Source organism: Klebsiella sp. 141162 (assembly GCF_050600755.1).
Taxonomy (GTDB): Bacteria; Pseudomonadota; Gammaproteobacteria; order Enterobacterales; family Enterobacteriaceae; genus Klebsiella; species Klebsiella aerogenes.
In genome coordinates this window covers 115344-173014 of sequence record NZ_JAQIRI010000004.1, presented here as the reverse complement: position 1 = coordinate 173014, position 57671 = coordinate 115344, and the positions used below count along the sequence as shown (strand labels likewise).

Here is a 57671-nt window from a genome sequence, read left to right as displayed (position 1 = left end):
TCACACTGGCCCGGCTTATTTACGCACGGAATCCGGTGACTTCATGTAACGGAAGAAATCGCTATCCGGGCTGAGGACCATCACGTCCTGGTTGCTCTGGAAACTCTTCTCATAGGCGCGCAGGCTACGGATAAAGGCATAGAAGCCCGGATCCTGACTGAATGCATCGGCAAACAGTTTTGCCGACTCGGCATCGCCTTCACCGCGCAGAATACGCCCTTGACGCTCGGCTTCCGCCAGGGTCTTGGTCACTTCATAGTCCGCGGTAGCGCGCAGTTTTTCCGCTTCTTCCTGACCTTGTGAACGATGGCGACGAGCAACCGCTTCACGCTCGGCGCGCATACGGTTGTAGATCGCTTCAGACACTTCAGCCGGCAGGTTGATCTGCTTGATACGTACGTCAACGACTTCAATACCCAGCGCCGCCATACTGTTCGGGTTGATCACCTGTACCTTACCGTTAGTTTCAGCTTCTACACGCTCTGCCGCTTTAGCGATAGCGTCATCGGCTGCCGGCGTCGAGACTTCATCTTCTGTACCAGCAGAACCGGAGTTCAGCGCATCACGCACCTCCAGGGTCAAACGACCGCGGGAATCAGTCACGATGTCTTTCACGTCCAGACGACCAATCTCAGAGCGCAGACGGTCAGAGAACTTACGCTTCAGCAGAACTTCGGCCTGGGAGACGTCGCCGCCGCCGGTCGCCAGATAGTAACGACTGAAGTCACTGATGCGCCACTTGATATAGGAGTCGACGATCAGATCTTTCTTCTCTTTGGTAACAAAGCGGTCAGCCTGGTTGTCCATGGTCTGGATACGCGCATCCAGCATTTTCACGGACTCAATAAACGGGATCTTGAAGTGCAGACCCGGCGCATACACCAGCGGCTTGTTCTCATCGTCGCGCAGAACTTTGCCGAAGCGCAGCGTAATGCCACGCTCGCCTTCTTTCACCACGAAGACAGACATGTAGAGCACTACCAGCACGACGACAATGATCGCGATAACAGATTTACGCATCGTTATTCCCCCTGACGCTGGTAGTCGTTACGCTGCGCGTTGGCGCGGCGTTGGTCCATAATGGTACCCCCGGTTGAACTCGAGGTTGATGAGGTGCTGGCGCTGCTTGAGCTGGACGCAGGCGGCAGGCGCAGCAGATCGCTTGCGCCACTGCTATCGCTCTTTGCCGGCGCGCCGGTGGCGCCTTTCAGCATCTGATCCAATGGCAGAACCATCAGGTTGCCGCCCTTGCTGTCATTAACCAGCACTTTGCGGGTATGGCTCAGCACTTTTTCCATGGTTTCGATATACAGACGCTCGCGGGTAATTTCCGGCGCGGCTTTATATTCCGGCAGGATCTTCGCAAAGCGAGCGACTTCACCCTGCGCTTCCAGTACGGTCTGGGTTTTATACGCACGCGCCTCTTCGAGGATACGCTGCGCCTGACCGTTAGCACGCGGCTGAACTTCGTTGGTATAGGCTTCCGCTTCGCGGATGTACTGCTGCTCGTTCTCACGCGCGGCAATGGCATCATCAAACGCGGCCTTCACCTCTTCCGGCGGACGCGCCGTCTGGAAGTTGACGTCCAGCAGGGTGATACCCATGTTGTACGGACGAATGGTCTCTTCCAGCTCGCGCTGGGTATCGCTACGGATAACGGTACGACCTTCGGTCAGGATACGATCCATGGTGTACTTACCAATGACGCCGCGCAGAGCGCTGTCGGTGGCCTGACGCAGACTATCGTCGGCGCTGGTCACGCTAAACAGGTAGCGCTCCGGATCGGTCACACGGTACTGTACGTTCATCTCAACGCGCACGACGTTCTCATCGGAAGTCAGCATGACGCCGGACGCTGCCAGTTCGCGAACCGACTCGACGTTCACCGCTTGCACATTATCGACAAAGGTTGGCTTCCAGTTCAGACCTGGCTCAACCAGATGACTGAACTTGCCAAAGCGTGTCACCACACCACGTTCCGCTTCCTTGATGGTATAGAAACCGCTGGCTGCCCAGATAATCACCGCCGCTGCAGCAACGATGCCGACAATGCGCCCACCCATCGGACCGCGCGGGCCCTGAGTCACATTACCGCCACCCTGGCCGCCTTTACCGCCGCCGAGACCGCCAAGTTTTTTGCTTAACTTGCGGAAGATATCATCCAGATCGGGCGGCCCCTGCTCGCGACCGCCTTTGTTGCCATTTCCCTCAGAGTTGCCGCCATTTTTGCTGCTTCCCCACGGGTCGCGGTCCTGTCCGTTATTACCGGGCTGATTCCACGCCATGTATATGCTCCATATTTGTTTTTGATATCCCCACAGGGGTTAATATCTTCAGGCCAGGTCAAACCACGTAGTCGACCAACGCAGGCTCTTGTTTGCAGAGGCGACGCCAGTCCACGATGGGCATGCGCACTTGCAGGCTTACGCTGCCGTCATCCTCCATCCACTCTTTTTCTATCGCCTGAAGCTGATAGAAACGGCTTCTCAGGCGACCTTCCTGCGGCGGTAAGCGCAGCGTATGCTGCGCCACTTCGCCGGAAAGACGCTCTGTTAACGCCTGGAAAAGCAGTGGTACGCCAATCCCGGTCTGGGCGGAGAGCCAGACCCGAATCGGTTTATTCTCTTCATCCCGATCGATGCGCGGTTCAAAATCGTCAAGCACATCGATTTTGTTCATCACCAGCAATGACGGAATTTCATCGGCCTCGATTTCCGCAAGGACCGTATTTACTGCATCAATATTTTCCTGCACGCGGACATCCGCGGCATCAATGACGTGCAGCAGCAGCGTCGCCTGACGCGTCTCCTGCAGCGTCGCTTTAAACGCCGCCACCAGGTCGTGCGGCAGATGACGAATAAAGCCTACGGTGTCTGCCAGTACCGTTTCGCCGACGTCGGTGACGTTAATACGGCGCAGCGTCGGGTCCAGGGTGGCGAACAGTTGGTCCGCGGCATAGACTTCCGCTTCGGTTATCTGGTTGAACAGCGTTGATTTTCCGGCGTTGGTATATCCCACCAGCGAGACGGTAGGGATATCGGCCTTGGCGCGTGACCGCCGACCTTGCTCGCGCTGTTTTTCTACTTTTTCCAGTCGCGACAGGATCTGCATAATACGGTTACGCAGCAATCGACGGTCGGTTTCGAGCTGGGTTTCACCCGGTCCGCGCAAACCAATCCCGCCCTTCTGCCTTTCAAGGTGGGTCCAGCCGCGTACCAGACGCGTGGCCAGATGGCGCAGCTGCGCCAGCTCAACCTGCAGTTTCCCTTCGTGGGTACGCGCTCGCTGGGCAAAAATATCTAAAATCAGACCGGTGCGATCGATAACCCGGCATTCGCATAGCTGCTCCAGGTTACGTTCCTGGGCCGGACTCAAGGCATGATCGAACAGCACGACCGAGGCGCCGGTCGCTTTTACGGCTTCCGCAATTTCAACAGCCTTACCTTCACCTACAAAATACTTCGGGTGCGGTGCTTTACGGCTACCGGTAATCACCTGCATTGCTTCGACACCGGCGGAAGAGACCAGGGATTCAAACTCCTGGAGATCCTCCATATCTTTGTCTTGCGAAAAATAGATGTGTACCAGTACCGCCTGCTCACCGGCATCATAACGGTCAAACAAGCGTAAACCCCTTATAAAATACCAGCGGGGAACGCAGAAAACCTGGCTCCCCGACGTGGAAAAACAGCATTAGCCTTATTCGGCGTCGTCGCTGTCTTGCTGCGGCGCAGAAGAACCTTGCGCGCTACCACCGTGGTGATAGTTGCTTGCACCGCCGCCAGCATTATTGCTGTGGTGAGACACCGGGCGGGACGGGACAACAGTAGAAATTGCGTGCTTATAGACCATCTGACTGACCGTGTTCTTCAACAGGATCACGAACTGATCGAAAGACTCAATTTGCCCTTGCAGCTTAATACCATTCACCAAATAAATAGAAACCGGAACACGTTCCCGACGCAAAGCGTTCAGGAACGGATCTTGTAAAGATTGCCCCTTAGCCATTCTCTCTTTTCCTTATATGTATGCTTGTTTTGTACTCAGAACCTTACGATTCTTAAAAAAAATTACGCACGATACCGTTCAATTGTACACGTTCAGTTCTGGCTAGCACCAACAACCTGTAATACTTTGTTGAGCGCTTGTTCAGGTTGCTCACTGTCTAACCAGTGAACATCTTCCCAACCGCGCAGCCAGGTGACCTGACGTTTAGCTAACTGTCTCGTCGCGCAAACACCTCGATAAACCATTTCATCATACGGGACCTCGCCTTCAAGGTATGACCACATCTGGCGGTATCCGACACAACGAATGGAAGGCATATCCGTATGCAAATCTCCACGGGCAAATAGCGCCCGCACTTCTGCTTCAAAACCTGAAGCCAACATCTGATGAAAACGCTGCTCAATGCGTTGATGTAGCAGTTCACGGCTCGCCGGGGCGATGGCGAACTGATGCACCTGATACGGCAGAGCCTCTCCTGACGTTTGCGTCAGTTCAGTTAAAGTTTTACCCGAAATGAAAAAAACTTCCAGTGCTCGGGAAAGTCTTTGCGGATCATTTGGATGAATACGCGCGGCGGCCACGGGATCGATCTCCTGTAACTGCCGGTGCAATGCGTGCCACCCCTGCTCTGCCGCTTGTTGCTCAATTCTGGCCCTGACTGCGGGATCCGCCGAAGGCAGCGGCGATAACCCTTCCAACAACGCTTTGAAGTACAACATCGTCCCGCCGACCAACAGCGGGATGCGTCCGGCGGCGACGATATCCGCCATTTCCGCCAACGCATCGCGACGAAAATCCGCCGCCGAATACGACTCTGCCGGATCAAGAATATCCAGCAACCGATGCGGCGCAGCGCTAAGCTCCGCGGCATCGGGTTTGGCCGTGCCGATATCCATTCCTCGATAGATGAGGGCGGAATCGACGCTAATCAACTCTACGGGCAAAACTTTACGCAAGGCGATAGCTAATGCGGTTTTACCGGAGGCCGTCGGCCCCATTAAAAAAATTGCCTTAGGCAGGCTCGCCTCAGTTACATCACTCATCTTTCAGGGCTGTCATTGCCGAATGTAAATCAACAGGTTGTAACAGACCACCCGGCGGCGCTTTAATCAGCTGCGGACATAAACGCTCAACGTCCGCCAGAACCGAAATCGCCTGCGCCATGCTCCACTGCGCGTGCTCGCTCGCCAGATTACGCGCTGTCCATTGGGCGATGTCGCCGACGTCGAATGCCGTTAGCTGCGCCAGGTAGCCTATCAGTTCAGGAATCAAGATTTGTAAATTTTGTTGTCTTAAGGGTAAAGGCACCGCGCGGACCGTCACGTGCTGGGAATCTGCTTGTAAATCGATACCCAATTCCGCCAGCGCCGGCTGCGCCTTTTCCAACGCTTTGCGTTCTGCTTCACTCACTTTAAGACGCAGCGGGATAAGCAGCGGCTGCGCGCAAACCGCTTCCGCGCCCGGCGTTAGCTGCGCCTGACGCAGCCAGCGTTCCGCCACCGGCAGCGCCAGCAACGCCAATGCGCCGCCGCGCTCAAGCAGCGCGCAATCGCCGCCGATAATAGTTAGCACCCGGCCAAAGCTTTGGCTGTGGGCTGCCAGGCTTTCCGCAGGCGTCGGCGCAGGTTGTTTTTTTTCCGACGCCGGGGTTTGCAGCAGTTGACGATAAAGCGCCCCTTGCTGTTTCTGATAGCCAGGCTGGGCGTGCGGCCAGCTGGCGCCGCCTGAGCTATAGCCGCCGCCGGCGGCGGCAGGTTCCCGCGGCGCGCGAGTATCATAACCAGGCGCCGCCGGTTCCCGGGCAGGCGATGGGCGAGCGAAATGGTTCGCGCCCGCCGCTACGCGGTTCTCCGGCACCTGCCGCGGCGCGGGCGCTTCGTCTTCTTCCGCCAGCGGCGCATCAAGCTGCTGCTGAAGCACGCTCAGTACGCCCTGATAGATAAAGTCATGAACCAGCCGTGATTGATGGAAACGCACTTCGTGCTTCGCCGGATGCACGTTGACATCAACCTGATGCGGGTCAATCTCCAGATACAGCACAAACGCCGGCTGCTGGTCAGCGCCCAGTTTATCTTCACAGGCCTGGCGAATAGCATGGTTGATCAGCCGGTCGCGCATCATACGCCCGTTAACGTAACAGTACTGGATTTCCGCTAACGCCGGATTAGTATGCAACGGGTCGGCAACCCAGCCGCGCAGCGTCAGATCGCCATGCTGCCACTCAATGGCCAACGCGTGCTCCAGAAACGCCGCGCCGCAAATCGAGCCGAGGCGGCGCTCGCGCGGGCCGCCTTCCGCCACGGCACGATACTGGCGCATCATTTTGCCGTTATGGCTGAGATTAATCGTCACATCAAAACGCGCCAGCGCGATGCGGCGGACGATTTCATCAATATGATTAAACTCGGTTTTTTCGGTGCGCATGAACTTACGCCGCGCGGGGGTGTTGTAAAACAGATCCAGCACTTCCAGCGTTGTGCCAATCGGATGCGCCGCCGGTTTCACCGTTACCGCCTGGTCTCGACCTTCAGCATAGGCCTGCCAGGCTTCCTGCTGCTCCGCGGTACGCGACGTCAGCGTCAGGCGAGCGACGGAACTGATACTGGCCAGCGCTTCGCCGCGAAAGCCAAGACTGATGATCGCCTCAAGGTCATCCAGCGAAGCGATTTTACTGGTGGCGTGACGAGCCAGCGCCAGCGCCAGTTCGTCTTTTTTAATCCCGCAGCCGTTATCGCGAATACGGATAAGCTTCGCGCCGCCGCGTTCAATATCAATGTCGATACGGGTCGCGCCGGCATCAAGGCTGTTTTCGACCAGCTCTTTCACTACCGACGCCGGACGTTCCACCACCTCGCCAGCGGCAATCTGGTTGGCGAGTTGCGGCGGCAGGACCTGAATCGGCATGACCTTCTCCTTAGTTAATCAACGACCCGCCAGGCGAACTGGCGCTGGCGGTTTGCGCAGCCGTGCCGCGCGGCGCTGATTGCAGCGGGTGCTGCATATAATAGTTACGCAGCCCTTTATAAATCGCCTCTGCAATCTGCTGTTGGTAATCATCGCTACCCAGCAGGCGCTCTTCGCCGTTATTACTGATAAAGCCGGTTTCGACAAGGATCGACGGAATATCCGGCGAGCGCAGAACGCCAAGGCTGGCGTGCTCCGGACGGCGTTTATGCAGATTGCCGATCCGCTGCAGCTGGCTCAGTACATCGGTTGCCACATCATAACCGACGCGCTGGGAATGGCCGAACTGTAAATCCAGTACCGCCTGGCTCAGATAAGGATCCGACTGGCTATTCGCCAGCACGTCGCCCGCGCCGCCCAGGAGTTCCGATTGTTTCTCATGCTGTTCAAGCCAGCCGGCCATTTCGCTGTTAGCGCGGCGGTTAGAGAGCACCCACACCGATGCGCCGGTCGCGTCGCGATTCGGAGCCGCATCGGCATGGATAGAGACCAGGAAATTAGCGTTTTGTTTCCGCGCCACGTCCGAACGCCCCATGACCGAGATGAAGTAGTCGCCATTACGGGTCAACACCGGTTTAAACTGCGGATCGTCGTTAAGCAACGCTCGCAGTTTATGAGCGATAGCAATCGTGACGTTTTTCTCTTTGGTGCCGCCAGGCCCGATAGCGCCAGGATCCTGGCCGCCGTGCCCGGCATCAATAGCGATAATAATCTTATCGTCAGAAGAGACGGTACGCGCCGCCGGACGGGTAATAGTCTGGTTGTTGGTCATCGCCGGCTGACTGTTGGTCACCACCGTGGTTCTGTCGCTGCCTGAGCTTTTAAACGGATTGCGCGGCGGCTCGCTCGGACGCGGCGACACTACTGGCGCTTCGACCCGCTTCGCTACCACTGGCGGCGGCGGAGGTGGCGGCGGCACATCGGCATTAATGGTAAAGACGACGGTATAGTTGGCGCCGTTTTGCTGCTTCACCGCCCGCGTTTTACCATCTTCCGTCAGATCGACCAACAGACGCAGAGATTGCGTATCCTGAGGCGAGCCGGAGCGAATGCTTTTGACCAGATTATTACCGCTAAACTGCAGCGGCAGCCCCTGAAGCACCCCGGTTTGTTTGATATCCAACGCCACCACGCGCTTACCTTGCGGGGTGAAGGAATATTCGGGATCGCCGACAAAACTTAGCGTTATGCGGGCCTGCCGATCGCCGTTTGAGACCTGGATATCGGATAAACTTGCCGCGGATGCCTGAGTGCCGAACAGCATCAGAGCGGCGGCCAGCCAACTGGTTATACGATACTTCATCCCGTCATCCTTTAGGCTAAATGGCTAAACGCGCCAATAAAGACTCACCCAATGAAGAGACCGCCGTTACGCGCGCCTCACGCCCTTGCGCCTGGTAATCCAGGTGAATTTCGACATCCGGGTCAGGCAGTACACCCGCGCCTTGTTGCGGCCATTCCACCAGGCAGATGGCATCGTTAGCGAAGTAATCGCGGATCCCCATAAATTCGAGCTCCTCAGGATCCGCCAGGCGGTACAGGTCGAAGTGATACACCATCAGATTTTCGAGGGTGTAAGGCTCCACCAGCGTATACGTTGGGCTTTTGACATTGCCGCGGTGGCCAAGGGCCTGTAGAAAACCGCGGCTGAAGGTGGTTTTACCCGCGCCTAAATCGCCATACAGATAGATAACCGTCGCGCCGCTACAGGCCTGCGCTACGCGGTTGCCAAGGTCTAATGTCGCCTGCTCGTCGGGTAAAGGAATCACACGGTTAATCATGGTCTAGGTCAATCACATCCGGGTTAACAACACGCCTTAGCGTGCAAAAAAGATCGGTCGCCAGCATCCCGCGGGCACCATCTCTGGCGGCCAGCCGGTCTGCGGCTTCGCCGTGCGCCACGCAGCCTGCGCAAGCGGCATCATACTGGGTCAGCCCCTGTCCCAACAGCGCGGCGATAATGCCGGTGAGCACATCGCCCATCCCGCCGCTGGCCATTCCGGGATTACCGGCATCAATGATACCGATTTCGCCCGCGTCATTCGCCACTACGGTTCCTGCGCCTTTTAGCACCACCACGCCGCCATACCGTTTTACCAGACGCTGTACAGAATGTAAGCGATCGCTTTCAACTTCTGCCACGCTGATATTCAATAAACGGGCGGCTTCGCCAGGATGAGGGGTTAACACGCGATTGTGACGTTTATCGGGATTGATTGCCAGCAGGTTCAACGCGTCGGCATCCCAGACCATCGGTTTGCGAAAATTCTCTACCTGTCGCAGCGCCGCTTTACCCCACTCGCTTAGCCCAAGACCGGGACCAATCGCTACGACATCCGCCCACTCCAGGCTTTCGCTAAGAGAGTCACCGTTCAGCTCATGGACCATCAATTCCGGCCTGGCAGTCACAATGCCCGCGATATTTTCCGCCCTGGTCAGCACGCGTACTAAACCCGCGCCGGCACGTAGAGCGGCCTCACCCGCCATACGAATGGCGCCAGCGGTACCGCGATCGCCGCCAATAATCACCAGCCGACCATGCGAACCTTTATGCGACGTCGGACGACGCGGCGGCAGCCAGCCTGCCAGCTGCGCCGCGGAAAAACGGCGAATAGCGGTGTTTTGCCCGGCAAGCCAGCGCTCCAGGCCGAGCGCATGATGATGTAAGCGCCCGACAACGTCGCGGGCATTACCGGTCAGCAGACCGGGTTTTAGCGCGATAAACGTCAGGGTATGGGCGGCGTGGATCGCCGCGCCAGGCGTCGCGCCGGTTTGCGCGTTCAGCCCGGAGGGAATATCAAGCGCAATAACCGGCGCGGGATAGGCGTTCGCCAGTTCAATCAGCCCGGCGACATTAGCGCGCGGCGCGCTATGCAGGCCGGTGCCGAGCAGCCCGTCAATAATCAATGAGATATCATTCGGCCAGGCGCTATCGGCGGCGTGGATGACGCCGCCGGCATTGAGCCACTCTTCCCGTGCGGCCTGCGCCTCTTCCGGCAGCGGCTTATCGCTTTCCAACGCCAGTAGCGTTACCGCGATGCCCTGCGCCTGCGCCAGCCGCGCGACCACGTAGCCGTCGCCGCCGTTATTGCCGTGGCCGCAGAGGATTAACCAGCGCTGGCTGGCGGGATAAAGGCTGCGGGCCAGCTGGAACGCCGCCTCGCCGGCGCGGCGCATCAGTTCAAAAAGCGTCAGCCCGAGACTATCCGCCGCCTCTCTTTCCGCCTGGCGCAGCGTCTCCGCTGGCCACACGATGTGTGGTATACTGTCAGGGTTTTTCGTCATTGTATGGTCCATCATGTCACAGCCCCTCGATCTCAATCAGTTAGCGCAACAAATCAAACAATGGGGCACCGAGCTTGGCTTCCAGCAGGTTGGTATTACCGATACCGATCTCAGCGCCAGCGAACCTAAGTTACAGGCATGGCTGGATAAACAATACCATGGCGAAATGGAATGGATGGCTCGCCACGGCATGATGCGCGCCCGGCCGCATGAACTGCTGCCCGGTACGCTACGCGTGATTAGCGTGCGTATGAACTATCTGCCCGCCAATGCTGCCTTCGCCAGCACCCTGAAAGATCCCACGCTGGGTTACGTTAGCCGTTATGCCCTGGGGCGTGATTATCATAAGCTGCTACGTAACCGCCTGAAAAAACTTGGCGAGATGATTCAGGAACAGTGTGCTTCGCTCAATTTTAGACCGTTTGTCGATTCCGCGCCTATCCTGGAGCGGCCCATCGCTGAAAAAGCGGGGCTTGGCTGGACAGGTAAGCACTCACTTATCTTAAGCCGCGACGCCGGATCGTTTTTCTTCCTCGGCGAATTGCTCATCGATCTTCCGCTGCCGGTAGACCAGCCGGTTGCCGAAGAGTGCGGGCGCTGTGTCGCCTGTATGACTATCTGCCCGACCGGCGCCATCGTCGAGCCCTATACCGTCGACGCGCGGCGCTGCATCTCTTATCTGACCATCGAGCTGGAAGGCGCCATCCCGGAAGAATTTCGTCCGCTGATCGGCAACCGTATTTACGGCTGCGATGATTGCCAGTTGATTTGTCCGTGGAACCGTTTTTCGCAGCTTACCGATGAAGAGGACTTCAGCCCGCGTAAAGCGCTACATGCGCCGCAGCTGATTGAGCTGTTCGCCTGGAGCGAAGCCTGGTTCCTGAAAGTCACCGAGGGGTCGGCGATACGCCGTATCGGCCACTTACGCTGGCTACGCAATATCGCCGTCGCGATCGGTAATGCCCCGTGGAATGAAGCCAATCTGGCGGCGCTGGAAAGTCGCCGAGGTGAGCACCCACTTCTCGATGAACACATTGAATGGGCGGTTGCGCAGCAGATCGAAAAGCGAAATGCCAACGTTGTCGAAGTGCAGTTGCCGCAGAAACTACGCCTGGTCCGGGTGGTCGAGAAAGGATTGCCGCGCGACGCCTGATTCATTCACAGGCTGTGAATAAAAACAAAAACACATTGCGTTTCAACGGGCAGACGTACGTCAAGTGATCGAATTAACAGTTTGAAATGAAATTTAAATGTTAAATTTCAATCAGATACGAAAATACTATTTACAAAGTGAAGCATTTGTCGCGCAGTCAGCCAAACGACAGCCTGTGGATAACTCTGTTTACAGTATTTTGCGATAGGCAATGAAAATCATCCCCGGCGCGATTTCGCACTGTGGATAAATTGGATAAAGGAAGAAATTTGGAGCGGGAAACGAGACTCGAACTCGCGACCCCGACCTTGGCAAGGTCGTGCTCTACCAACTGAGCTATTCCCGCTTACATCGGTTTCCAATTTACCTGCTGGTAACCTGAAAACTATGCTTTGGTATGGTGTGTCTTTCAAATTTTGGAGCGGGAAACGAGACTCGAACTCGCGACCCCGACCTTGGCAAGGTCGTGCTCTACCAACTGAGCTATTCCCGCGTTACTGCTTTTTTGCCATATTTCGATGGCGTCGTAATTTGCATTTCTGCGTCGTTACGGGAGGCGCATTATACGAGAATTCGATTCACCTGCAACCCCCTGGCGAGCACTTTTTTTCGTTTTTTGTTTGAATGGACATTTTCTCGCCACACAGCCCACTGAATTGTATAAATAACCGCCATAATTAGCAAAATATCTTTTTCCCCCCGCGCGAATGGCGCAAAATCGCCCGCATGACACCGCGGTGGCTATCCGCGAAAAGGTCCACCATGACGACTATCAGGGATTCAGAATGAAAAAAGCGCTTTCCGTCCTGCTGCTGACCACATCGATTATCGGAACGGCTTCCGCCGAGACGCTCCATTTTGGCACCACAACCGCCAATCCGCCGTTTGAGACCGTCAAAGGCAAAGGTCAACCTACGGGTTTTGACATTGATTTGGCCAATGCGCTGTGTAAACAGATGCAGGCGGAATGCAAATTCACGCCGCAGCGCTTTGATACCCTCATCCCGGCGCTACGCTTTAAAAAGTTCGACGCTATTATTGCCGGCGTTGAAGTATTGCCGATGCGTGAAAAGCAGGTTGCCTTCAGCCAACCTTATCGCCAGGAGCTCTCCGGAGTGGTAGTCACGGCAAAAGACGCCGCCCACGGGTTTGCCGACCTGCAGGGTAAAAAGCTCGCCGTCGTCAAAGGTAGCGTCCACCAGCGTTATCTACGCGATAAACAAAAAGGCATTCAAACCGTCGCCTTTGGCAACGATAGCGACGCGCTGGCGGCGTTGAAAAGCGGCGAAGTCGACGGCGCGATCGGCGATTTAGCGACGATGGACCAGTGGCTGGCGGATAATCCTGATTACGCCGAGATGAAAGAGCGCGCCACCGACCCGGCCTACTACGGCAAACAATATGCGATCGCGGTACGCAAAGACGACCCGGAATTGCTTAAGCAGATTAACGACGCGCTGGAGGCCGTGAAGGCGTCGCCGGAGTTCCGGCAGATGGAACAGAAATGGTTTAAGTAAGGCAGCAAAAAGAACGGGGCCATGTCGGCCCCGTTTACGCTTCAGAGCTTAATAAAATGCTCGCGATAGTAAGCCAGTTCGGCGACGGATTCGCGGATATCGTCCATCGCCTGGTGAGTGCCCTGCTTTTTAAAGCCATCGAGGATTTCCGGCTTCCAACGGCGCGCCAGCTCTTTCAGGGTGCTGACGTCGAGATAGCGATAATGGAAGTAAGCTTCCAGTTCCGGCATATATTTGAACAGGAAGCGGCGGTCCTGACCGATGCTGTTGCCGCAAATTGGCGATTTTCCCGCCGGCACCCACTGCTTGAGAAACTCAATAGTGGCCAGTTCCGCTTCGCGGTCGCCCACGGTACTGGCCTTCACGCGATCGACCAGCCCGCTGCCGGTATGAGTGCGCACGTTCCATTCGTCCATTAGCGCCAGCTGAGCATCAGACTGGTGCACGGCAATGGTCGGGCCTTCTGCCAGAATATTAAGATTCGCGTCGGTGACCAGGGTGGCGATTTCGATAATGCGATCGCGCTCGGGATCCAGCCCCGTCATCTCAAGATCGATCCAAATCAGGTTGTTTTCATCTGCACTCATGCTATTTTCCACCCTTCTTGCGTGACTATATTCATCTAAAATAGCGTGTATCATAGAGGTTTTGCCCCATCAGGGCGACCAGGAGCCAGTTCGATTGAGTAAAAATAAGCTCTCCAAAGGCCAGCAGCGCCGCGTCAAGGCCAACCACCAGCGCCGCCTGAAAACGACTTCGGAGAAGGCCGACTACGATGACAACCTGTTTGGCGAGCCTTCTGAAGGTATCGTCATCAGCCGTTTTGGTATGCATGCCGATGTCGAATCCGCGGATGGCACGACCCACCGCTGCAACATTCGCCGGACCATTCGTTCCCTGGTGACCGGCGACCGCGTGGTCTGGCGGCCAGGTAAAGACGCCGCCGACGGGGTCAACGTCAAAGGTATCGTCGAAGCGGTACATGAACGCGCCTCGGTGTTAACGCGCCCGGACTTTTACGACGGCGTGAAGCCTATCGCGGCAAATATCGACCAAATCGTCGTGGTTTCGGCCATTTTACCCGAACTGTCGCTCAATATTATCGATCGCTATCTGGTGGCCTGCGAAGCGCAGAATATCGAACCGTTACTGGTACTGAATAAGATAGACCTGCTGGACGATGACGGCATGGCCTTCGTCAACGAGCAGATGGATATCTATCGCCAGATCGGTTATCCGGTATTGATGGTATCCAGCCATACTCAGGACGGCCTGAAGCCGCTTGAAGAGGCGCTGACCGGGCGCATCAGCATCTTTGCCGGCCAGTCCGGGGTGGGTAAATCCAGCCTGCTGAACACGCTGCTGGGACTGCGGGATGAGCAAATCCTGACGAACGACGTCTCCGATGTGTCAGGGCTCGGCCAGCACACCACCACCGCCGCGCGTCTTTATCACTTCCCGCACGGCGGCGATGTGATCGACTCCCCGGGCGTGCGCGAGTTCGGGCTGTGGCATCTTGACGCGGAACAAATCACCAACGGCTTTGTCGAATTCCATGATTATTTAGGCCATTGCAAGTATCGCGACTGCAAGCACGACACCGACCCAGGTTGCGCCATTCGCGAAGCGGTAGAAAAAGGCGCTATCGCCGAAAGCCGTTTCGCCAACTATCACCGCATCCTGGAAAGTATGGAACAGGTGCAGGTAAAAACGCGTAAAAGCTTTTCATCAACCGACGACTGACATTTAAGCTGTCGTCGCTATACGTACTCGCTTTGCCAGCAAGACGGCGCGGATACAATTCGCTGAAGTTTACGTATAGAATCGTCCCCCTTTTCAGTACCCCGCGCCAAAGCGGGGTCAGGAACGACAATTAACGGCCTGGAGGCTACCTTGTTAAACTCGTTTAAACTCTCACTGCAATACATTCTGCCTAAACTGTGGCTCACCCGCCTCGCAGGCTGGGGGGCAAGTAAACGAGCAGGCTGGCTGACTAAACTGGTTATCGATCTGTTCGTCAAATACTACAAGGTCGATATGAAAGAGGCGCAGAAGCCGGATACCGCCGCTTACCGCACCTTCAACGACTTCTTCGTCCGCCCGCTGCGTGATGACGTTCGCCCGCTCAACACCGATCCCAACGTACTGGTGATGCCGGCTGACGGCGTTATCAGCCAGCTTGGCGCTATCGAAGATGACAAAATTCTGCAGGCCAAAGGCCACAATTACACCCTGGAGGCCCTGCTGGCAGGTAACTACCAGATGGCCGACCTGTTCCGTAACGGTAGCTTCGCCACCACCTACCTGTCACCGCGCGATTATCACCGCGTGCATATGCCGTGCAACGGCATCCTGCGCGAGATGATCTACGTTCCGGGCGATCTGTTCTCGGTCAACCACCTGACGGCGCAAAACGTACCGAACCTGTTTGCCCGCAACGAGCGCGTCATCTGCCTGTTCGATACTGAATTCGGTCCAATGGCGCAGATTCTGGTGGGCGCAACGATTGTTGGCAGCATCGAGACCGTCTGGTCCGGCACCGTGACGCCGCCGCGCGAAGGCATTATCAAGCGCTGGACCTGGCCTGCGGGCGAAAGCGAAGGCTCCGTTGCGCTGTTGAAGGGTCAGGAGATGGGGCGCTTTAAGCTGGGCTCAACGGTAATTAACCTGTTTGCGCCAGGCCAGGTGAAGCTGGTTGAACAGCTGCAAAGCCTGTCAGTCACCAAAATCGGCGAACCGCTGGCGGCGGCCGTAGAAGCGGACATATCCGCGGAACCTGCGCCGTTGCCGGAAGAAGAGATCCGCGCCGAACATCGCGCCAGCCCGCTGGTTGACGACAAACAAGACGAAGGTTAATTCCTGACGACAAAGGGTTACGCCGTGCGCCTGATATACACTTTTCTGTTGGCCTTGAGCCTCAGCTTCGGGGCGTACGCAGCGACGGCCCCGGACGTCAAACAAATCACCCAGGAACTGGAACAGGCGAAGGCGGCGAAACCCGCCCAGCCTGAAACCGTTGAGGTCCTGCAAGCCGCGTTGAATGCGCTGGAAGAGCGCAATGCCTCCGTTGAGCGTGCTCGCCAGTACCAGGATGTCATCGATAATTTCCCCAAACTGTTTCAAACTCTCCGCACCCAGTTAGCGAATGTCAGCGAAACGCCGCACCAGGTACCTACCGCCCTCACCGCCGACGCGCTGAATCAGGAGATCCTGCAGGTCAGCAGCCAGCTTCTGGAAGCCAGCCGCCAGGCGCAGCAGGAGCAGGATCGGGCGCGGGAAATTGCCGACTCTCTCAACCAATTGCCTCAACAGCAAACCGACGCCCGCCGCAAGCTTAACGAAATTGAACGCCGCGTCGGCGCGCAGCCCGGCAATACGCCGCTGGCGCAGGCGCAAAATCTCGGCCTGCAGGCGGAATCCGCGCGTCTGAAAGCGCTGGTCGACGAGCTGGATCTGGCCCAACTCTCCGCTAACAACCGCCAGGAGCTGTCGCGCATCCGCTCTGAGCTGGCGCAGAAACAGAGCGAACAACTCGATGCCTACCTGCAGGCGCTGCGCAATCAGCAGAACAGCCAGCGCCAACGCGAAGCGGAAAAGGCGCTGGAGAGTACCGAGCTGTTGGCGGAAAACAGCGAAAACCTGCCGCCGGGGATCATCGACCAGTTCAAAATTAACCGCGAGCTATCGCAGGCGCTCAACCAGCAGGTCCAGCGCCTTGATCTGGTGGCCTCGCAGCAGCGGCAGGCAACCAATCAAACGCTCCAGGTGCGCCAGGCGCTGAACACCCTACGCGAACAGTCGCAGTGGCTGGGATCATCGAATCTACTCGGCGAAGCGCTTCGCGCCCAGGTCGCCCGTCTGCCGGAGCGCCCGCGCCCGCAGCAACTGGATACTGAAACGGCCCAGTTGCGCGTGCAGCGCTTGCATTACGAAGACCTGCTCAGCAAGCAGGCGCAGCTACGGCTGATTCGCCAGGCCGACGGCGAACCGCTTACCGCGGAACAAAACCGCATCCTGCAGGCGCAGCTGCGTACCCAGAGCGAGCTGCTTAACTCGCTGCTGCGCGGCGGCGATACCCTGCTGCTCGAACTGACGAAACTGAAGGTCGCCAACGGCCAGTTAGAAGACGCGCTGAAAGAGATTAATGAAGCAACCCACCGCTATCTGTTCTGGACCTCGGACGTCAGCCCGATTGGCTTCTCCTGGCCGCTGGAAGTGGTGCAGGATCTGCGTCGTCTGATCTCGCTTGATACCATCAACCAGCTCGGCAAGGCCAGCGTCATGATGCTGACCAGCAAAGAGACGCTGTTCCCGCTGTTTGGCGCGCTGGTGCTGGTGGGCTTCAGTATCTATTCGCGCCGCCACTTTACCCGCTTCCTTGAGCGCTCCAGCGCGCGGATTGGAAAGGTGACTCAGGATCACTTCTGGCTGACGCTGCGCACCGTGTTCTGGTCAATTCTGGTGGCATCTCCGCTGCCGGTATTGTGGATGACGCTCGGCTATGGATTGCAGGCGGCCTGGCCCTTCCCGCTGGCGGTCGCCATTGGCGACGGCGTGACCGCCACCGTGCCGCTACTATGGGTGGTGATGATTTGCGCCACCTTCGCCCGGCCGAATGGATTGTTCATCGCCCACTTCGGCTGGCCGCGCAACCGCGTCGCCAAAGCCATGCGTTACTACCTGATGAGCATCGGGTTGATCGTACCGCTGATTATGGCGCTGATCATGTTCGATAATCTCAACGACCGTGAATTCTCGGCCTCTCTGGGCCGCCTGTGCTTCATGCTGATATGCGGCGCGCTGGCGCTGGTTACCTTGAGCCTGAAGCACGCCGGGATCCCGCTGTATCTTGATAAAGCGGGCGACGGCGAGAACATGGTGAACCGTCTGCTGTGGAACCTGCTGCTCGGCGCGCCGCTGATCGCGATGCTGGCGGCGGCAGTGGGCTATCTTGCTACCTCGCAGGCGCTACTGGCGCGACTGGAAACCTCGGTTGCCATCTGGTTCCTGCTGTTGGTGGTCTACCATATCATCCGCCGTTGGATGCTGATTCAGCGTCGGCGTCTGGCCTTCGATCGCGCCAAACACCGCCGGGCGGAAATCCTCGCCCAGCGCGCCCGCGGCGAAGAAGATACCGCCCACTCCACCAGCACCGAAGGCTCGGTCGAAGCGGAAGTCAGCGAAGTCGACCTCGACGCCATCAGTACCCAGTCCCTGCGCCTGGTCCGTTCGCTGCTGATGCTGATAGCCCTGCTGTCGGTGATTATCCTGTGGTCGGAAATTCACTCGGCATTCGGCTTCCTCGAAAATATCTCGCTGTGGGACGTGACCTCCACGGTACAGGGCGTCGAAAGTCTTGAGCCCATTACCCTCGGCGCGGTATTGATCGCCATTCTGGTGCTGATTATCACCACCCAGCTGGTGCGCAATCTCCCGGCGCTGCTGGAACTGGCGATTCTGCAACATCTGGATTTGACGCCGGGTACCGGCTACGCCATCACCACCATCACCAAATATCTGTTGATGCTGATCGGCGGACTGGTTGGCTTCTCGATGATTGGTATTGAGTGGTCGAAACTGCAGTGGCTGGTGGCGGCGCTCAGCGTCGGTCTAGGTTTTGGTCTACAGGAAATCTTCGCCAACTTTATCTCCGGCCTGATTATCCTGTTTGAGAAACCGATCCGTATCGGCGATACGGTCACTATCCGTAGCCTGACCGGTAGCGTGACGAAAATAAATACCCGCGCCACCACCATCAGCGACTGGGACCGTAAAGAAATCATCGTGCCGAACAAAGCGTTCATCACCGAACAGTTCATCAACTGGTCGCTGTCGGATTCGGTCACCCGTGTGGTGTTGACTATCCCGGCGCCCGCGGAGGCCAATACGGAAGAGGTCACACAGATTCTGTTGACCGCCGCTCATCGCTGCTCGCTGGTGATTGATACCCCGGCGCCGGAAGCGTTTCTCGTTGACCTGCAGCAGGGGATTCAGATTTTCGAGCTGCGTATTTACGCCGCCGAGATGGGCCACCGTATGCCGCTGCGTCATGAGCTGCATCAACTGATTCTTGCCGGTTACCGCGCGCACGGCATCGACATGCCGTTCCCACCGTTCCAGATGCGTCTGGAAAGCCTGGATGGTCTGCGCAGCAGTCAGCCGCTGAACTCAGCGGGTAAAAGCAGCCGTACCCCAGGAAGTTTGTAAGCACTAACTAGCCCGGTGAGCGATTCACCGGGCATTCTCTTTCTTAACCCTCCGCCAGGGCTACCTGTACCGCCGTTCTCTGACGATAGTTCTCGTAGATCCCTAATGCCAACAGCGAGAAGAAAATCGGCCCGCCGACCATCCATAGCGTACTGTTCCAGTCACCGGAATCCATCACCGGCTGAATAACGGTGAAGATATTGGCGAACGCTACCACCAGCACCACAACCATCGTTGCCAGCAGCGTACTCACCCGGCTTTTAAACATCACAAAGGGGCGATCGAGGCCAGCTTTGGCCTTAAAGAACGGAAACGCGATTGCCAGGAACAGATACGGCAAGGTCATCGAGACGTTAGCCATCAGCGTAAGCTTGTTATAAAACGCCGAGGCGGTATCGCCGCCGAAAGAGACCAGCAGAATAAACAGACTCACCAGCAGGCATTGCAGCCACATGGCGTTAGCCGGCATACCATTGGCGTTGACTTTGGTCATCATCGTCGGCCACAGCGCTTTCGGCGTCCCCTGAATAATCGCCTTCAGCGGTGAATAGCTCAGGGTGAAGAATGCGCCGGTATAGGCGAGGAACATCGACAACCCGGTAATGCGCGCAAACCATACGCCGGTCAGCGCCGCCGCCTGCGGCGACAGATGCAGCGCTTGTCCAAGCGTTGCGCCAAGGCTGGTCATCAACACATAGGTGATATTGCCGAGGTTGGTACTGTGGTTGCTCAATACCTGCTGCCAGTTGGCGCTGACGCCCCACAGCACGATGGCCAGCGAGTAGCCGATCGAAATCACCAGCGCGGCGATAATAATGCCTTTGGCAAAGTTCTTTTCCGGCTTCTCGGTTTTATCCACCAGCCCGCCGACCGCTTCAATCCCACCATAGGCGAAAATGGCGAACACCACGAAAGACAGCATCGCCAGACCCGATTGATATCCTGGATTCGGCGACGCGGTGAAATCCAGCGGCTGGGCGAAATGGCCGCCGTTCAGTAGCAGAATCGCCCCGCTCACCAGCAGCAGTACCAGATTCAGGCACATCACCGCGATGCCGCCGACGGCGGTAATTTTGGCAATCTTATTTATCCCTTTCGCCGCCACCAGCGTCACCAGCACCATCCAGCAGGCGGCCAGCACGCCGACGGTTTGCGTCGAGGTTAAGCCGGCAAAAGCCCAGCTCTGAGTTTTATCCGCGCCGAACAGAAAAGTCGAAAACGGGACCCAAATTTTCGCCGCGGTGCTGACCATCCACACCACATAGGATGAAAACCACATAAAGGTGCCAATAAATGCAAAGCGCGGCCCGACGCTACGATTCATCCACGAATAGATCCCGCCCTCTTCCTTACGATAGGCCGAGCCCATCTCCGCCATCATTAAGGCGAAAGGAATAAAGAAAAACAGCGCTGAGAAAAGATAAAACGGCATCGCGCTATAACCCATCAGATAAAACGCCGAAGGGCTATTGGCAAAGCCAAACACCGAAGTGAAGATCATTAATATCAGCCCAATCAGGCTCATCTTCTTGATTTGTTGAGGCATAAACCGATCCAAACGTGAGCGTCGCCGAACGACGTCGCCAGGTAAGCAGAAATAGAACGCGGATCCTAGCAATATTCCAGTTTGAAATTGTGGTTATTAGGGCTAATGCAGTCGGGAGAACTGTAAAAATCTTTGAATGAAGGGGATAACGCTAACGGCGGGAAACGGCTTCCCTCTCCTCATGAAAGGGAAGCGCAGTTAATCAGGCGCGATCGACGGTGAACGAGATCACTTCGCCGATGGTCTCTACCCCCAGTGCCAGCATCACTAGGCGGTCTACGCCCAGCGCGACGCCGGAACAATCCGGCAGGCCGGCTTCCAGCGCGGCCAACAGGTTATAGTCGATGGGCTGCTCCGGCAGGCCGCGGGCCGCACGTTTGCGGTTGTCCTGCTCAAAACGCTGCTGTTGTTCGCGCGCGTCGGTTAGTTCATGGAAACCGTTCGCCAGCTCCATCCCCTTGTAGTAGACCTCAAAGCGTTCGGCGACGCGGTGATCTTCGGTGCTGATCTGCGCCAACGAAGCCTGGCTTGCCGGGAAGTGATAGACGAAAGTCGGACGTTCTTTACCGATGTGCGGCTCTACGCCCATGGTGAACAGCAGCTGCAGCAACGTATCGCGATCTTCTTCCGTATCAGCGATATTACTGAGATCGAGTTTTGCCGCCACTTCACGCAGCTGGGTTTTGTCCGCCGACAGCGGATCGATCTCCAGATAGCGCTGGAAGGCCTGTTGATAAGAGAGGCTTTCCGCGGGTTGGCACTCGAGCACCTGCTGCAGTAAATCGTCAACTTCGTTAATCAGACGGTACATGTCGTAGCACGGACGGTACCACTCCAGCATGGTGAACTCTGGATTGTGGTGGCGGCCCATCTCTTCATTGCGAAAGCTTCGGCACAGCTGAAATACCGGCCCGCACCCGGCGGCCAGCAGCCGCTTCATGTGGTATTCCGGGCTGGTCATCAGATACAGATTCAGACCCTGAGAGTGGCCGGGGCCGACGAAACGGGTTTCAAACGGGAACATGTGGATATCGGTCACCGTTGCCTGACTCATACAAGGCGTTTCCACCTCCAGCACGCCGCGGTCGGTAAAGAAACGGCGAATTTCCGCCATTACAGCCGCACGTTTTAACAGATTTGGAATGGATGCGCTCGGCTGCCAGGTTGCCGTCTCGCTCATGGTACTTTTCTCCGATTTCATACAAGGGCACGAAGTCTACTCGCAACCGTCGAGTGAAACAAATTTTGTGCAATCCGGCGGCGATATTACATCCTGATAATTTATTGCTAACTTAATTGCATAAATAAAATTGATAAATCAGCGCACGGATTGATAAAAAAATCGAACGCGTCAATTTTCCCCAACATCCCTATGGCTATACTCATTTACCTATAAAGGAGCAGTGATACTTTTTCGCCAGCCCGGCGGCGAAATACACAAAAACTGGAGGAATGTCGTGCAAACTTTTCAAGCCGATCTTGTCGTCATTGGCGCAGGCGGAGCAGGTCTTCGCGCAGCCATCGCCGCTGCGCAGGCTAATCCAAAAGCCAAAATCGCACTGATTTCAAAAGTCTATCCAATGCGTAGCCATACCGTCGCCGCTGAAGGCGGTTCTGCGGCGGTCGCGCAGGATCACGATAGCTTTGAATACCATTTTCACGACACCGTCGCCGGCGGCGACTGGCTCTGTGAACAGGATGTCGTAGACTATTTCGTACACCACTGCCCCACGGAAATGACCCAGCTTGAGCTGTGGGGCTGCCCGTGGAGCCGCCGCCCGGACGGCAGCGTCAACGTTCGCCGCTTCGGCGGGATGAAAATCGAACGTACATGGTTCGCCGCCGATAAAACCGGCTTCCATATGCTGCATACCCTCTTCCAGACCTCCCTCCAGTTCCCGCAAATTCAACGTTTCGACGAGCACTTCGTGCTGGATATTCTGGTCGATGACGGCCAGGCCCGCGGCCTGGTGGCAATGAATATGATGGAAGGCACGCTGGTGCAAATTCGCGCCAATGCGGTCGTCATGGCTACCGGCGGCGCTGGCCGCGTCTATCGCTATAACACCAACGGCGGCATCGTCACCGGCGATGGCATGGGCATGGCGCTGGGCCACGGCGTCCCGCTGCGCGACATGGAGTTCGTCCAGTATCACCCAACCGGCCTGCCGGGCTCGGGGATCCTGATGACCGAAGGCTGCCGCGGCGAAGGCGGTATTCTGGTGAATAAGAACGGCTATCGCTACCTGCAGGATTACGGCATGGGGCCGGAAACGCCGCTCGGCGAGCCGAAAAACAAATACATGGAACTCGGCCCGCGCGATAAAGTTTCTCAAGCCTTCTGGCACGAGTGGCGCAAAGGCAACACCATTCCGACGCCGCGCGGCGACGTGGTTTATCTCGACCTGCGTCATCTCGGCGAGAAGAAACTGCTTGAACGCCTACCGTTCATCTGCGAACTGGCGAAAGCCTATGTTGGCGTCGATCCGGTGAAAGAGCCCATTCCGGTGCGCCCGACCGCCCACTACACGATGGGAGGCATCGAAACTGACCAACAGTGCGAAACCCGCATCAAGGGCCTGTTCGCCGTCGGAGAATGTTCCTCCGTCGGTCTCCATGGCGCCAACCGTCTGGGATCCAACTCGCTCGCCGAGCTGGTGGTCTTTGGCCGCCTTGCCGGTGAGCAAGCCATGCAGCGCGCAATGGCCGCGGGCGAAGCCAACAACGCGGCGCTGGATGCGCAGGTCAACGACGTTGAAAACCGTCTTAAAGATCTCGTTAACCAGCAGGGCAATGAAAACTGGGCCAAAATCCGCGATGAAATGGGTATGTCGATGGAAGAAGGCTGCGGTATCTATCGCACGCCGGAGCTGATGCAGAAAACCATCGATAAGCTGGCCGAGCTGCAGGAGCGCTTTAAGCGCGTGCGTATCACCGACACCTCCAGCGTGTTTAATACCGACCTGCTCTACACCATTGAGCTGGGCCATGGTCTCAACGTCGCCGAATGTATGGCGCACTCCGCTATCGCGCGTAAAGAGTCACGCGGCGCCCACCAGCGCCTCGATGAAGGCTGCACTGAACGCGACGACGTCAATTTCCTCAAGCATACGCTCGCCTTCCGTGAGGCCGACGGCAGCACGCGCCTGGAGTATGGCGATGTGAAGATTACCACTCTGCCGCCTGCTAAACGCGTCTATGGCGCCGAAGCGGAAGCCGCTGAGAAGAAGGAGACGACCCATGGCTGAGATGAACAAACTGAAAGTTGAAGTGGTGCGCTACAACCCGGAAGTCGACACCGCGCCGCACAGCGCTTTCTATGAAGTCCCCTACGACGAACAAACCTCGCTGCTCGACGCGCTGGGCTATATCAAAGATAACCTTGCGCCGGATTTAAGCTACCGCTGGTCGTGCCGCATGGCGATCTGCGGCTCCTGCGGCATGATGGTCAACAAGGTGCCCAAACTGGCCTGTAAAACCTTCCTGCGCGATTATACCAAAGGGTTGAAGGTCGAAGCGCTGGCCAACTTCCCGATTGAGCGCGATCTGGTGGTCGATATGACCCACTTTATCGAAAGCCTGGAAGCGATTAAGCCGTATATCATCGGAAATAACCGCACGCCGGATCAGGGGCCAAATAAACAAACTCCGGCGCAGATGGCGAAATACCATCAGTTCTCCGGCTGCATCAACTGCGGTCTGTGCTATGCCGCCTGTCCGCAGTTTGGTCTGAATCCGGAGTTCATTGGCCCGGCGGCGATCACCCTCGCCCATCGTTACAACGAAGACAGCCGCGACCACGGCAAAAAGGAACGTATGGCGCAGCTCAACGGCCAGAACGGCGTGTGGAGCTGTACTTTCGTTGGCTTCTGCTCCGAAGTTTGTCCGAAGCATGTCGACCCGGCGGCCGCCATTCAGCAGGGTAAGGTAGAAAGTTCGAAAGACTTCCTGATCGCCACCCTGAAACCACGCTAAGGAGTGCACTATGACGACTAAACGCAAACCCTACGTGCGGCCCATGACCTCCACCTGGTGGAAGAAGCTGCCGTTTTATCGCTTCTATATGCTGCGTGAAGGGACGGCGGTGCCGACGGTCTGGTTCAGCATCGTGCTAATTTACGGCTTGTTCGCCCTCAAGCACGGCGCCGAAAGCTGGGATGGCTATGTGGCCTTCCTGCAAAACCCGATTGTGGTGATCCTCAACCTGATCACCCTCGCAGCCGCGCTGCTGCACACCAAAACCTGGTTTGAGCTGGCGCCGAAAGCCGCCAACATCATTGTTAAAGGCGAGAAAATGGGGCCTGAGCCGCTGATTAAAGGGCTGTGGGCGGTTACGGCGCTGGTCAGCATCGTGATCCTGTTTGTCGCGTTGTTCTGGTAAGGAGGCTGATATGATTAATCCCAATCCAAAACGTTCCGATGAACCGGTGTTCTGGGGGCTATTTGGCGCAGGCGGTATGTGGGGGGCGATTATCGCGCCGGTGATGGTGCTGCTGGTCGGCATTCTACTGCCGCTGGGGCTCGCGCCTGGCGATGCTTTCAGCTACGAACGCGTTTACGCCTTCGCCCATAGCTTCATCGGTCGCCTCTTTATCTTCCTGATGATTGTTCTGCCGCTGTGGTGCGGCCTGCACCGTATCCACCATGCGATGCATGACCTGAAAATCCACGTGCCGAACGGCAAATGGGTCTTCTATGGCCTGGCGGCGATTTTAACCGTCGTCACCCTGGTCGGCGTGTTATTTATCTGATGCAACATCTCGCCCGGTAGCAATCTGTTACCGGGCTCGCTTATCGACAAAATCACCCTACTTTTTTCCTGCCGCTATCTACACTTAGAGAAAAAGCGGTAAGGAAAATACCTATGCGTCTGCTGCCAGTGTTAACCGTGGTTATCGCGTCATTGCTGAGCGTTGCGTGCAGCAATCCCGTTCCTCCCGCTGGCGTGACCGTCGTCAGCCCATTTGAAAGCCAACGCTTCCTCGGCACCTGGTATGAAATCGCCCGCTTCGATCATCATTTCGAAAGCGGGCTGGAAAAGGTTACGGCGACTTACAGCCTGCGCGGCGATGGCGGCATTGATGTGGTCAATAAAGGTTATAACCCTGACCGCGGCATCTGGCAGAAAACAGACGGCGTTGCCTGGTTCACCGGCGATCCCAACCGCGCGGCGCTGAAGGTCTCTTTCTTCGGCCCCTTCTATGGCGGCTACAACGTCATTGCGCTGGATAAAGAGTACCGCCATGCGCTGGTTTGCGGGCCGGATCGTGATTACCTGTGGCTACTGGCGCGCACGCCGAAGATTTCGCCGCAGGTGAAACAGCAGATGCTGGATATCGCCACCCGACAGGGCTTCGACGTAAGCAAACTGATTTGGGTTAATCAGCGCTATTAATGCGCGCTCATTTTCAGCCCGATAATGCCGATCACAATACAGGCCAGGCTCGCGATACGCATCGGGCTTGCGGATTCGCCCAGCAGCACAATGCCGGTTATCGCTGCGCCAACGGCGCCGATCCCGGTCCACACCGCATAAGCGGTACCCACCGGCAGTGATTTCATCGCCCACGATAGCAGCGCCATACTGACGACCATAGCAGCAATAGTAATCACGCTTGGCAGCAGACGGCTAAATCCATGGGTATATTTGAGGCCGACGGCCCACACGACTTCCAGCAAACCGGCGATAAAGAGAATGATCCAGGACATAAGGCTCCAGTAATGGGGCCGTCCCCGAATGAGATACGCTCACGGGTCGTCCCGCAAGGTGGTTGAAAACGCCGGGATTATAAACAACGGCGCCGTGAATGTGAAGACCGGTACGGCGCAAGGCCGTACCGGTAATGTTTAATTCTGAGCTTTGGTCGCCGCGCCAGAGATAGCGCTGCCGCCGTCAGAGATGTCTTCACCGATACCACGCGTGGTGTTACATGCGGTGAGCACAGAGGAAAGGACCAAAACAGTAAAGAACGCCGCAATCGTTTTTTTCACCATAATATCATCCTTATAAACAGTTTTTGTTTTCTTGCCCTATAAGCATAGCCAAACTGATTCAGAATGAAGGGATAGTCGCGTTTTTTAAGAGAAAAAGAGGTTCAGGGTGAACTGAGCAAAATGAATTGCAGGGAAGGCAGATGAAATGAGACTAGCTAACGGCGTGAGAAATCGCGTGCCCCAGCCCCTGGATATCCTCGCCAATACCGCGGGCGGTATTGCATCCAGTAAGCAGCGCGCCGCTGAGCAGCAGCAAGGCAAGAAGTTTGAGCATCTGGTTCATGTTAGTTCTGGCGCGAAACTGAAGGCGCAGCAGCAAGGCTGCGCCCACCGTCTCAAAGCATGAATTACTTCACGCGAGATACGTATTCGCCGGAGCGGGTATCTACTTTGATGACTTCGCCAATCTGAACGAACAGCGGAACTTTAACCACAGCGCCAGTGGACAGAGTCGCCGGCTTGCCGCCAGTACCTGCGGTGTCGCCTTTCAGACCCGGATCGGTTTCAACGATTTCCAGTTCAACGAAGTTAGGCGGGGTCACAGCGATAGGCTGACCGTTCCACAGGGTTACGATGCACTCAGCCTGATCCAGCAGCCATTTAGCATTGTCGCCGATAGCTTTAGCATCAGCAGACAGCTGTTCGAAGGTTTCGTTGTTCATGAAGTGCCAGAACTCACCGTCGTTGTACAGGTAAGTCAGGTTCATATCGACAACGTCCGCGCCTTCTGCAGAGTCGGTGGACTTGAAAGTTTTTTCTACACGGGTGCCGGTCAGCAGGCGACGCAGCTTAACGCGTGCGAATGCCTGACCTTTACCTGGTTTAACGAATTCGCTGGCTTCAACCGCATACGGTTCGCCATCCATCATGATTTTAAGACCAGCACGAAAATCGTTGCTATAGTAAGTCGCCATAAGGCCCTCTGAAATTGTTTAACTTGGTAGCTAAGCCACAAAATGGCGCATATTGTAACCCTAAATACCCCATCCAGAGAAGATTGGATCACGCAACTTGCCGATGTTGTGACCAGTCCCGATGAACTATTGCATCTTTTAGATCTGGAAACAGATGCAAACCTATTGGCGGGACGTGATGCGAAGCGTCTCTTCGCGCTGCGCGTGCCGCGCGCGTTTATTGCACGAATGGAGAAAGGAAATCCCCACGATCCTCTTCTTCGTCAGGTACTTACCGCGCAAGAAGAGTTTATTGCCGCTCCTGGTTTTTCCACCGATCCGCTGGAAGAGCAACACAGCGTGGTGCCCGGCCTACTGCATAAATATAGCAACCGGGCGCTATTGCTGGTGAAAGGCGGCTGCGCGGTCAACTGCCGCTACTGCTTCCGCCGTCACTTCCCCTATGCCGAGAACCAGGGTAATAAACGCAACTGGCAGGCGGCGCTGGAGTACATTGCCGCCAATCCGCAATTAGATGAGATTATTTTCTCCGGCGGCGATCCGTTGATGGCGAAAGACCACGAACTGGAGTGGCTGCTGACGCAACTGGAAGCTATCCCGCATATTAAACGGTTACGCATCCATAGCCGCTTGCCGATTGTCATTCCGGCGCGGATCACCGAAGGGCTGACGGCTCGCTTTAGCGCCTCCTCGCTGCAGATATTGTTAGTTAACCATATCAATCATGCCAACGAGATCGGCCCGGAATTCCGGGCGGCAATGGCGCTGCTACGGCAAGCGCGCGTGACGCTGCTCAACCAAAGCGTCCTGCTGCGCGGTGTTAACGACAATGCACAAACCCTGGCGAATCTCAGTAATGCGCTGTTCGATGCCGGGGTAATGCCCTACTACCTGCACGTGCTCGATAAAGTCCAGGGCGCGGCTCATTTCATGGTAGAAGACGAGGAAGCTCGTGCCATCATGCGTGAGCTATTAACGCTGGTATCCGGATATATGGTGCCAAGATTGGCACGTGAAATAGGCGGCGAACCGAGTAAAACGCCGCTGGATTTAGGTTTAAAGCAACAAAACTAAGTTTTTCTGCCGGCCCTGTCCGGCAGATACCTAAATGACAAATGCGTTTTCCTGGCAAATAATAGATATAAAATTTTTCACCAGCGTTATCCAGAAGGCAGTGTTTGCTTAACATTTATAATTATATATACGCGTATCTATTAAATGATGCGCTAATAAGACATCTAAAAAAGCAGTGAAAGTATATTGGTTGCAACCATAACAATAAACATCACCACAATCCATCTGGGTAATTTAAATGCTGTCCCTCTGCGACTTTCGATTCGATTATCACTTACAGTATCTATAACTTCGTACCTTTCACTCTCCTCGCACTCTCTATCACTTACAGGATCCTCTACATTCGCCGATGGACTCGCTTTCACCTCTTCCGCTTTGGTCACTGGTGTGATCACTGCATCCGTAGCAAGGATAAATCCGCGTTGTCTGACGGTAATAATGATATCCTGAGATAATCCAGCCTTTACCAGTGATTTTCTGAGCAATGATATATTTTGGTAAAAGGTGTTTTGCGCAACTATTACACCCCTTGTTTTCCAGACTGTTTCCAGAAATTCCTCACGTGAAATGATCCTTCCATTACTTTCTATTAGCAACAATAAACAACGAGCGGTCGGCCCATTTAAGTTAACGGTAGTGCCATTTTCATTAACAGTTCGCAACTCACTCATATTCACATCAAAAATAACTTCATCGTTAATGATGAATTCACTAAATGCCATAATGTCTTCCCTTTTTCATTAGCTATGTGAAATAAACATGAAATTAATGAAATTCCATCTTTAATGTTGAGCGAATAGCCTTGAACAGGCCTGCTATTAGATGGCTTCACATATCAATCATTGAGTCTCGATTTTGCATCCAGGATAAGACTAACATGATATTTAAACTGAATGGAAGCCAGAGACACCGCACAACATTCATCGAATCAACGCTATCACTTATAGTTCAAATAAAAATGTGAATCGTTCCTTTGAACATTAAAAAATTTATTCAATTAAAATTCACATGCATTTTCCCTAACGGCGAATTAGATTCCTCAGTGCTCCCGTCTTAGGCTAAATGCAGGCCACCATCTGCTTATTAGCCTAAGGGACAACAAGGAGTACAGAGATGGGATAGTGTAGTTCTTGGGCAATTATCGGATAATTAGACAAACCAATAATTAGCAATTAGAGCGATATCTATTTCAAGGATTACGTATTTATACATGGACAAATAAATGAAAAAAACAATCGTAGCTGTTATGGTTGCTGCATCTGCAGTTCTGAGCGCTCAGGCAATGGCAGCTAACACTGCTGAAGTGACCGTTCTGGGTGAAGTCAATGACTCCTCCTCTTCTTGCGTAGTCACCCCGACAGGTACTCTGAACAACGGCATCGTTCGTCTGACTTCTGTTACCACCAGCGAAGCGAACGCGCAGGCTGCAAACACCCTTTTCAAAAGCCAGAAGTTTGGTTTTGATGTTTCTGATTGCGCCAAAGGCAGCAGCGATCCGGCAACTGGCCTGACTGTTGCTGTTACTGGTACAACCAGCAGCGATGCGGCCATTCTGGACAACACCGCTGACGACGGCGCAGCTGGTATCGGTATCGGTATCGCGAAAGTAAGCGACGGTTCTCGTGTTAAGTTCGATGGTTCCAGCACCATGTCTGAAACCTACACTGATGGTTCCGTCACTTCCCTGAACTACTATGCTGGTTATGTGAAAGTAAATGCCACAACTGCTGTAACCGAAGGTCCAGTTAAAGGCGTTGCAACCTTTACTATCGATTACACCATCTAATTCTATTTTAAAGGGCTCGCCGTCTGGCGAGCCCTTTTTTCCGTTTAGAGAAATGCTATGTTAAGCACCGTATTTAAACTTTTCATTCCCTTTTTTTTATTGATTAGCGGTTTTGCACATGCTGGCATCGTCATCGAGTCAACTCGCTATCTCTACAAAGAGGGTGCCCGCGAAATCACCGCCCAGATAGAGAACAAAGACGGTATTCCTTACTTAATTAAGTCCTGGATTGAGACCCCAAAAGGGCAAACACCATCTTTCACGGCTACTCCGCCGCTATTCCGACTTGAAGCAAAACAGCAAAATACCGTGCGTTTGTTTTCAACCAATAATGTCACAGCGCCAACCGATCGTGAATCTGTATTTTATTTCAACGTTATGGCTATCCCGCCCGCTGATGAGACCAACGCCAAAAACAATACGATTCAGCTGGCTGTTCGCCACCGTATGCGTCTGGTGTATCGGCCAAAATCGCTGTTTGATATGAAACCGAATGAGGAAGCGGCAAAACTCCAATGGAGTAAATCAGGCAATAAATTGTTCATTAAAAACCCGACACCTTTCTTCTATTACTTCAACACAATAAAAATTGGCAGTGCCGAAATAAAAAATGAAGTAAACACGGTCCCACCGATGGAAACAAAAGAAGTAACGTTAAAGGGAAATATAAACGCATCAAGCGTGACATGGAAAATAGTTAATGATTATGGTGGGGCTGGATCGCTCTATTCATCACCGTTGTAATTGGGAACTTTTATTAACGTTATAGGGATGTGTTTATGCAAAATAAAAATAAAGAGCTATTCAAACTATCAACGCTCTGCATCACTTTGTTGCCAGCGTTTTTTTGTGGTTTGGATAACAAAGCGCAAGCACGTGATTTCTTCGATCCCTCATTCATCAATTCATTGAATGGTAGCGATCCTTCAAACGCCCCAGATTTATCTATTTTTGAAGCCAGGAACGCTCAGGCACCCGGGGATTATCGGGTGGATATTGTCTTCAATGGCCAATATCTGGATACCCGTACCATCAAGTTTGTTATTGATAGTCATACTACCGACAAGAGTGATGATATCAAATTAGCCCCCTGTTTCACTCTTAAAGACCTGGCGGAATATGGTGTCAGAGTGAAATCCTTCCCAGCGCTGAAAGAAGATGCCAATAACTGCGTTAATCTAACAGCAATACCGGATACAAAAGCGGATTTCGATTTTACTGCACAACGGTTAAATATCTCTATACCACAGGCAGCATTATCCACCGTCGTGCAAGGCTTTATTCCGGAAGATCAATTTGATGAAGGTATTAACGCGCTGTTAATGAATTACCAGTTCAGCGGCTCGAATGATTTCGAATCAGAAGATGAATACTATAGCCTTAACCTCCAGTCCGGTTTAAATCTTGGTCCATGGCGTATCCGAAATTTGAGCACATGGAATAAAACGAAAGGTGAATCCAGCAACTGGGAATCAGCTTACCTGTACATGCAGCGCAGCATTCGCCCTCTTAATAGTAATCTGGTAATGGGTGAAAGCTCCTCGCTTTCCAGTATCTTTGATAGCGTGCCGTTTACCGGGATTCAAATGGCAACGGATACTTCCATGCTGCCGGAGAGCCTTCGCGGCTATGCGCCAATTATCCGTGGGATTGCAAAAACCAACGCCAGGGTGATCGTTAAACAGAATGGCTACCAGGTATATCAGACCTACGTCGCGCCCGGCGCCTTTGAAATCACCGATATGTACCCAAGCGGCGGTAGCGGCGATCTATACGTTACGGTAGAAGAATCGGATGGCTCAAAGCAAGAATTCATCGTGCCGTTCGCCACGCTGCCGGTGATGGTACGCGAAGGCCAGCTGCAATATGAAATCACTTCAGGTAAATATCGTCCATATGATGACGGTGTCCATGAAACGCCATTCACCCAAGCAACGATAAGCTACGGTGTATCCAGTAGCCTGACGGCCTACGGCGGGATGCAAATGGCCTCACATTATCAGGCATTGTCATCCGGTCTCGGCTATAACCTCGGCGATTTCGGCGCCGCGTCAGCGGATGTCACCCAGGCCTGGTCAAAAATGCAGGATCGGGAAAAGACTTCGGGACAGTCCTGGCGAATCCGCTACGGTAAAAACATCCTTGATACCGGAACCAACATTACCATCGCTGGCTACCGGTACTCTACTGAGGGATTTAACACTTTATCCGAGGTGCTGGATAGCTATGCTAATGACGGTAGCTATACCACCCGTTCATTACGCAATCGAACCAACCTGACACTCAACCAAAGCCTGGGTAAAGGGCTCGGAAGCCTCTCTATTAGTGGTCTGGTAGAGGATTATTGGGATGATAAACGCACCAATAAATCTATCAGCGTTGGCTATAACGGTGGGTTTAAAAACGTGAACTTCTACCTGGGTTATAGCTATAGCCGCTACACCTGGGGCGGCAATAGCTCTAATAAAGATGCCCAGGACGATCAGCGTATAACCCTGACCGTTACCCTACCGATCAGCAACTGGCTTCCTGGCACCTATACCAGCTACCAGCTCACAAATAGCAATCCAGGCTCAACGGATCAATCGGTTGCAATCGGCGGCGTCGGACTGGAAAACGATAGTCTGGACTGGAGTATTCAGCAAGGATACAGCAACCGCGAATATTACAGCGGCGACATGCGCGCCACTTATAACAGTTCTCAAGGAAGTGTTAACGCCGGTTATAGCTACGATCGCAATAGCCAACGTATTGATTATGGTGCCAACGGCAGTATTGTCGCGCACGCCGACGGCATCACTTTAGGTCAGGACATTACCGATGCAGCCGTACTGGTTAAGGCTCCAGGGCTGGATGACGTCAAACTGAGCACCGATAACACCATTTCAACCGACTATCGCGGCTATGCCATTGTGCCTTATGTTACCCCTTATCGTCGCACCGATATCACACTCGACACCGCCACGCTTGGCGATGATATGGAACTACCGGAAACAACGCAAACCGTGGTGCCGACTCGCGGCGCTATCGTGCGGGCCAACTACGACGGCAAGATTGGGCAGCGCGCCTTTATTCACCTGAAAACTGTCAGCGGCAATGATGTTCCTTATGGCGCTATGGTCTTACTGGCTGGTGATACGAAAAGCCAGGCCAGTATCGTCAGCGATGCCGGGATGGTCTATATGTCCGGGCTGCAACCAACCGGAACGCTCAACGTGCAGTGGGGAAAAAGTTCTAACCAACAATGTAACGCTCCATTCACGCTGCCACCGCGGGAAGGCAAAACCGCTGGTTTAAGTCAGGTTGAAGCGGTTTGCCGCTAATCATCATTTAAGGACAGATATTGATGAAAAGAATATTTTTTCTCTTCGCGCTTCTATTAATTTGCAGCGAGGCGGCTGCAAAATGTACCTATACAGGGAGTATTCGTCGACAAGCTTTTACCATCAACGCGAAGATCCCTACCGATGACTCAATTCCCGTAGGGAGCGTGTTATATTCAACAAAGTATGGTACTCAAACTTATAAAAATTTTTCATGCAATCAGAATACTAACGATCAATACATCACCGAAATTAGTACACCTGTCGTTTCTGGAGTCACGGGAATACAGGGAAAACCGGTTTATGAGACAGGTATCGATGGTATAGGCTTTCAGGTTTCCGATCTGCTGGAAAGTAGAAATGGCGCATTAGTTCCTGCCGTGGCAGGCTCAGTTCTGGTACCGTTTGAGAATACTTCAGATAATTACTATAAATTCATCACCGTGTGGTTTATCAAAACCAAACAGGTCATCGACACTTCAGGTTCGGATTCAAATCCGTCAATCAGTTTTTCTGTCGGCAACCCCACAACTAACCCCGGAACTACCGAAAAACTCTTATATACGACGAATATAAAACTCAAAAGCACCAAATACCAGGTGACCTCTTGTGACATATCGCCATCCAGTTCACAAATAACATTGAACAGGATAAAGAAAAGCACCTTAATGTCTGTCTCCCGCGGTGGAGTCACCCCCGAGCAGAAAAACATTTTATTAACGATTAGCTGCCCAGCGGGTTCCATCGGTAATACATTAATGTACTGGTTTAACCCGGTAGGAACGGCCAGCACATCTGGCGATGGTATCATTGATAATATGATAACCGATAGCTCTGGCGCTAAAAATGTCGGCATCATATTCAAACAGACAGGAACTCCGCTGGTATTTTATGATATGGATAGCTATAGTTTCAATAGCGCTGCCGCATCACAAATAATCAACCTGACCGCTGATTATTATCGTCAGAGCAATAGCGTCGATAGTATCACAAACGGTAAAGTTAAAGCGATGTTAGAAGTAGTAATCCAGGAACAATAAACACAGCGCGACACGCGCAGGAAAATAAAACTTTACTATGCGTGCCGCTTACATATAAAAACAACGAATATGAAATAATAATTCATAAAATAATCACAATGCATCACATTGAAATAGTCGAACAGTTATTTTTATATTCTTGCTGCTAATCAGAACCGTTCGAGTATCAATGGACTCATAATACAACAAAAAGGATATATAAATGAAACAACTAACTATCTTTGAAATGGAGAGTATTTCCGGTGGTTACTCATGGGATTTTTCCTCATTTCAATCCAGTATTACCAGTATAGTTTGTAATGGCGTTGAGGCTGTCGCTTCAGCCGTTTTACTGGGGACTGGCATGGCGGCAATGGGAACGCTTATTGGCGGTACCCAATCTGGAGCAAATGGCGGCATTCTCGGTTTTGGTTTGCTAGGCAATGCCGTCGGGATGGTATGGGGATTAATCGTGGGTGGAGTCACCGGGGCAGTTAATGGTGCTGTTATGGGATGGGATGCCTCTGTCGCTCTGGTTGAAGAGGGTATTCAAGGCCTGCTGGCTGGCACCTTCATGCCCTGGAAAAGCTAATTATTGATATGCAAGATGCATTTAACAGCCTGCAATAATATTTTTAATCAAAGGAAATGATTTGTGAAAGAACTTACAGTTTTCGAAATGGAAGCGGTATCCGGGGGCTATAGCTGGGACTTTTCTTCTATACAGTCAAGCATCACTAGCCTGGTAAGCAATGGCGCTGAGGCTGTCGCCTCAGCAGTTCTTGGCGCTGTTACCTGGGGAGCGTTTGGGACTTTATTAGGCGGCACCCAATCCGGGAATAATGGGGGCATCCTTGGCCTCGGTCTGATCGGCAACGCTGTAGGGATGGTCTGGGGATTAATTGTCGGCGCCGTAGGTGGCGCAGTAACTTACGCCGCTCTGGGATGGGAAAAATCTGTAGAATACTCAAATGCAGCATTCGAGGCGGTAGTTAAGGGTACTTTTATTCCGTGGGGCCAGTCCTAATAGTCTATTTAACCTTAGACGAGGTAAGACCTAAAGGCTCAAAATTACTGAGCCTTTTTATTTCACTTATCACTAATATGAAAAATCATGGCTAATAGTCTATATCGCAAGGAAGCGATCGAATACAAAAGAAATCACTGGAAAGGGAAAGCCTTGTTGCTCGCCGGTTTACCTGCCTGGTTAATCACTTTGTTATCGGCATTATTTCTTATCGCACTTATTTGCGCATTGATATTTTGCAAATTTACTCAACGTGTCGATGTTCAGGGCGAAGTCATTACCCTTCCTCACTCTATAAATGTTTTTGCGCCTCAGCAAGGCTTTATCGTTAAACAACATGTTAAAATAGGCGATATTGTTAAAAAAAACCAACCTCTTTACGAAATTGATATTTCACGCAGCACCACCAGCGGCAATGTCAGTGCAGCGCAAATTGAAGTCATCAATGAAAAGATTGCTAACTCTGATGACATCATTAAAAAACTAGAAGATAACAAAAATCAGACATTAAATGCGTTAAATGCGCAGTTAAAAACCACCACAGCCTCTCTGAAGGAGACCAACCGTATGCTGGTCAATACCCAGGTAGGTCTGAAAAAAATGCACGACAATCTTTCCAGCTATGATAAATACCTTAACAATGGCCTGATAACTAAAGACCAATATAACTATCAGCACTCTCTATATTTCCAGCAACAGAGCGCCTATCAGTCGCTGGTGAGTCAAAAGATGCAACTGGAATCGCAAATCACGCAGCTGAACAGTGATAAAATCACTAAAGCAGCCGACTTTGACAACCAAATATCCAGTCAATACAACCAGTCCAATGATTTTAAAAATCAACTCGTTGAATCCAATGCCAACGGCAATATTATTATCAAATCGACCAGTGATGGCAGAATTGAATCGCTCTCAGCGACACTGGGTCAGACGGTTGATAACGGTAGCAGCCTGGCTCAGATCAAGCCGACTGGTAATGTTGAGTATTATCTTGTGCTATGGCTGCCAAATAATACCATCCCGTATTTAAAACCCGGGGATACTATTAATATTCGCTATGATGCGTTCCCATCGGATAAGTTTGGTCAGTTCCCAGGAAAAATAATATCAATATCTTCTATGCCGGCATCACGACAGGAAATGTCTGAGTATACCAACGTCAATAATGGAACACCTCAGCAGCAAGAACTGGCATTGTATAAAGCGATTGTCAAAATTAAAGATAAACAGTTCGAATATGACGGAAAAACGCTAAGTCTGTCCAACGGGCTTAAAGCACAGGCAGTCGTCTTCCTTGAAGAACGCCCTCTCTACATGTGGATGTTTACTCCGGTTTATAAGATTACTCAAAGCGTGAGCGGCCCGATTCATGACTAATGAACTGTTTGAAAAAATTACGGCGAAAGTTAATTTTTCAATCTTGAAAAAGACGCCGGTAATATTGCAATCTGAAGCCGCCGAGTGCGGCATTGCCTGCCTGGCGATGATTTGCGGCCATTATGGTCTCGATATCGATCTCTTCAATTTCCGCCAGCGCTTTGGCAGCCCCTCTCAGGGGGTCACGCTGATGTCATTAAGCAAAACGGCAGAGCATGCAGGTTTAAAGAGCCGGGCGCTATCGCTCGATCTGGATGAGATCAGACAATTAAAGCTGCCCTGTGTTATCCACTGGGGAATGAACCACTATGTCGTTTTGACCAAAGTGCGTAAATCCAGCTTTATCGTCCACGATCCAGCCCTGGGTAAACGTATTATCGGCATCCAGGAAATGTCGAATAATTTTACCGGCATCGCGTTAGAGCTATGGCCCGATCAGAACTTCCAGCAGGAAAAAGCCAAATCTCGCCTGCGTTTGTTAGACCTGATGCGCAATATCGTTGGCTTAAAATCTGCGCTGCTGAAGATTTTCGCTTTTTCCGTCGTCGTTGAAGCCATCGGCTTACTGCTGCCGATAGGCACACAGTTAGTCACTGACCACGTGATCATGGCCCACGATCAGAGCCTGCTCTCGGTGATCTGTATTGGCCTGGTTTTCTTTACCCTCTTTCGCACCTTTATCAGCATGCTGCGCGCATGGACCTCACTGACGCTCAACACGTTGACCAACATTCAGTGGAAAACCACTCTCTTCGATCATTTGGCCAGCCTGCCGCTGGCATTTTTCGAAAAGCGTCATCTGGGGGATATTCAGTCCCGTTTCTCATCGCTGGATACCATTCGCTCCACGTTCACTAATAGCATCGTCAGCGGCATTATCGACTCGATCATGACGATCGGCCTTCTGATTATGCTCACCCTGTACGGCGGTTGGCTAACATGGGTCGTCGTCGGCTTTACCTTATGTTACGCCCTTATGCGTCTGGGAACTTATCGCTTCTATCGCCGCGTTGCTGAAGAACAGGTAATCAAAGGCGCGCGCTCCAGTTCACATTTTATGGAGTCGCTGTACGGTATTTCGACCATCAAAGCGCTGAACCTGAAAGAACGCCGCTCTCAGCACTGGCTGAATATCAACATCGACGCCTGTAATGCGGGGATCAAACAGACCCGTTTCGACATGATGTTTAGCGGTATCAATACCTTCATTACCGCTATCGATCAGGTAGCGGTACTGTGGCTGGGCGCCATTATGGTCATTGATAATGAAATGACCCTCGGTATGTTTATGGCCTTTAACGCCTACCGAGGCCAGTTCTCCCAGCGCGCATCCAGCCTGGTTGACCTGACCATGCAGCTGCGCATGCTCTCGCTGCATAACGAACGTCTTTCTGAAATCGTCTTCAGCGAACCCGAGCAAGAGTTGCCATCACGGGACGTCTTTTCGAAAGATGCCGGCGCCAGGCTTGAAGTCAAAAATCTTAGCTATCAGTACGATCCATTTTCACAGCCGATTTTCTCAAACCTGAACATCACCGTTGAGCCCGGTGAATCCGTCGCGCTGGTCGGCCCGTCCGGCGTCGGTAAGACCACGCTATTGAAAGTGATGTGCGGGCTGCTCTCCCCCACCAGCGGCGATGTGTTTGCCGATAATCTCGATATCCAGAAAATAGGTTTAAATAACTATCGCCAGGGAACCGCCTGCGTATTGCAGGAGGACAGGCTCTTTTCCGGTTCGCTTATTGATAATATCAGCGGCTTTGAAGACAACGCCGATCTGGATTTTGTCGTCGAATGCGCCAAACGCTGCAACATCCATGACGAAATCATGAAAATGCCGATGGGCTATGAAACCATCGTCGGTGAGCTAGGTTTAGGGATTTCCGGGGGCCAAAAGCAACGTATTTTGATTGCCCGCGCGCTTTATCGTAAGCCGAGCATTCTATTTATGGATGAGGCCACCAGCCATCTCGATTTAAGAAATGAGTCTGTTATCAACCAATCGATTTCAGGGCTCAGTATTACCCGCGTCATCGTTGCCCACCGCCCGTCAACCATCGCCTCTGCCGATCGGGTTATTGATTTGTCGCAATCAAAAATACCAATGCCAGCGTAAGGAGAAGAACATGCAAGGAACGTTTATTGGTTTTAACACCGCCGGAATTACCTATGAAGACCATTTCATGGCGCTGCTGCTGAAAGTACAAAACCAGAATGGCCTGTGTCGGACATTCTATTTACAGGCGCCGGCGCTGGCTGACCTGCTTATGGTCCTGACAACTCGAATGTCTGTTTTCTTACAACGCTTGCAGCAAAGCGACGACACGCTGAAAGAGGAACTTATTGCCTACAATAATGAGCTCATCGCCAATACCCCAGCAGTCGATATGGCAGAGGTACAAAACCCGAATCCGGAGCTGCGGATCATGTCGATCACGTTGAAGCCGGGGGTAAATGAGTCAACGCTGATCCTGATGCTGCAGAACGAGCAAATCGCGACATTACGCATTGAAGACCGACAGGTAGAGGCATTGATTCTGGGTATCAATCAATCTCTAAAAATGGTTGCTGATACGAAATTAAATGAGTATCTGGCGCTGGCTCTGGATTATGTGCTGCTGTATACCGTCGATTTAACGACCCAACCAAACATTGAGTACCAGCAATATGCTCAGGAAGAGTGGAAGCTGAATTTGTTTAGCCACCATCTGGCCGTGTTATACAGCTACGAGCAGGAAGAAGGTAAAAAAGTACTCTCTGGCGCGGTGATTAAAACCAGCGCCGCGCATCAGTCAGATTTTGAAAAAAGTATCGTGCTGCGTCTGCTTGAAAAGAGTCAAAAGCTAAAACAGGTCCACAGCCAGCATACGCCGTATCAAATCTTCAGTAAGGTGATTCCATCCGCCCCGGGACAAATGCTAACCAGAGATGAATGTATGCTTTCGCTGCGTGAATTCTACGTGGCGACCAGAGCATCGCTTGAGGCATAAATTGTTAAGCACTCTCTGCGCAGGCAGAGAGTGCTTAACGCATCAGTTCGGGCACTTATAAACCTGGCCGTTCATCTGGCTATCGGTCGGGACAAAGCTCGACAGCAGGTTCTGCGTCGGGCTGCTCACGCCATAAATGACGTTACCGCCCATAGCCGCCGCCTGGTTACGTAGAGCATTCGCCGCGCCGCGCATCGAGCCGCCTTCATCGCCATTCTGGCCTGACAGCCAGTTGCTTTGCGTGCCGGTAGCCGTCCCTAACAGCTGACATTCCGTTCCTGGTTTATCTTCAACAAAACGCACGCTCTGGCCGCCTGCGGTTAATTCGTTGCTGGAACTGCAACCCGCTAACAATAATGCTGCGCCGACAATCCCTGCTAAATATTTTACCTGCATGTTATTCCCCAATGAGCTGGACGCACTGGCCCGGATGTAAACCTTATACTAAAAAGCCAGCAAAAAGAAAAACCCCCAGCCATTTCTGACCGGGGGTTTCTGCGTTTTTATGCCGTATAGCGCACGATTACATCATGCCGCCCATACCGCCCATGCCGCCCATACCACCAGCAGCACCTAAGTCAGGCGCATCGCCTTTCGGCAGGTCGGTCACCATGCACTCGGTGGTGATCATCAGACCAGCAACGGATGCCGCGTACTGCAGCGCAGAACGGGTGACTTTAGTTGGGTCAAGGATACCGAAGTCGATCATATTGCCGTACTCTTCGGTTGCCGCGTTGTAACCGTAGTTACCGTCACCAGCTTTCACGTTGTTAGCAACAACAGACGGCTCTTCGCCAGCGTTGGAAACGATCTGACGCAGCGGCGCTTCCATTGCGCGCAGCGCAACTTTGATACCGACGTTCTGATCTTCGTTCTGACCGGTCAGGCCAGCGATTTTCGCCGCAACGCGAACCAGCGCTACACCGCCGCCAGCTACCACGCCTTCTTCAACCGCAGCACGGGTCGCGTGCAGGGCATCGTCAACGCGCGCTTTTTTCTCTTTCATTTCAACTTCGGTAGCAGCACCGACTTTGATTACCGCAACGCCGCCGGCCAGTTTAGCCACGCGCTCCTGCAGTTTTTCACGGTCGTAATCAGAGGTCGCTTCTTCGATCTGCTTACGGATCTGAGCAACGCGGCCCTGAATCGCCGCTTCTTCGCCAACGCCATCGATGATGGTGGTGGTGTCTTTGTTGATAACAACGCGTTTCGCCTGACCCAGGTCTTCCAGAGTCGCTTTTTCCAGCTCCATACCGATCTCTTCAGAGATAACGGTACCGCCAGTCAGAGTTGCGATGTCCTGCAGCATAGCTTTACGACGGTCGCCGAAGCCCGGCGCTTTAACCGCAGCAACTTTCACGATGCCGCGCATGGTGTTAACCACCAGGGTCGCCAGCGCTTCGCCTTCAACGTCTTCAGCGATGATAACCAGCGGTTTGCCAGCTTTCGCTACGGCTTCCAGAACCGGCAGCATTTCGCGGATGTTGGAGATTTTTTTGTCAGCCAGCAGGATGAACGGGCTTTCCAGTTCAACGGCGCCGGTGTCCGGCTTGTTGATGAAGTATGGGGACAGGTAGCCGCGGTCGAACTGCATACCTTCAACCACGTCCAGTTCGTCTTCCAGACCGGTACCGTCTTCAACGGTGATAACGCCTTCTTTACCGACTTTATCCATCGCTTCAGCGATCAGTTTACCTACGGTTTCGTCGGAGTTAGCGGAGATAGTACCAACCTGAGCAATCGCTTTAGAGTCGGAGCACGGTACGGACAGCGCTTTCAGTTCTTCAACAGCGGCAACGACAGCTTTGTCGATACCACGTTTCAGATCCATCGGGTTCATGCCCGCAGCAACGGCTTTCAGGCCTTCGTTAACGATAGCCTGAGCCAGTACGGTTGCGGTGGTGGTACCGTCGCCTGCAGCGTCGTTCGCTTTAGAGGCAACTTCTTTCACCATCTGCGCGCCCATGTTTTCGAATTTGTCTTCCAGTTCGATTTCACGAGCAACGGATACGCCATCTTTAGTGATGGTCGGCGCGCCGAAGGATTTGTCCAGAACAACGTTACGGCCTTTCGGGCCCAGGGTCACTTTAACTGCATCTGCCAGTACGTTTACGCCGCGCAGCATTTTTACACGAGCGTCGTTACCGAATTTTACGTCTTTTGCTGCCATTTCTTTTATTCCTCAAATTCGTTCAGGGTCGTGCGAATTACGCTTCAACAATTGCCAGAATGTCGCTTTCGGACATGATCAGCACTTCTTCGTTGTCGATCTTCTCAGACTTCACGCCGTAACCATCGTTGAAAATCACGATGTCACCAACTTTAACGTCCAGCGGCTGCACAGTTCCGTTTTCCAGGATGCGGCCTTTACCGACAGCGATGATTTCGCCACGAGTTGATTTAGCTGCCGCAGAACCGGTCAGAACGATGCCGCCTGCAGATTTGGTTTCAACTTCTTTACGTTTGACGATCACACGATCATGTAACGGACGAATACTCATTGATAGCTCTCCTTCGAGAAAGTCATTATCAGTTATGGATGGCGCCGGGCCGTAAACGGTTTCCGACTAGTGCAGAGAGAGATGGGGATGGCCATTTACCGCTTCAAGGGGAAAATTAAAAAAAAATTTCCGCCTGTGCGCTGACGCGCAAAAATATTCGCGTGTCGGCCGCGCTTTCTGGCGCAAGGGGTTGTGATAACATCGTTTTTTTGCCGCGCGCAGGATTGAGTCATGAGTGGTTTAAAACAGGAGCTGGGGTTAGGTCAGGGAGTCGGGTTACTTTCAACATCACTACTGGGAACCGGCGTATTCGCCGTACCGGCGCTGGCGGCGCTGGTCGCAGGCGATAATAGCCTGTGGGCGTGGCCGGCGCTGATTCTGCTGGTTTTTCCCATCGCTATCGTGTTTGCCGTGCTTGGGCGCCACTTTCCCAGCGCTGGCGGCGTGGCTCATTTTGTGGATATGGCGTTCGGCCCGCGTCTGGCGCGGGTAACCGGTTGGCTGTTTTTATCGGTGATCCCGGTGGGCTTACCCGCCGCCCTGCATATCGCCACCGGTTTTGGCCAGGCGCTGTTCGGCTGGCACGATACTCAACTGCTGCTTGCCGAGCTCGGCACGCTGGCGATCGTCTGGTGGGTGGGTTCACGCGGCGCCAGTTCCAGCGCCAATCTACAGACGCTGGTTGCGGTAATGATTGTCGCGCTGATCGTCGCCATCTGGTGGCGCGGCGGCATAAACCCGGCGCAGATCCCTTTCCCGCAGCCTAAAGATGTCGACACGTCGCAGCTGTTTGCGGCCCTATCGGTGATGTTCTGGTGCTTCGTCGGCCTGGAAGCCTTTGCTCATCTGGCATCAGAGTTTAAACGTCCGGAGCGGGACTTCCCCCGAGCGCTGATGATTGGCCTGTTGCTGGCTGGCACCGTTTATTGGGGCTGTACGGTGGTCGTTCTACATTTTCGCGCCTTCGGTGAGGAAATGGCGGCGGCGGCTTCGCTGCCAAACATCGTAGTGCGACTGTTCGGCGTGCAGGCGCTGTGGGTTGCCTGCGTAATCGGCTACCTCGCCTGCTTCGCCAGCCTTAATATCTATATCCAAAGTTTTGCCCGCCTGGTCTGGTCGCAGGCGCAGTTCAAACCGGAGAGCTATCTGGCCCGCCTGTCGCCGCGCCAGGTACCGCGCAACGCGCTGAATGCGGTCTTAGGCTGCTGCGTACTCAGTACGCTGTGCATTTACTGGCTGAACATTAATCTCGATGCGCTTATCGTCTATGCCAACGGCATTTTCATCATGATTTATCTGCTGTGCATGCTGGCGGGATGCCGACTCCTGCACGGTAAATACCGTGTGCTGGCCACGGTGGGAAGCGTGCTATGCCTGCTGCTGTTGGCCATGGTCGGCTGGAAGAGTTTGTACGCCATCATCATGTTGGCGGTGCTGTGGTTCGCCTTGCCAGCACGCTCACCTTCAGCAAACAGATAACAAAAAACCGGCGCAGGCCGGTTTTGTCGTTTTAGCGGTCGTCTTTGTGATCCAGACGGTCGCGTTCGTCGTCTTTGCGCTGGAACTCCCCTTCGAAGGTGTCTCCGTTGCCGGCGCCGGCGCTAAAACCGCCGCCCGGCATCCGGCTAAAGCGCAGATACGGCATCAGTTTTAAGGTCATCAGCTTTTGCACCGGCGGCAACAGCAGCAGCAGGCCGAGGAAGTCGGTAAAGAAGCCTGGGATCAGCAGCAGAAGCCCGGCGATAATCAGCGACACGCTTTTAATCATTTCTGCGGCAGGGCTTTCGCCAGCCGCCATTTTCTGCTGCATCAGCATCAGGTTTTTGAAGCCCTGGTTGCGCACCAGCGACATTCCCACCACCGAGCTAAAGATAACCAGGATCAGCGTCAGCAGCACGCCGAGCACGTGCGCGACCTGGATAAAGATCGAGATCTCGACGTAAACGTATAAGAAAAAGGCAATAAATGGGATCCAACGCACCGGCGTCTCCTTCAATCGGCCGTCGTCGCAGACGCCCGTAGTGATAAATTTGCTATTCGCGTCATAGGAATGTGGGGTTGGCGCGCCATTTTTCAATCAACGGCAACGGCATTTTTTTCAAAAATAGTAAAGCGGTGACTCATTTCACAGATTAATAATTCTTATCCGCCGCGCTATATAATAAGTGATCAAGGTTACTGAACTTCGCTATCATCAGCATATGATCGTGGGCACCGGGCCGGTTAAGGAAATAATCTTCGGTCTGAAAATACGCTAAATCCTATAAATTCTGTGTATTTGGTGAATTCATTGGCAGCTTGAAAAAGAAGGTTCACATGTTAAACAACATTCGTATCGAAGAAGATCTGTTGGGCACCAGGGAAGTTCCAGCTGACGCATACTATGGCGTTCATACTCTGAGAGCGATTGAAAACTTCTACATCAGCAACAACAAGATTAGCGACATCCCTGAGTTTGTTCGGGGCATGGTGATGGTGAAGAAGGCCGCCGCGCTGGCTAACAAGGAACTGCAAACCATTCCTAAAAGCGTAGCGAACACCATTGTCGCCGCATGCGATGAGGTGCTGAACAACGGTAAATGCATGGACCAGTTCCCGGTTGATGTGTTCCAGGGCGGCGCGGGCACCTCCGTCAACATGAACACCAACGAAGTGCTGGCGAATATCGGTCTGGAACTGATGGGCCACCAGAAAGGTGAATACCAGTTCCTCAACCCTAATGATCACGTCAACAAATGCCAGTCCACTAACGACGCCTACCCAACCGGTTTCCGCATCGCGGTCTATGCTTCGATTCTCAAACTGATCGACGCCATCAAACAGCTGGGCGAAGGTTTCCAGGCAAAAGCCGTCGAGTTTCAGGATGTCCTGAAAATGGGCCGCACGCAGTTGCAGGATGCGGTGCCGATGACCCTCGGCCAGGAATTCCACGCTTTTAACGTTCTGCTGAACGAAGAAACCAAAAGTATTCTGCGTACCGCAGAACTGCTGTTGGAAGTGAACCTCGGCGCGACCGCTATCGGGACTCGCCTGAACACCCCTGACGGCTACCAGCAGCTGGCGGTACAGAAACTGGCGGAAGTCAGCAACCTGCCGGTCGTTCCGGCGGAAGACCTGATTGAAGCGACTTCTGACTGCGGCGCGTATGTGATGGTTCACAGTTCGCTGAAACGCCTGGCGGTCAAACTGTCCAAGATTTGTAACGACCTGCGCCTGCTCTCTTCCGGCCCGCGCGCTGGGCTGAATGAAATCAACCTGCCAGAACTGCAGGCCGGTTCCTCTATCATGCCGGCAAAAGTTAACCCGGTGGTGCCAGAAGTGGTTAACCAGGTGTGCTTCAAAGTTATCGGCAACGATACCACCGTAACCATGGCCTCCGAAGCCGGTCAGCTGCAGTTGAACGTTATGGAGCCGGTGATTGGCCAGGCGATGTTTGAATCTATCCACATCCTGACCAACGCCTGCTACAACCTGCTGGAAAAATGCGTGAACGGCATTACCGCCAACAAAGCGGTATGCGAAAGCTACGTCTACAACTCCATCGGTATCGTGACCTACCTCAACCCGTTCATCGGCCACCACAATGGCGATATCGTCGGCAAGATCTGCGCCGAAACCGGTAAGAGCGTACGTGAAGTGGTACTGGAGCGCGGGCTGCTGACCGAAGCCGAGCTGGACGACATTTTCTCTCCGCAAAACCTGATGCATCCGGCTTATAAAGCAAAACGGTATACCGATGAAAGCGAACAGTAAGCTTTCAGGGTAAACTAACCAAAGGCATGTCAGTGATGACATGCCTTTTTGCTTTTTTGGGTTTACGAAACGACAACAATTCAATATCAACTTGTTAAAAAACAAGGAAGGCATATATGTTTGGTGCAGAGCTCGTGGTTGTCTTGCTGGCAATCTATTTGGGGGCCCGTCTGGGAGGCATTGGTATCGGCTTTGCCGGTGGCCTCGGCGTCCTCGTCTTAACCTTAATTTTTCAAATTCCACCCGGGGCAATCCCCTTTGACGTCATTGAAATTATCATGGCGGTTATCGCCGCTATCGCCGCGATGCAGGTCGCCGGAGGGATGGACTATCTGGTCAGCCTCGCCGAACGTATGCTACGCCGCCATCCCAAGTACATTACCTTCCTTGCGCCGCTGGTCACCTGGTTTATGACCGTGCTGGCAGGCACCGGTCATACCGCGTTCTCTACCCTGCCAGTGATTACCGAAGTGGCGAAAGAGCAGGGTATTCGCCCTTCCCGCCCGCTCTCCATCGCCGTTGTCGCTTCGCAGATTGCGATTACCGCCTCGCCGATCTCCGCGGCAGTGGTCTTCTTTGCCGGTATTCTCGAACCGCTTGGCGTCAGCTACCTGACGCTGCTGGCGATCTGCCTGCCGGTTACCCTGATTGCCGTCATGCTGACCGCCGTCGTCTGTAACTTCCTCGGCTGCGAGCTGAAAGACGACCCGGTATACCAGGAGCGACTGGCAAAAGGGGAAGTGAGCCTGCGCGGCAGTCAGGTCTTCGAGCTGAAGCCGCATGCTAAACGCTCCGTTCTGCTGTTCCTGGTGGGCATTGTCGCGGTCATGTTCTACGCTACCGCCATCAGCGACACCGTCGGCCTGATCCAGAACCCGGTACTGCCGCGTAACGAAGCGATCGTGGTCTTCATGCTGACCATCGCCACGCTGATTAGCATCACCTGTAAGATCGATACCGGCGAAGTGCTGAACGCCAGCACCTTCAAGTCCGGGATGAGCGCCTGCGTCTGCGTGCTCGGCGTCGCCTGGCTTGGGGATACCTTCGTCAAAGCACATATTGCCGATATCCAGACGGTGGCGGGCGATCTGCTGCACAACTATCCGTGGCTGCTGGCGGTGGTGCTGTTCTTCGCGGCTACGCTGCTCTATTCACAGGCCGCCACGACCAAGGCGTTAATGCCCGCCGCACTGCTGCTCGGCGTCACCCCGCTGACGGCAATTGCCTCATTCGCCGCGGTCTCAGCGCTGTTCGTGCTGCCAACCTATCCGACCCTGCTGGCCGCGGTCGAAATGGACGACACCGGCTCCACGCGTATCGGCAAATATGTCTTTAACCACGCCTTCCTGATCCCGGGCGTCATCGCCATTACGCTTTGCGTGATCCTCGGATTCATCTTCGGCGGCCTCATGCTGTAAGATCGTTAAAAAGGGGCCAGTAAAGTAACTGGCCCCTTTGGTTAATCTCTCCGCATCATGCATGCTATAGTGCCTCTTTTCGCTGATACGAGGTTCACGATGACTACGCCTGATGCTGTTGTTGTACTCTGTACCGCGCCGGATGAAGCAACCGCCCAGGATCTGGCGGCCAAAGCGCTCGGGGAAAAACTCGCCGCCTGCGCCACCATCCTGCCGGGAGCGACGTCGCTCTACTACTGGGAAGGGAAGCTTGAGCAGGAGTATGAAGTCCAGATGCTGCTCAAAACCAATCAGACCCATCAGCAGGCGTTACTGGACTGCCTGAAGTCCCATCACCCGTATCAAACCCCCGAACTACTGGTCCTGCCGGTTACTCACGGAGACAACGATTACCTCTCATGGCTCAACGCATCATTACGCTGATCCTGCTACTGTGCAGCGCATCGGCCAGCGCCGGGTTGTTTGACGCCCCCGGGCGCTCAAACTTCGTGCCTGCCGATCGGGCTTTCGCCTTTGACTTTCAGCAGAATCAACACGACCTCAACCTGAGCTGGCGCATCAAGGATGGTTACTACCTCTACCGTAAGCAGATCACGCTGACGGCAAAAGATGCGGCGATCGTCGAACCTTCGCTACCGCCTGGCGAATGGCATGAAGACGAGTTTTACGGCAAAAGCGAAATTTATCGTCAGCGCCTGACCTTGCCGATTACCCTTGCGGAAGCCAGCAAAGCAGCCACGCTGACCGTCACCTATCAGGGCTGTGCCGACGCCGGGTTCTGCTATCCGCCGGAGACCAAAGTCGTGCCGCTCAGCGCGGTACTCGCCGATTCCGACAAGGCGCAAGCGGCCAAACCATCAGCGCCCGCCGCGCTCCCGGCCAGCGGCAGCCAAACCGGCGCGGAGCCCGCGTCGCTGCCATTTTCGGCGTTATGGGCGCTGCTGATTGGTATCGGTATCGCCTTTACACCTTGTGTCTTGCCAATGTATCCACTGATTTCCGGGATTGTCCTCGGCGGTAAGCAGCGCTTATCAACGGCACGCGCCCTGCTGTTGGCCTTTATTTATGTCCAGGGGATGGCGGTTACCTATACCGCGCTGGGGTTGGTCGTGGCCGCCGCCGGTCTGCAGTTTCAGGCCGCGCTGCAGCACCCTTACGTATTAATTGGGCTGTCAGTGGTATTTATCGCGCTGGCGCTGTCGATGTTCGGCCTGTTTACGCTGCAGCTGCCTTCATCGCTGCAAACCCGACTGACGCTAATGAGCAACAAGCGCCAGGGGGGCTCGCCTGCCGGCGTGTTTGCAATGGGCGCCATCGCCGGGCTTATCTGTTCCCCTTGCACTACGGCCCCGCTTAGCGCCATTCTGTTGTATATCGCTCAAAGCGGTAATCTGTGGCTTGGCGGCGGCACGCTGTATTTATACGCGCTGGGAATGGGGCTGCCGCTGATCCTGGTGACCGTGTTCGGTAACCGTCTGCTACCGAAGAGCGGGCCGTGGATGGCTCACGTCAAGACCGCGTTTGGCTTCGTGATCCTCGCGCTGCCGGTCTTTTTACTGGAGCGCGTGATCGGCGAAGCCTGGGGTTTACGCCTGTGGTCTCTGCTTGGCGTCGCCTTCTTCAGCTGGGCGTTTATCACCTCGCTTGGCGCGAGCAAACCGTGGCTACGGCTGGTGCAAATCGTCATGCTGGGCGCCGCGCTGGTTAGCGCGCGTCCGCTGCAGGATTGGGCCTTTGGCGCACCGGCCGTCCAGCAGCAGGCGCATCTGGAGTTTACCCGCGTCAGCACCGTGGATGAACTCAACCAGGCGTTAGCGCAGGCCAAAGGGAAACCGGTCATGCTCGATCTGTATGCTGACTGGTGCGTGGCCTGTAAAGAGTTCGAAAAATATACCTTTAGCGCTCCTGAAGTGCGACAGGCCCTAAAAGAGACCGTTCTGTTGCAAGTGGATGTCACTAAGAACAGCGCGCAAGACGCGGCCCTGCTGAAACATTTACAGGTGCTCGGCTTACCGACGATTCTGTTCTTCAACGCGCAGGGAGAAGAGCAGCCCGCGCAGCGCGTCACCGGGTTTATGGATGCTGCGGCATTCAGCGCCCATTTGCGCGATTGGCAACCGTGAACGACACTTGAGGAGGATAAATGGAGGAGACTACCGTGCAACGTGAAGATGTCCTGGGTGAAGCCATACAAATTCTCGAAATCGAGGGTATCGCCAACACCACGCTGGAAATGGTCGCCGACCGCGTCGCATATCCGCTTGATGACCTCAAGCGCTTTTGGCCCGATCGCGAAGCGTTGCTCTATGACGCCCTGCGTTATTTAAGCCAGCAGGTAGACGCCTGGCGTCGCCAACTGTTGCTGGATGAGACGCTGAGCGCAGAACAAAAGCTGCTGGCGCGCTATAGCGCGCTGACCAAATGCGTCAGCAACCACCGCTATCCGGGCTGCCTGTTTATCGCCGCCTGTACTTTCTATCCGGATGCTCAGCATCCGATCCACCAGTTAGCGGAACAGCAGAAGCAGGCGTCACTGGCCTACACGCACGAGCTGCTGACCCTGCTTGAGGTGGATGATCCGGAAATGGTCGCCAAGCAGATGGAATTAATCGTCGAAGGCTGCCTGAGCCGCATGCTGATCAAGCGCAGCCAGGCCGACGTCGATACCGCCCAGCGTCTGGCGGAAGATATTCTGCGCTTTGCCCGCTGCCGAATGGGCGGCGCGCTCACGTAATTCGGATTTCCGAACCCCTGCAAGGCGCATATAATTCCCTGACACGTTCTGTGGCAGGGATTTCTATGCGTCCACTTCTCTGGGCCGCCGTACTGGGGCTCTGTTCGACCTCGCTGATGGCCGCCCCTCCTCGCGGTTTCTCTTTCGCCTACAAAGACTGGGAAATCGCCTGCGATAATACCGGCACCTGCCGGGCTGCGGGCTATGGCGCGACAATGGGCGAGGTCAGCGTTCTGCTGACCCGCAGTGCAGGCGCAGGGCGGCAGGCAACTGCGCAGGTCACGTTTGCGCAGACCGAGCACGATATTCCGCCAGATGCCAGCGTAAATCTGTTTATCAACGATAGCGATCGCGGGACGCTTGAGGCTATCGACGATAACCATTTTCACTTTGACAGTACGCAAACCAGCGCGCTTATTACCGCCCTGGAGCAAAACGCGAAAATCGAACTGGCGCTCAATGGCCAGCGCAAACGCCTATCTAACGCGGGCAGCAGCGCGGTATTCCTTAAGGTCGATGAATTCCAGCAGCGGATTGGCACCGCCGATGCCCTGTTACGTAAAGGCGACAGCGATGAGAGTGCCGTCCTGCACGCCATTCCCGCGCCGGAGATCCTTAGCGCGCCGTTTATTCACAACGCCCAGCCCGTTGCGTTAACAGCTAAACAACAGCAGAAATGGCTGCCGCAATTGGAAAGCGCGCTCAACAGCCGTTGTGATGACTGGCAAAACGCCGATATTCCGGCCAGCGAACGGCAGATCACCGTCACCCCGCTGGATAAAAATCACTCGCTGCTGCAGACTCTGTGCTGGCGCGCCGCCTATAACGACGGCTACGCGATGTGGGTTGTCGATAACACACAGGCCGCCAGGCCACAGCTGATAACCACTGATGCCTCCAGCTATAACGATGGCGTAATGACCTTCTTCAACAAAGGGCGCAGCGTCGCCGACTGCGTTAATGGGGAAGAACGTGTGTGGGATGGCAAAACCTTTGTGCAAAGCCTCAAGTACAGCACCGGCATGTGTCGGGAAATCACCCCTGGCGGAACCTGGCAGCTTCCCACCTTCGTCAGCAAGGTTATTCCCCGCAAGCAACGAGAGGCCGATATACTCGCGCTGAAGACGTTGCACGACGCGCTCCTAAAAGAGCAAAAACGCAATCCGGAACTCGCATTAGAGAACATTGCGGAACAGTTTCCGCTCAGCGGACACATCAGCCACTTTACCCTCACCTATGCCGACGACGCGCCGGTCTCAACCACCAAGCCAGCGGCGGATATCAGCGACGATGAGTGGCAGGCGTTTTTACATTCCGATATCAGCGCCGATTCGGAAAACGGCAAAGTCAGCTTCACGCTTATCGACCTCGACGGCGACGGCAAACGCGACCTCATCATCGATAGCTATGTTGGCGGTACCGGCCTGTTCAGCTATACCGGCGTGCTGAAACGCGGCGATAGCGCCTTTGAATCGGTGAACGATGCCGACAGCAATGACGACGATAACTTCGATGCCGGCGTGCCCGGCGCCCTTTACTCTATTAACGATCGCGGAGCGAACCAGTGGGGCCGCTGGGTCAGAATCAACGGCCAGGTTTACGCCCTGTGGTTTAACGGCGTGTTTGGGGAAGATAACCTCTATCTGCTGCGTCCGTTTAACCAGAGCGACCTGACGCCGGCCATCACCATCCGCTACCGTTATAACCTCAATATCATTAGCGCTGCGGAAAACGGGCAGTCACCCACCCCAGCCTTAAACGATAAAGATAAAGCGGGCTTATTGAAGTCATTGGACGTCATGCAAGGTAGCCTGCTAAAGGATAAACCTGCTGACGATAACGATGAGCCGATTTGTCCTGTTCCCCCCGGTACCGCTAAAGATGATGCGGACAGCTACTATGGCGGCGTTGCGGGGCACTACACCGTTGAAACGGTGGCGTGGATCCCGGTGTGGCTCAACGATAAATGCTTTATCGGCACGATCTTCAGCCATCATGGCGCCTATCGCCACGGAGTGGATGCCATCCTAACCATCAGTTCGCCACGAGATGATGAAGAGATCGTTGGCGATTACGACATCTCCGGAAAACGCCATGCCATCGCCATCACCAGCGGCTGGAAAGTTCGCGAAGGCGATAATGGAGTGATGTGATTTTAAGCAAAACGCGCCTTTTGGCGCAGAATTGCCGCAAAGATAAGCAATCAAACAATAAATAGAGAAATTTCATTGACGCAGTGGGCGGATTACGGTTTAATGCGCCCCGTTGCCCGGATAGCTCAGTCGGTAGAGCAGGGGATTGAAAATCCCCGTGTCCTTGGTTCGATTCCGAGTCCGGGCACCACTTATTCAGAGAACCCAGCCTATGGCTGGGTTTTTGCTTTTCTACGGCCTACCGCGAACCGTATGCCTGATAAGCACAGCGCCATTAGGCATTCAATGCCCATCGTTTTTACCTTTAACTTCAGCCATCGGTTATTCATCACTAACGCAGGCCTTCAGTTCGGATGTGACATACTGCATTGAGTCACATAAAAACGTTAAGATGAATCTTCGTTTCAGCCGCCCCTCTTTATAAGCCACTTACGCAAAATAATAGTGCCAATTTATCTTCAACCCACTCTAATCAGAACGTATCTGAGAAAAATAAGAGCAATAGCAGCTTATCCGGTAATAAAAATTCATGCTAATGACTGTTATGATAGTGTCGAATATTTAATCACAACAGGAAGTCTGTGATATGCAAGAGAATAACGGAATAAGAATGGCTCTTTCTCCCGTACAACTTGCCGCCGTTCTGGCCGATAAATCCGTCAGTGAGGGGGAAACACTTAGTAATCGCCTCTGGGGGGTCTAGGATTGGCCAACGGTCTGGTTGAAATGTTTGGTGCCGGAGTCATGTGCATAGCCCCCGAACCAACAATGATCACTAAAATCGGGTGTGTCATCGTGGGAACCCACAGCCTGGATGCGATACAGGCTTCCTTTCGTCAGGTATGGACCGGTAGGCAGGTCAGTACCGATACATACAATTCTGTAGTATCTCTGGCCGAAAGTCTGGGTTCCGATCACCAAACTGCCGTGAACGTTGGAATGACTCTGGATCTTGCGATTCCTATGGGATTTGCGCTGACAATGGGTGCTATCCGCGTTGCTTCTATACATGGAGGACGGATAAAACTGGCTGAACATGAATTTTTGAGGAGTCGCTCATCAGGTGGCCATACTCTCCAAAATCATGTTAGCAAAACGCCAGAAGGGCTGAGAATGAGACTGGATACTACTCCCCGATTAAAGTCTGTCAGTAGTTTCAAAAGTACCAGTGAAGCTGAGCGCTTAGTATCAGCCGTTATTCAGGACAATAAAACTCAGATAGAGATGTGGGTAAGACATCTACCACCTCGGATGAATGCAAAAATGCAGTTGGATCGCATATTTGCGAACCAGACGGGAATATTATTATTCAAAGGTGCGAAAGAAGTAACTACTTGCTACAAAGTTCGGGTGGTCATCGAGTTTGCGCACTGGCATGGAAAACCCTATTTTGTATTGACAGCCTTTCCTCTACCCTGAACACGGTTTGTACATGACAAAAATGAACCTGAATGAACTTAACGGCTTTATCACGGTTTACTTCGGGCAGGATTATGACCTTATCGATGATAGTGATGAGATCGACCCCAAAATTGACGCATTTATCGCCGATAGTCATCTCGCCATGAAGCATGGTCTTATCGCAGACATTGACCTTCTGCTGAAGGAAACAGATAACCCGGAAGAGGAATTCAGGATGCGCTATGGTTCAGACTTTGATCCTCACCTGTGGGAAACAGATGCCCTTAGCTTCCTGAAACGGGTAAGAGATAGAATTATTCATTCCCTGAATGAGGCGGAGCCGACAGGCCATCAGTAACCCGCGACTTCCTCACCACACTATCGGTTTGGCCTGATTCAGCGAGATGTCGCTGAAAACGCTAGCGCCGCGTCGCTTTCTTTTTAGCGGGAAGGCGGAACACTTCGCCATTCGGCTTGGCAATCCCCATACGGTACTGCGTCTCTCTGGCAGCCTTATGGATATCAGCAAACTCCTCTTTACGCGCCGGCGGCAGCTTCGCTTTTTTCAGGCATTTATTGCGGTGCATCCTTATCCATTCGCGATCGTTGTCATCGACGCACGTCTGCATCACATCCACCCAGCGCGAAGCAGCCCGGCGATACAATCCGCGAGCTTCCAGAGATTCGGCGATACTGTCCTTGATCATTCGATAATTTCTCTCACATATGCTAGCTAATTTGCGTATATAAATATAACCACGCCATTCGAAGAAATAATGAAAGAAAACCCCGGTAATTTGATCCACGATAAATCTATGCCAACTCAATATTGAGAGCATTTATAATATTAATTGCTGTGTGCATTAAAACTGCCGAAGCAGTAAGTACTTCCAAAGAGCATTTTTATCATATACCGCGGGTTATCATCTGAGTCATTCCTGAACTACGGTTATACCTATCAATGATTGATTAAATTAAAATAATACCGTTGTTTAGTGGCTTGTATGTAGATAGCTTACTCTGCATTCATTTCCCTTTTTATCGCTTCGGCGCGGGACACTCGAGCAGTCTATTTTTAAAAATAAACAGACAGGCTTCATTAAAGTTAGCCAGCCCCAGACGTTCATAAAGCTCAATGCGCTTGCGATACAGGCTTTTCACCGAAGTATTAAGTACCCCAGCTATTTGCTCCATGGTCATCCCCGCTCTGAGTAAAGTCAACGTCATATGTTCCTGCGGTTTCAGGCTGAAATTCTTGAGCCATTCTCGGGTCAATCGCTTACTCTTCACGTCAAGAAACAGGCTAAATAAATTAGCCATATCCGTCGGCGTCAAAGACATGTTGAGAAACCACTTTAAGCTCAGCAAATGCTCTTCCCGATGGCGCATATCAAGCATAATACAGCAGATACGTTTACCCGCTTCCGCTGCGCCAGGAATAAGATAATCGTAAAAACAAAGCGGCGCCCGACTATCCACCAGCACCGAAAACTCCTCGGCATCACTCTCAAAAAGCTTACGCTCTATCGAATGTAACTGGATGATATCTGGAAAGAAAATCCTCACCCCTTCAAAGAGATAGTGATCCTGAGTTACTAAAAACATTGTCGTTGCCACAAATCATCCCTTTAACAATAAAGCAACAAAACCCCTCCAGGGAGAATATGCACAGCGCCTGGTAGCGTGCTGACTATGGCGAGCCAAATAAAGCATGTGATTGTCTTTTAGTAATCCCCCAATCTCTCCATCTATAGTGAACGATCCACTCCACTATCCTTACGTCATTTCTTAATTATCTGTGCTCAGGCTAATTATAAATAAAAAACTCGCACAAAAAAGAAGCTTTTCTACTATTGAGAATTTTTGTCAAAAATCGTCTTAAATATCTACAGCAACCGCCTGACATTATGCATGAAAAAGCCAACCAAAAACATTAAAACAGAATTTCGGACACCATTTAACTTTTTTCAATTCAGTAAGTTATGCGTAACATAAGACAATTAATTAATTCATTAAAGGTCAATTTCCAGATTTATCTTAAAACTACAGGCCTATTATTTGGCATATTTTCAGGCAAACATATCAGGTGTACATTAATCGCCACCCCGTTATCGCGAGGAGATATTTTATTACCTTAAATAAGTAATCGCAGTCGCGTACCGTCAGGTAAAAACTCATTACCCCATCCTTTTGCATTCAGCTAAAAGGCCGACGTGTTGTGCAATGGATTCTTGATGGACATATGGTAAATAGTTATGGGAAGATCAACTCGTTTCAATAAGTTATTCTTTTATCGCCGCACGACATTCTCGCTTTCAATTAGTTTATTGTTGTTAACGCCTATTCTGGCTCAGGGGGCTGAGTCGATATATGATCGGCATGTGCTACAGGCGCGTGAAGGTAATTACTCCCCTTTTCTCGATTATCTTCAGCAATATCAACAACAACATGCTTTGACGCCTGAGCAAGTCGCCGACTGGCTTCAAATTGCCTCCTGGGCTGGACGTGATGAGGAAGTAATCCAGGTCTGGCAGCGTTATCAGGTTTATATGGCGCTACCGGCACGCGGTACGGCGGCAGCGGCACAGGCTTTCCGTAATCAAAAACGGTGGTCTTCAGCGCTGGCGCTCTGGGATCAGGCAATTGGCCAGCAGCCGATGAACGACGATTATCTTATTGGTCGGATTAAAACGCTGGCCGATGCGCGCCATGACGGGCAGGCGCTAAGTGAAGCCCGCCGCTTGGTCGCCACCACCCCCAGCGCCGCTCACCTGCAGACGCTCTCCTACGTCTATTTACGTCAGGGAAAAAGCTGGGACCAGCTGCTCACCGATATGCGCGCGCAGGAACTCGCGCCGCAAAACAGAGAAACGCTCAATAGCCTGATTGATAGCCTGAGCAGCAATCGCATCAATTCGCCTGCGCTGCAATGGTCAGCGAAAACCACCTTAACGCCCGCGCAGCAGCGAAAGCTGGAAATGGACGCGGCGGCGGAGTGGGTACGGCTGGCGCACACCCCGGCCCGCGGTGAACAGGAGCGCTTTCGCCTCGCGCAAACGGCGCTCAACCGCTACGACGCGCTGTTCGCCCGTTGGCGTCAGGATCCGCAGGCCGCAGAGGATCTTGCCCGCGCGCGTATTGACCGCCTCGGCGCGCTATACACCCGCGGCTATTACGCCCAGGTCATTAAGGAATATCAGTCGCTGACCGCCGCTCAACAGCCCGTCCCTGACTGGGCCATCGGCTGGGTTATCTCCTCTTATCTTGCACAACAAAACGTCGAGGCCGCGCTGGCGATCGCCCGCCAACATCCACTTTACCGGCCGGACCCGCAAGATGATCAGCATGAATTATTTTATGCGCTGCTGGATAGCGGCCAGTATCAGGCCGCCCGCGAGTATCTCGCTAAAGTGACGAATGGCGTTCCCTACACCCGCCGCCTTTACGGCTCGCCGACGCCGCAGCCAAACGACCCGTGGCTGAACGCTCAATCGCTGAAGGTACAGTATCTACTGAGTACTAACGCG

At 53.4% G+C, this 57671-nt stretch carries 52 protein-coding genes, 3 tRNA genes and 1 pseudogene (1 of these 56 only partly in view); 31 read left to right on the top strand and 25 right to left on the bottom strand.

Translation table 11 applies throughout. From position 1 onward, the window contains the following. Nucleotides 1-15: 15 nt before the first annotated feature. From hflC to nnr, 9 genes are all read right to left on the bottom strand, one after another. Nucleotides 16-1020 carry a protease modulator HflC gene (gene hflC / locus PGR23_RS14480; RefSeq protein WP_015368630.1) on the bottom strand — a complete coding sequence of 335 codons (1005 nt, stop codon included), beginning with the start codon at nt 1018-1020 and terminating at the stop codon, nt 16-18. Between the two features lie 2 nt (nt 1021-1022). Beyond that, nucleotides 1023-2285, bottom strand: a complete 1263-nt coding sequence (hflK, locus tag PGR23_RS14475) for an FtsH protease activity modulator HflK (protein ID WP_045396872.1) — start codon at nt 2283-2285, stop codon at nt 1023-1025. Between the two features lie 58 nt (nt 2286-2343). Next, nucleotides 2344-3624, bottom strand: a complete 1281-nt coding sequence (hflX, locus tag PGR23_RS14470; RefSeq protein WP_032713510.1) for a ribosome rescue GTPase HflX — start codon at nt 3622-3624, stop codon at nt 2344-2346. Nucleotides 3625-3699: 75 nt separating this feature from the next. Beyond that, nucleotides 3700-4008 (bottom strand): RNA chaperone Hfq, encoded by a 309-nt coding sequence (gene hfq, locus PGR23_RS14465; protein WP_045396870.1) that lies wholly within the window; start codon nt 4006-4008, stop codon nt 3700-3702. A gap of 92 nt (nt 4009-4100) precedes the next feature. Further along, entirely contained in the window at nt 4101-5051 is a 951-nt protein-coding gene (gene miaA, locus PGR23_RS14460; RefSeq protein WP_032706712.1) for a tRNA (adenosine(37)-N6)-dimethylallyltransferase MiaA, read from the bottom strand. Further along, nucleotides 5044-6912: a DNA mismatch repair endonuclease MutL gene (gene mutL / locus PGR23_RS14455; protein WP_063416163.1), complete on the bottom strand. Its 1869-nt coding sequence runs from the start codon at nt 6910-6912 to the stop codon at nt 5044-5046. Before mutL ends, miaA begins: the two co-directional genes overlap by 8 nt. Before the next feature lie 10 nt (nt 6913-6922). After that, entirely contained in the window at nt 6923-8275 is a 1353-nt protein-coding gene (gene amiB / locus PGR23_RS14450; RefSeq protein ID WP_047078398.1) for an N-acetylmuramoyl-L-alanine amidase AmiB, read from the bottom strand. A 16-nt stretch (nt 8276-8291) separates the two neighbouring features. Continuing rightward, on the bottom strand, nt 8292-8753 hold the full coding sequence (gene tsaE / locus PGR23_RS14445; protein WP_032715469.1) for a tRNA (adenosine(37)-N6)-threonylcarbamoyltransferase complex ATPase subunit type 1 TsaE: 462 nt from the start codon (nt 8751-8753) through the stop codon (nt 8292-8294). After that, complete coding sequence (gene nnr, locus PGR23_RS14440) at nt 8746-10257, bottom strand: bifunctional ADP-dependent NAD(P)H-hydrate dehydratase/NAD(P)H-hydrate epimerase (RefSeq protein WP_396280004.1); 1512 nt, start codon at nt 10255-10257, stop codon at nt 8746-8748. The genes tsaE and nnr overlap by 8 nt, the downstream gene beginning before the upstream one ends. A 13-nt stretch (nt 10258-10270) precedes the next feature. Here nnr and queG point away from each other — a divergent pair, with 13 nt between their 5' ends. Beyond that, nucleotides 10271-11410 carry a tRNA epoxyqueuosine(34) reductase QueG gene (queG, locus tag PGR23_RS14435; protein WP_396280005.1) on the top strand — a complete coding sequence of 380 codons (1140 nt, stop codon included), beginning with the start codon at nt 10271-10273 and terminating at the stop codon, nt 11408-11410. Nucleotides 11411-11680: 270 nt separating this feature from the next. On the opposite strand, the gene PGR23_RS14430 is transcribed toward queG, so the two are convergent. Together PGR23_RS14430 and PGR23_RS14425 are read right to left on the bottom strand one after the other, a co-directional pair. Further along, nucleotides 11681-11756: transfer RNA gene (locus PGR23_RS14430), tRNA-Gly, on the bottom strand. A 71-nt stretch (nt 11757-11827) separates the two neighbouring features. Beyond that, nucleotides 11828-11903 (bottom strand) — tRNA-Gly (locus PGR23_RS14425). 292 nt (nt 11904-12195) lie between these two features. Between PGR23_RS14425 and PGR23_RS14420 the strand changes: the two genes are divergently transcribed. Beyond that, on the top strand, nt 12196-12927 hold the full coding sequence (locus tag PGR23_RS14420) for an arginine ABC transporter substrate-binding protein (RefSeq protein WP_315712891.1): 732 nt from the start codon (nt 12196-12198) through the stop codon (nt 12925-12927). 41 nt (nt 12928-12968) lie between these two features. Here the strand turns inward: PGR23_RS14420 and orn are convergent, their stop codons facing one another. Further along, nucleotides 12969-13514, bottom strand: a complete 546-nt coding sequence (orn, locus tag PGR23_RS14415) for an oligoribonuclease (RefSeq protein WP_015704162.1) — start codon at nt 13512-13514, stop codon at nt 12969-12971. Between the two features lie 94 nt (nt 13515-13608). On the opposite strand from orn, the gene rsgA reads away from it, so the two are divergent. The 3 genes from rsgA (at nt 13609) to mscM (ending at nt 19134) form a co-directional block, all read left to right on the top strand. Then, nucleotides 13609-14670, top strand: a complete 1062-nt coding sequence (gene rsgA, locus PGR23_RS14410) for a small ribosomal subunit biogenesis GTPase RsgA (RefSeq protein WP_015368642.1) — start codon at nt 13609-13611, stop codon at nt 14668-14670. Nucleotides 14671-14820: 150 nt separating this feature from the next. After that, on the top strand, nt 14821-15783 hold the full coding sequence (asd, locus tag PGR23_RS14405; RefSeq protein WP_063414415.1) for an archaetidylserine decarboxylase: 963 nt from the start codon (nt 14821-14823) through the stop codon (nt 15781-15783). 24 nt (nt 15784-15807) lie between these two features. Continuing rightward, nucleotides 15808-19134: a miniconductance mechanosensitive channel MscM gene (gene mscM / locus PGR23_RS14400; protein WP_047050409.1), complete on the top strand. Its 3327-nt coding sequence runs from the start codon at nt 15808-15810 to the stop codon at nt 19132-19134. A gap of 43 nt (nt 19135-19177) precedes the next feature. Here the strand turns inward: mscM and yjeM are convergent, their stop codons facing one another. Further along, nucleotides 19178-20680: a glutamate/gamma-aminobutyrate family transporter YjeM gene (gene yjeM / locus PGR23_RS14395; protein ID WP_396280007.1), complete on the bottom strand. Its 1503-nt coding sequence runs from the start codon at nt 20678-20680 to the stop codon at nt 19178-19180. A gap of 202 nt (nt 20681-20882) precedes the next feature. Continuing rightward, nucleotides 20883-21860 carry an elongation factor P--(R)-beta-lysine ligase gene (epmA, locus tag PGR23_RS14390; RefSeq protein WP_045380118.1) on the bottom strand — a complete coding sequence of 326 codons (978 nt, stop codon included), beginning with the start codon at nt 21858-21860 and terminating at the stop codon, nt 20883-20885. Nucleotides 21861-22137: 277 nt separating this feature from the next. On the opposite strand from epmA, the gene frdA reads away from it, so the two are divergent. From frdA to PGR23_RS14365, 5 genes are all read left to right on the top strand, one after another. Continuing rightward, a complete protein-coding gene (frdA, locus tag PGR23_RS14385) occupies nt 22138-23928 on the top strand; it encodes a fumarate reductase (quinol) flavoprotein subunit (protein WP_032713498.1) in 1791 nt (596 codons plus the stop codon). Beyond that, nucleotides 23921-24655 carry a fumarate reductase iron-sulfur protein gene (gene frdB, locus PGR23_RS14380; protein ID WP_045362546.1) on the top strand — a complete coding sequence of 245 codons (735 nt, stop codon included), beginning with the start codon at nt 23921-23923 and terminating at the stop codon, nt 24653-24655. Before frdA ends, frdB begins: the two co-directional genes overlap by 8 nt. 10 nt (nt 24656-24665) lie before the next feature. Then, nucleotides 24666-25061 carry a fumarate reductase subunit FrdC gene (gene frdC, locus PGR23_RS14375; protein WP_045396402.1) on the top strand — a complete coding sequence of 132 codons (396 nt, stop codon included), beginning with the start codon at nt 24666-24668 and terminating at the stop codon, nt 25059-25061. A gap of 10 nt (nt 25062-25071) precedes the next feature. Then, nucleotides 25072-25431 carry a fumarate reductase subunit FrdD gene (frdD, locus tag PGR23_RS14370; protein ID WP_015368650.1) on the top strand — a complete coding sequence of 120 codons (360 nt, stop codon included), beginning with the start codon at nt 25072-25074 and terminating at the stop codon, nt 25429-25431. A gap of 113 nt (nt 25432-25544) precedes the next feature. Further along, a complete protein-coding gene (locus PGR23_RS14365; RefSeq protein ID WP_047046300.1) occupies nt 25545-26075 on the top strand; it encodes a lipocalin family protein in 531 nt (176 codons plus the stop codon). On the opposite strand, the gene sugE is transcribed toward PGR23_RS14365, so the two are convergent. From sugE to efp, 4 genes are all read right to left on the bottom strand, one after another. Then, nucleotides 26072-26389: a quaternary ammonium compound efflux SMR transporter SugE gene (gene sugE / locus PGR23_RS14360; RefSeq protein ID WP_045380130.1), complete on the bottom strand. Its 318-nt coding sequence runs from the start codon at nt 26387-26389 to the stop codon at nt 26072-26074. The two genes, PGR23_RS14365 and sugE, sit on opposite strands and share 4 nt — an antisense overlap. A gap of 138 nt (nt 26390-26527) precedes the next feature. After that, nucleotides 26528-26674 carry a lipoprotein toxin entericidin B gene (ecnB, locus tag PGR23_RS14355; protein ID WP_015368653.1) on the bottom strand — a complete coding sequence of 49 codons (147 nt, stop codon included), beginning with the start codon at nt 26672-26674 and terminating at the stop codon, nt 26528-26530. A 151-nt stretch (nt 26675-26825) separates the two neighbouring features. Then, a complete protein-coding gene (locus PGR23_RS14350; RefSeq protein ID WP_047066041.1) occupies nt 26826-26957 on the bottom strand; it encodes an entericidin A/B family lipoprotein in 132 nt (43 codons plus the stop codon). Between the two features lie 64 nt (nt 26958-27021). Continuing rightward, on the bottom strand, nt 27022-27588 hold the full coding sequence (gene efp / locus PGR23_RS14345; protein ID WP_003855940.1) for an elongation factor P: 567 nt from the start codon (nt 27586-27588) through the stop codon (nt 27022-27024). A gap of 42 nt (nt 27589-27630) precedes the next feature. On the opposite strand from efp, the gene epmB reads away from it, so the two are divergent. Then, nucleotides 27631-28662, top strand: a complete 1032-nt coding sequence (gene epmB, locus PGR23_RS14340; protein WP_045396412.1) for an EF-P beta-lysylation protein EpmB — start codon at nt 27631-27633, stop codon at nt 28660-28662. Between the two features lie 164 nt (nt 28663-28826). Here the strand turns inward: epmB and PGR23_RS14335 are convergent, their stop codons facing one another. After that, the gene (locus PGR23_RS14335; protein WP_045396416.1) at nt 28827-29384 is read right to left on the bottom strand and encodes a winged helix-turn-helix domain-containing protein; all 558 of its coding nucleotides are present in this window, start codon (nt 29382-29384) and stop codon (nt 28827-28829) included. Nucleotides 29385-29884: 500 nt separating this feature from the next. On the opposite strand from PGR23_RS14335, the gene PGR23_RS14330 reads away from it, so the two are divergent. From PGR23_RS14330 to yjeJ, 9 genes are all read left to right on the top strand, one after another. Continuing rightward, the gene (locus PGR23_RS14330) at nt 29885-30448 is read left to right on the top strand and encodes a fimbrial protein (RefSeq protein ID WP_045396419.1); all 564 of its coding nucleotides are present in this window, start codon (nt 29885-29887) and stop codon (nt 30446-30448) included. Between the two features lie 57 nt (nt 30449-30505). After that, nucleotides 30506-31192 (top strand): fimbrial biogenesis chaperone, encoded by a 687-nt coding sequence (locus PGR23_RS14325; RefSeq protein ID WP_045396422.1) that lies wholly within the window; start codon nt 30506-30508, stop codon nt 31190-31192. Nucleotides 31193-31227: 35 nt separating this feature from the next. After that, nucleotides 31228-33771, top strand: coding sequence for a fimbria/pilus outer membrane usher protein (locus tag PGR23_RS14320; RefSeq protein WP_396280008.1), 2544 nt, complete (start codon nt 31228-31230; stop codon nt 33769-33771). 23 nt (nt 33772-33794) lie between these two features. Then, the gene (locus tag PGR23_RS14315; RefSeq protein WP_063414409.1) at nt 33795-34811 is read left to right on the top strand and encodes a fimbrial protein; all 1017 of its coding nucleotides are present in this window, start codon (nt 33795-33797) and stop codon (nt 34809-34811) included. A 202-nt stretch (nt 34812-35013) separates the two neighbouring features. Further along, nucleotides 35014-35382, top strand: a complete 369-nt coding sequence (locus tag PGR23_RS14310; RefSeq protein ID WP_047046316.1) for a hypothetical protein — start codon at nt 35014-35016, stop codon at nt 35380-35382. 63 nt (nt 35383-35445) lie between these two features. Next, the gene (locus tag PGR23_RS14305) at nt 35446-35817 is read left to right on the top strand and encodes a hypothetical protein (protein WP_047046318.1); all 372 of its coding nucleotides are present in this window, start codon (nt 35446-35448) and stop codon (nt 35815-35817) included. A gap of 87 nt (nt 35818-35904) precedes the next feature. Further along, entirely contained in the window at nt 35905-37194 is a 1290-nt protein-coding gene (locus PGR23_RS14300; RefSeq protein ID WP_047046320.1) for an HlyD family secretion protein, read from the top strand. Continuing rightward, nucleotides 37187-39310: a peptidase domain-containing ABC transporter gene (locus tag PGR23_RS14295; protein WP_047046322.1), complete on the top strand. Its 2124-nt coding sequence runs from the start codon at nt 37187-37189 to the stop codon at nt 39308-39310. Before PGR23_RS14300 ends, PGR23_RS14295 begins: the two co-directional genes overlap by 8 nt. A 10-nt stretch (nt 39311-39320) precedes the next feature. Next, entirely contained in the window at nt 39321-40184 is an 864-nt protein-coding gene (yjeJ, locus tag PGR23_RS14290; protein WP_316423227.1) for a YjeJ family protein, read from the top strand. A gap of 42 nt (nt 40185-40226) precedes the next feature. Here yjeJ and PGR23_RS14285 read toward each other — a convergent pair whose 3' ends face one another. The 3 genes from PGR23_RS14285 to PGR23_RS14275 all read right to left on the bottom strand — a co-directional run bounded on the left by PGR23_RS14285 (nt 40227) and on the right by PGR23_RS14275 (nt 42685). Then, nucleotides 40227-40580: a DUF4156 domain-containing protein gene (locus PGR23_RS14285; RefSeq protein ID WP_015368664.1), complete on the bottom strand. Its 354-nt coding sequence runs from the start codon at nt 40578-40580 to the stop codon at nt 40227-40229. A gap of 127 nt (nt 40581-40707) precedes the next feature. Continuing rightward, on the bottom strand, nt 40708-42354 hold the full coding sequence (gene groL, locus PGR23_RS14280; RefSeq protein ID WP_015368665.1) for a chaperonin GroEL: 1647 nt from the start codon (nt 42352-42354) through the stop codon (nt 40708-40710). A gap of 37 nt (nt 42355-42391) precedes the next feature. Then, entirely contained in the window at nt 42392-42685 is a 294-nt protein-coding gene (locus PGR23_RS14275; RefSeq protein WP_003855929.1) for a co-chaperone GroES, read from the bottom strand. 231 nt (nt 42686-42916) lie between these two features. Here PGR23_RS14275 and yjeH point away from each other — a divergent pair, with 231 nt between their 5' ends. After that, nucleotides 42917-44164: an L-methionine/branched-chain amino acid transporter gene (gene yjeH / locus PGR23_RS14270; RefSeq protein ID WP_047046327.1), complete on the top strand. Its 1248-nt coding sequence runs from the start codon at nt 42917-42919 to the stop codon at nt 44162-44164. A gap of 31 nt (nt 44165-44195) precedes the next feature. Here yjeH and PGR23_RS14265 read toward each other — a convergent pair whose 3' ends face one another. Beyond that, nucleotides 44196-44666, bottom strand: a complete 471-nt coding sequence (locus tag PGR23_RS14265) for an FxsA family protein (protein ID WP_015368667.1) — start codon at nt 44664-44666, stop codon at nt 44196-44198. Between the two features lie 335 nt (nt 44667-45001). On the opposite strand from PGR23_RS14265, the gene aspA reads away from it, so the two are divergent. From aspA to PGR23_RS14220, 9 genes and pseudogenes are all read left to right on the top strand, one after another. Further along, entirely contained in the window at nt 45002-46438 is a 1437-nt protein-coding gene (gene aspA / locus PGR23_RS14260; protein ID WP_045380159.1) for an aspartate ammonia-lyase, read from the top strand. Between the two features lie 116 nt (nt 46439-46554). Continuing rightward, nucleotides 46555-47856 carry an anaerobic C4-dicarboxylate transporter gene (locus PGR23_RS14255; protein WP_015368669.1) on the top strand — a complete coding sequence of 434 codons (1302 nt, stop codon included), beginning with the start codon at nt 46555-46557 and terminating at the stop codon, nt 47854-47856. A gap of 99 nt (nt 47857-47955) precedes the next feature. After that, nucleotides 47956-48279 (top strand): divalent cation tolerance protein CutA, encoded by a 324-nt coding sequence (gene cutA / locus PGR23_RS14250; protein ID WP_047065964.1) that lies wholly within the window; start codon nt 47956-47958, stop codon nt 48277-48279. Beyond that, nucleotides 48255-49979, top strand: coding sequence for a protein-disulfide reductase DsbD (locus tag PGR23_RS14245; protein ID WP_430915629.1), 1725 nt, complete (start codon nt 48255-48257; stop codon nt 49977-49979). The genes cutA and PGR23_RS14245 overlap by 25 nt, the downstream gene beginning before the upstream one ends. 35 nt (nt 49980-50014) lie before the next feature. After that, nucleotides 50015-50590 (top strand): transcriptional regulator, encoded by a 576-nt coding sequence (locus PGR23_RS14240; RefSeq protein ID WP_045396541.1) that lies wholly within the window; start codon nt 50015-50017, stop codon nt 50588-50590. 65 nt (nt 50591-50655) lie between these two features. Beyond that, nucleotides 50656-52743, top strand: coding sequence for a DUF1176 domain-containing protein (locus PGR23_RS14235; RefSeq protein ID WP_396280009.1), 2088 nt, complete (start codon nt 50656-50658; stop codon nt 52741-52743). A 114-nt stretch (nt 52744-52857) separates the two neighbouring features. Next, a tRNA-Phe gene (locus tag PGR23_RS14230) sits at nt 52858-52933 on the top strand. A gap of 396 nt (nt 52934-53329) precedes the next feature. Next, nucleotides 53330-54162, top strand: a pseudogene (locus tag PGR23_RS14225) (RNase A-like domain-containing protein). Nucleotides 54163-54175: 13 nt separating this feature from the next. Continuing rightward, entirely contained in the window at nt 54176-54502 is a 327-nt protein-coding gene (locus PGR23_RS14220; RefSeq protein WP_047046338.1) for a contact-dependent growth inhibition system immunity protein, read from the top strand. Nucleotides 54503-54563: 61 nt separating this feature from the next. On the opposite strand, the gene PGR23_RS14215 is transcribed toward PGR23_RS14220, so the two are convergent. Continuing rightward, on the bottom strand, nt 54564-54851 hold the full coding sequence (locus PGR23_RS14215) for a PerC family transcriptional regulator (RefSeq protein WP_020079839.1): 288 nt from the start codon (nt 54849-54851) through the stop codon (nt 54564-54566). 331 nt (nt 54852-55182) lie between these two features. Next, nucleotides 55183-55749 carry a helix-turn-helix transcriptional regulator gene (locus PGR23_RS14210; RefSeq protein ID WP_045396469.1) on the bottom strand — a complete coding sequence of 189 codons (567 nt, stop codon included), beginning with the start codon at nt 55747-55749 and terminating at the stop codon, nt 55183-55185. Nucleotides 55750-56399: 650 nt separating this feature from the next. On the opposite strand from PGR23_RS14210, the gene pgaA reads away from it, so the two are divergent. Continuing rightward, nucleotides 56400-57671, top strand: partial view of a poly-beta-1,6 N-acetyl-D-glucosamine export porin PgaA gene (gene pgaA, locus PGR23_RS14205; RefSeq protein WP_047078505.1) — the 5' portion only. 1176 nt of this gene lie beyond the right edge of the window; the window shows 1272 of its 2448 coding nt (coding positions 1-1272); it begins with the start codon at nt 56400-56402; its stop codon lies off the right edge, out of view.

What these genes read in the sequence shown, in the direction of transcription:
- hflC (WP_015368630.1), bottom strand. Translation starts at nt 1,020, where the DNA reads ATGCGTAAATCTGTTATCGCGATCATTGTCGTCGTGCTGGTAGTGCTC.
- hflK (WP_045396872.1), bottom strand. Translation starts at nt 2,285, where the DNA reads ATGGCGTGGAATCAGCCCGGTAATAACGGACAGGACCGCGACCCGTGG.
- hfq (WP_045396870.1), bottom strand. Translation starts at nt 4,008, where the DNA reads ATGGCTAAGGGGCAATCTTTACAAGATCCGTTCCTGAACGCTTTGCGT.
- miaA (WP_032706712.1), bottom strand. Translation starts at nt 5,051, where the DNA reads ATGAGTGATGTAACTGAGGCGAGCCTGCCTAAGGCAATTTTTTTAATG.
- mutL (WP_063416163.1), bottom strand. Translation starts at nt 6,912, where the DNA reads ATGCCGATTCAGGTCCTGCCGCCGCAACTCGCCAACCAGATTGCCGCT.
- amiB (WP_047078398.1), bottom strand. Translation starts at nt 8,275, where the DNA reads ATGAAGTATCGTATAACCAGTTGGCTGGCCGCCGCTCTGATGCTGTTC.
- tsaE (WP_032715469.1), bottom strand. Translation starts at nt 8,753, where the DNA reads ATGATTAACCGTGTGATTCCTTTACCCGACGAGCAGGCGACATTAGAC.
- nnr (WP_396280004.1), bottom strand. Translation starts at nt 10,257, where the DNA reads ATGACGAAAAACCCTGACAGTATACCACACATCGTGTGGCCAGCGGAG.
- queG (WP_396280005.1), top strand. Translation starts at nt 10,271, where the DNA reads ATGTCACAGCCCCTCGATCTCAATCAGTTAGCGCAACAAATCAAACAA.
- PGR23_RS14420 (WP_315712891.1), top strand. Translation starts at nt 12,196, where the DNA reads ATGAAAAAAGCGCTTTCCGTCCTGCTGCTGACCACATCGATTATCGGA.
- orn (WP_015704162.1), bottom strand. Translation starts at nt 13,514, where the DNA reads ATGAGTGCAGATGAAAACAACCTGATTTGGATCGATCTTGAGATGACG.
- yjeM (WP_396280007.1), bottom strand. Translation starts at nt 20,680, where the DNA reads ATGCCTCAACAAATCAAGAAGATGAGCCTGATTGGGCTGATATTAATG.
- epmA (WP_045380118.1), bottom strand. Translation starts at nt 21,860, where the DNA reads ATGAGCGAGACGGCAACCTGGCAGCCGAGCGCATCCATTCCAAATCTG.
- frdB (WP_045362546.1), top strand. Translation starts at nt 23,921, where the DNA reads ATGGCTGAGATGAACAAACTGAAAGTTGAAGTGGTGCGCTACAACCCG.
- frdC (WP_045396402.1), top strand. Translation starts at nt 24,666, where the DNA reads ATGACGACTAAACGCAAACCCTACGTGCGGCCCATGACCTCCACCTGG.
- frdD (WP_015368650.1), top strand. Translation starts at nt 25,072, where the DNA reads ATGATTAATCCCAATCCAAAACGTTCCGATGAACCGGTGTTCTGGGGG.
- PGR23_RS14365 (WP_047046300.1), top strand. Translation starts at nt 25,545, where the DNA reads ATGCGTCTGCTGCCAGTGTTAACCGTGGTTATCGCGTCATTGCTGAGC.
- sugE (WP_045380130.1), bottom strand. Translation starts at nt 26,389, where the DNA reads ATGTCCTGGATCATTCTCTTTATCGCCGGTTTGCTGGAAGTCGTGTGG.
- ecnB (WP_015368653.1), bottom strand. Translation starts at nt 26,674, where the DNA reads ATGGTGAAAAAAACGATTGCGGCGTTCTTTACTGTTTTGGTCCTTTCC.
- PGR23_RS14350 (WP_047066041.1), bottom strand. Translation starts at nt 26,957, where the DNA reads ATGAACCAGATGCTCAAACTTCTTGCCTTGCTGCTGCTCAGCGGCGCG.
- efp (WP_003855940.1), bottom strand. Translation starts at nt 27,588, where the DNA reads ATGGCGACTTACTATAGCAACGATTTTCGTGCTGGTCTTAAAATCATG.
- epmB (WP_045396412.1), top strand. Translation starts at nt 27,631, where the DNA reads ATGGCGCATATTGTAACCCTAAATACCCCATCCAGAGAAGATTGGATC.
- PGR23_RS14335 (WP_045396416.1), bottom strand. Translation starts at nt 29,384, where the DNA reads ATGGCATTTAGTGAATTCATCATTAACGATGAAGTTATTTTTGATGTG.
- PGR23_RS14330 (WP_045396419.1), top strand. Translation starts at nt 29,885, where the DNA reads ATGAAAAAAACAATCGTAGCTGTTATGGTTGCTGCATCTGCAGTTCTG.
- PGR23_RS14325 (WP_045396422.1), top strand. Translation starts at nt 30,506, where the DNA reads ATGTTAAGCACCGTATTTAAACTTTTCATTCCCTTTTTTTTATTGATT.
- PGR23_RS14320 (WP_396280008.1), top strand. Translation starts at nt 31,228, where the DNA reads ATGCAAAATAAAAATAAAGAGCTATTCAAACTATCAACGCTCTGCATC.
- PGR23_RS14315 (WP_063414409.1), top strand. Translation starts at nt 33,795, where the DNA reads ATGAAAAGAATATTTTTTCTCTTCGCGCTTCTATTAATTTGCAGCGAG.
- PGR23_RS14310 (WP_047046316.1), top strand. Translation starts at nt 35,014, where the DNA reads ATGAAACAACTAACTATCTTTGAAATGGAGAGTATTTCCGGTGGTTAC.
- PGR23_RS14300 (WP_047046320.1), top strand. Translation starts at nt 35,905, where the DNA reads ATGGCTAATAGTCTATATCGCAAGGAAGCGATCGAATACAAAAGAAAT.
- PGR23_RS14295 (WP_047046322.1), top strand. Translation starts at nt 37,187, where the DNA reads ATGACTAATGAACTGTTTGAAAAAATTACGGCGAAAGTTAATTTTTCA.
- yjeJ (WP_316423227.1), top strand. Translation starts at nt 39,321, where the DNA reads ATGCAAGGAACGTTTATTGGTTTTAACACCGCCGGAATTACCTATGAA.
- PGR23_RS14285 (WP_015368664.1), bottom strand. Translation starts at nt 40,580, where the DNA reads ATGCAGGTAAAATATTTAGCAGGGATTGTCGGCGCAGCATTATTGTTA.
- groL (WP_015368665.1), bottom strand. Translation starts at nt 42,354, where the DNA reads ATGGCAGCAAAAGACGTAAAATTCGGTAACGACGCTCGTGTAAAAATG.
- PGR23_RS14275 (WP_003855929.1), bottom strand. Translation starts at nt 42,685, where the DNA reads ATGAGTATTCGTCCGTTACATGATCGTGTGATCGTCAAACGTAAAGAA.
- yjeH (WP_047046327.1), top strand. Translation starts at nt 42,917, where the DNA reads ATGAGTGGTTTAAAACAGGAGCTGGGGTTAGGTCAGGGAGTCGGGTTA.
- aspA (WP_045380159.1), top strand. Translation starts at nt 45,002, where the DNA reads ATGTTAAACAACATTCGTATCGAAGAAGATCTGTTGGGCACCAGGGAA.
- PGR23_RS14255 (WP_015368669.1), top strand. Translation starts at nt 46,555, where the DNA reads ATGTTTGGTGCAGAGCTCGTGGTTGTCTTGCTGGCAATCTATTTGGGG.
- cutA (WP_047065964.1), top strand. Translation starts at nt 47,956, where the DNA reads ATGACTACGCCTGATGCTGTTGTTGTACTCTGTACCGCGCCGGATGAA.
- PGR23_RS14245 (WP_430915629.1), top strand. Translation starts at nt 48,255, where the DNA reads ATGGCTCAACGCATCATTACGCTGATCCTGCTACTGTGCAGCGCATCG.
- PGR23_RS14235 (WP_396280009.1), top strand. Translation starts at nt 50,656, where the DNA reads ATGCGTCCACTTCTCTGGGCCGCCGTACTGGGGCTCTGTTCGACCTCG.
- PGR23_RS14220 (WP_047046338.1), top strand. Translation starts at nt 54,176, where the DNA reads ATGACAAAAATGAACCTGAATGAACTTAACGGCTTTATCACGGTTTAC.
- PGR23_RS14215 (WP_020079839.1), bottom strand. Translation starts at nt 54,851, where the DNA reads ATGATCAAGGACAGTATCGCCGAATCTCTGGAAGCTCGCGGATTGTAT.
- PGR23_RS14210 (WP_045396469.1), bottom strand. Translation starts at nt 55,749, where the DNA reads ATGTTTTTAGTAACTCAGGATCACTATCTCTTTGAAGGGGTGAGGATT.